Source organism: Magnetococcus sp. PR-3, from assembly GCF_036689865.1.
GTDB lineage: Bacteria > Pseudomonadota > Magnetococcia > Magnetococcales > Magnetococcaceae > Magnetococcus.
This window is the reverse complement of sequence record NZ_JBAHUQ010000016.1, coordinates 57,672-113,461: the sequence shown is the minus strand read 5'-3', so window position 1 is coordinate 113,461 and position 55,790 is coordinate 57,672. Positions and strand designations below refer to the sequence as shown.

At 51.3% G+C, this 55,790-nt stretch carries 58 protein-coding genes, 1 tRNA gene and 1 pseudogene (2 of these 60 cut by a window edge); 54 read left to right on the top strand and 6 right to left on the bottom strand.

Annotated elements, in window-relative coordinates; translation table 11 throughout:
• From rpoC to V5T57_RS10975, 38 genes and pseudogenes are all read left to right on the top strand, one after another.
• A protein-coding gene (rpoC, locus tag V5T57_RS11160; RefSeq protein ID WP_442918202.1) for a DNA-directed RNA polymerase subunit beta' crosses the window boundary here: on the top strand, positions 1–2,346 show its 3' portion. 1,803 nt of this gene lie to the left of the window's left edge; 2,346 of the gene's 4,149 nt are visible here — the last part of the coding sequence; its start codon lies off the left edge, out of view; its stop codon occupies positions 2,344–2,346.
• A 269-nt stretch (positions 2,347–2,615) separates the two neighbouring features.
• Positions 2,616–2,987, top strand: coding sequence for a 30S ribosomal protein S12 (gene rpsL / locus V5T57_RS11155; RefSeq protein ID WP_332891291.1), 372 nt, complete (start codon positions 2,616–2,618; stop codon positions 2,985–2,987).
• 67 nt (positions 2,988–3,054) lie between these two features.
• Positions 3,055–3,525, top strand: a complete 471-nt coding sequence (gene rpsG, locus V5T57_RS11150) for a 30S ribosomal protein S7 (RefSeq protein WP_332891290.1) — start codon at positions 3,055–3,057, stop codon at positions 3,523–3,525.
• An 81-nt stretch (positions 3,526–3,606) separates the two neighbouring features.
• On the top strand, positions 3,607–5,685 hold the full coding sequence (fusA, locus tag V5T57_RS11145) for an elongation factor G (protein ID WP_332891289.1): 2,079 nt from the start codon (positions 3,607–3,609) through the stop codon (positions 5,683–5,685).
• Positions 5,686–5,717: 32 nt separating this feature from the next.
• Positions 5,718–6,685, top strand: a pseudogene (locus V5T57_RS11140) (elongation factor Tu).
• 35 nt (positions 6,686–6,720) lie between these two features.
• Positions 6,721–7,029, top strand: a complete 309-nt coding sequence (gene rpsJ, locus V5T57_RS11135) for a 30S ribosomal protein S10 (protein WP_332891304.1) — start codon at positions 6,721–6,723, stop codon at positions 7,027–7,029.
• 126 nt (positions 7,030–7,155) lie between these two features.
• Positions 7,156–7,797 (top strand): 50S ribosomal protein L3, encoded by a 642-nt coding sequence (rplC, locus tag V5T57_RS11130; protein ID WP_332891288.1) that lies wholly within the window; start codon positions 7,156–7,158, stop codon positions 7,795–7,797.
• A 26-nt stretch (positions 7,798–7,823) separates the two neighbouring features.
• On the top strand, positions 7,824–8,447 hold the full coding sequence (rplD, locus tag V5T57_RS11125) for a 50S ribosomal protein L4 (protein WP_332891287.1): 624 nt from the start codon (positions 7,824–7,826) through the stop codon (positions 8,445–8,447).
• Entirely contained in the window at positions 8,444–8,743 is a 300-nt protein-coding gene (gene rplW, locus V5T57_RS11120; protein WP_332891286.1) for a 50S ribosomal protein L23, read from the top strand. The genes rplD and rplW overlap by 4 nt, the downstream gene beginning before the upstream one ends.
• A 23-nt stretch (positions 8,744–8,766) precedes the next feature.
• A complete protein-coding gene (gene rplB, locus V5T57_RS11115; RefSeq protein WP_332891285.1) occupies positions 8,767–9,600 on the top strand; it encodes a 50S ribosomal protein L2 in 834 nt (277 codons plus the stop codon).
• Between the two features lie 20 nt (positions 9,601–9,620).
• Positions 9,621–9,899 (top strand): 30S ribosomal protein S19, encoded by a 279-nt coding sequence (rpsS, locus tag V5T57_RS11110; protein WP_332891284.1) that lies wholly within the window; start codon positions 9,621–9,623, stop codon positions 9,897–9,899.
• 18 nt (positions 9,900–9,917) lie between these two features.
• Positions 9,918–10,259, top strand: a complete 342-nt coding sequence (gene rplV, locus V5T57_RS11105; RefSeq protein WP_332891283.1) for a 50S ribosomal protein L22 — start codon at positions 9,918–9,920, stop codon at positions 10,257–10,259.
• A gap of 22 nt (positions 10,260–10,281) precedes the next feature.
• On the top strand, positions 10,282–10,914 hold the full coding sequence (gene rpsC, locus V5T57_RS11100) for a 30S ribosomal protein S3 (RefSeq protein WP_332891282.1): 633 nt from the start codon (positions 10,282–10,284) through the stop codon (positions 10,912–10,914).
• Positions 10,915–10,932: 18 nt separating this feature from the next.
• Positions 10,933–11,346, top strand: a complete 414-nt coding sequence (gene rplP, locus V5T57_RS11095) for a 50S ribosomal protein L16 (RefSeq protein ID WP_332891281.1) — start codon at positions 10,933–10,935, stop codon at positions 11,344–11,346.
• A 2-nt stretch (positions 11,347–11,348) separates the two neighbouring features.
• Entirely contained in the window at positions 11,349–11,552 is a 204-nt protein-coding gene (gene rpmC / locus V5T57_RS11090; protein WP_332891280.1) for a 50S ribosomal protein L29, read from the top strand.
• On the top strand, positions 11,552–11,803 hold the full coding sequence (rpsQ, locus tag V5T57_RS11085; protein WP_332891279.1) for a 30S ribosomal protein S17: 252 nt from the start codon (positions 11,552–11,554) through the stop codon (positions 11,801–11,803). Before rpmC ends, rpsQ begins: the two co-directional genes overlap by 1 nt.
• A 12-nt stretch (positions 11,804–11,815) precedes the next feature.
• Complete coding sequence (gene rplN / locus V5T57_RS11080; RefSeq protein ID WP_332891278.1) at positions 11,816–12,184, top strand: 50S ribosomal protein L14; 369 nt, start codon at positions 11,816–11,818, stop codon at positions 12,182–12,184.
• Between the two features lie 15 nt (positions 12,185–12,199).
• Positions 12,200–12,538 carry a 50S ribosomal protein L24 gene (gene rplX / locus V5T57_RS11075; RefSeq protein ID WP_332891277.1) on the top strand — a complete coding sequence of 113 codons (339 nt, stop codon included), beginning with the start codon at positions 12,200–12,202 and terminating at the stop codon, positions 12,536–12,538.
• 18 nt (positions 12,539–12,556) lie between these two features.
• Positions 12,557–13,114, top strand: a complete 558-nt coding sequence (rplE, locus tag V5T57_RS11070) for a 50S ribosomal protein L5 (RefSeq protein ID WP_332891276.1) — start codon at positions 12,557–12,559, stop codon at positions 13,112–13,114.
• On the top strand, positions 13,107–13,292 hold the full coding sequence (locus V5T57_RS11065) for a type Z 30S ribosomal protein S14 (RefSeq protein ID WP_442918201.1): 186 nt from the start codon (positions 13,107–13,109) through the stop codon (positions 13,290–13,292). Before rplE ends, V5T57_RS11065 begins: the two co-directional genes overlap by 8 nt.
• Positions 13,293–13,320: 28 nt before the next feature.
• Positions 13,321–13,719 (top strand): 30S ribosomal protein S8, encoded by a 399-nt coding sequence (gene rpsH / locus V5T57_RS11060; protein ID WP_332891275.1) that lies wholly within the window; start codon positions 13,321–13,323, stop codon positions 13,717–13,719.
• A gap of 17 nt (positions 13,720–13,736) precedes the next feature.
• Positions 13,737–14,270 (top strand): 50S ribosomal protein L6, encoded by a 534-nt coding sequence (rplF, locus tag V5T57_RS11055; protein WP_332891274.1) that lies wholly within the window; start codon positions 13,737–13,739, stop codon positions 14,268–14,270.
• 15 nt (positions 14,271–14,285) lie between these two features.
• Entirely contained in the window at positions 14,286–14,651 is a 366-nt protein-coding gene (gene rplR / locus V5T57_RS11050; RefSeq protein WP_332891273.1) for a 50S ribosomal protein L18, read from the top strand.
• A gap of 13 nt (positions 14,652–14,664) precedes the next feature.
• Complete coding sequence (gene rpsE / locus V5T57_RS11045; protein WP_332891302.1) at positions 14,665–15,198, top strand: 30S ribosomal protein S5; 534 nt, start codon at positions 14,665–14,667, stop codon at positions 15,196–15,198.
• A gap of 12 nt (positions 15,199–15,210) precedes the next feature.
• On the top strand, positions 15,211–15,390 hold the full coding sequence (gene rpmD / locus V5T57_RS11040) for a 50S ribosomal protein L30 (RefSeq protein ID WP_332891272.1): 180 nt from the start codon (positions 15,211–15,213) through the stop codon (positions 15,388–15,390).
• A gap of 19 nt (positions 15,391–15,409) precedes the next feature.
• Positions 15,410–15,883, top strand: a complete 474-nt coding sequence (gene rplO / locus V5T57_RS11035; protein ID WP_332891271.1) for a 50S ribosomal protein L15 — start codon at positions 15,410–15,412, stop codon at positions 15,881–15,883.
• A 33-nt stretch (positions 15,884–15,916) separates the two neighbouring features.
• Positions 15,917–17,245, top strand: coding sequence for a preprotein translocase subunit SecY (secY, locus tag V5T57_RS11030; RefSeq protein WP_332891270.1), 1,329 nt, complete (start codon positions 15,917–15,919; stop codon positions 17,243–17,245).
• Between the two features lie 51 nt (positions 17,246–17,296).
• Complete coding sequence (gene rpmJ / locus V5T57_RS11025) at positions 17,297–17,410, top strand: 50S ribosomal protein L36 (RefSeq protein WP_332891269.1); 114 nt, start codon at positions 17,297–17,299, stop codon at positions 17,408–17,410.
• Between the two features lie 167 nt (positions 17,411–17,577).
• Positions 17,578–17,946, top strand: coding sequence for a 30S ribosomal protein S13 (gene rpsM / locus V5T57_RS11020; protein ID WP_332891268.1), 369 nt, complete (start codon positions 17,578–17,580; stop codon positions 17,944–17,946).
• Between the two features lie 14 nt (positions 17,947–17,960).
• Positions 17,961–18,356, top strand: a complete 396-nt coding sequence (rpsK, locus tag V5T57_RS11015) for a 30S ribosomal protein S11 (RefSeq protein WP_332891267.1) — start codon at positions 17,961–17,963, stop codon at positions 18,354–18,356.
• Between the two features lie 32 nt (positions 18,357–18,388).
• Positions 18,389–19,015, top strand: coding sequence for a 30S ribosomal protein S4 (gene rpsD / locus V5T57_RS11010; RefSeq protein WP_332891266.1), 627 nt, complete (start codon positions 18,389–18,391; stop codon positions 19,013–19,015).
• A gap of 35 nt (positions 19,016–19,050) precedes the next feature.
• Positions 19,051–20,073: a DNA-directed RNA polymerase subunit alpha gene (locus V5T57_RS11005; RefSeq protein WP_332891265.1), complete on the top strand. Its 1,023-nt coding sequence runs from the start codon at positions 19,051–19,053 to the stop codon at positions 20,071–20,073.
• A gap of 11 nt (positions 20,074–20,084) precedes the next feature.
• Positions 20,085–20,471, top strand: a complete 387-nt coding sequence (gene rplQ / locus V5T57_RS11000) for a 50S ribosomal protein L17 (protein ID WP_332891264.1) — start codon at positions 20,085–20,087, stop codon at positions 20,469–20,471.
• Between the two features lie 100 nt (positions 20,472–20,571).
• Positions 20,572–21,363, top strand: coding sequence for an SAM hydrolase/SAM-dependent halogenase family protein (locus V5T57_RS10995; protein WP_332891263.1), 792 nt, complete (start codon positions 20,572–20,574; stop codon positions 21,361–21,363).
• 25 nt (positions 21,364–21,388) lie between these two features.
• Positions 21,389–21,464: transfer RNA gene (locus tag V5T57_RS10990), tRNA-Asn, on the top strand.
• Positions 21,465–21,839: 375 nt separating this feature from the next.
• Positions 21,840–23,498, top strand: coding sequence for a tetrathionate reductase family octaheme c-type cytochrome (locus V5T57_RS10985; protein ID WP_332891262.1), 1,659 nt, complete (start codon positions 21,840–21,842; stop codon positions 23,496–23,498).
• Entirely contained in the window at positions 23,498–24,091 is a 594-nt protein-coding gene (locus V5T57_RS10980) for a cytochrome b/b6 domain-containing protein (protein ID WP_332891261.1), read from the top strand. The genes V5T57_RS10985 and V5T57_RS10980 overlap by 1 nt, the downstream gene beginning before the upstream one ends.
• 420 nt (positions 24,092–24,511) lie before the next feature.
• Entirely contained in the window at positions 24,512–26,071 is a 1,560-nt protein-coding gene (locus tag V5T57_RS10975; RefSeq protein WP_332891260.1) for a DUF1963 domain-containing protein, read from the top strand.
• Positions 26,072–26,086: 15 nt separating this feature from the next.
• Here V5T57_RS10975 and V5T57_RS10970 read toward each other — a convergent pair whose 3' ends face one another.
• The gene (locus V5T57_RS10970) at positions 26,087–26,926 is read right to left on the bottom strand and encodes a class II glutamine amidotransferase (protein WP_332891259.1); all 840 of its coding nucleotides are present in this window, start codon (positions 26,924–26,926) and stop codon (positions 26,087–26,089) included.
• A gap of 210 nt (positions 26,927–27,136) precedes the next feature.
• On the opposite strand from V5T57_RS10970, the gene hypD reads away from it, so the two are divergent.
• The 10 genes from hypD to V5T57_RS10920 all read left to right on the top strand — a co-directional run bounded on the left by hypD (position 27,137) and on the right by V5T57_RS10920 (position 38,949).
• Positions 27,137–28,234: a hydrogenase formation protein HypD gene (gene hypD, locus V5T57_RS10965; RefSeq protein WP_332891258.1), complete on the top strand. Its 1,098-nt coding sequence runs from the start codon at positions 27,137–27,139 to the stop codon at positions 28,232–28,234.
• Positions 28,235–28,760: 526 nt separating this feature from the next.
• The gene (locus tag V5T57_RS10960; RefSeq protein WP_332891257.1) at positions 28,761–29,807 is read left to right on the top strand and encodes a 4Fe-4S dicluster domain-containing protein; all 1,047 of its coding nucleotides are present in this window, start codon (positions 28,761–28,763) and stop codon (positions 29,805–29,807) included.
• Entirely contained in the window at positions 29,804–30,673 is an 870-nt protein-coding gene (locus V5T57_RS10955) for an FAD/NAD(P)-binding protein (RefSeq protein WP_332891256.1), read from the top strand. Before V5T57_RS10960 ends, V5T57_RS10955 begins: the two co-directional genes overlap by 4 nt.
• Positions 30,657–31,493, top strand: a complete 837-nt coding sequence (locus V5T57_RS10950) for an NADH-quinone oxidoreductase subunit B family protein (protein ID WP_332891255.1) — start codon at positions 30,657–30,659, stop codon at positions 31,491–31,493. The genes V5T57_RS10955 and V5T57_RS10950 overlap by 17 nt, the downstream gene beginning before the upstream one ends.
• The gene (locus V5T57_RS10945) at positions 31,490–32,794 is read left to right on the top strand and encodes a Ni/Fe hydrogenase subunit alpha (protein WP_332891254.1); all 1,305 of its coding nucleotides are present in this window, start codon (positions 31,490–31,492) and stop codon (positions 32,792–32,794) included. Before V5T57_RS10950 ends, V5T57_RS10945 begins: the two co-directional genes overlap by 4 nt.
• Entirely contained in the window at positions 32,791–33,297 is a 507-nt protein-coding gene (locus V5T57_RS10940; protein ID WP_332891253.1) for a hydrogenase maturation protease, read from the top strand. Before V5T57_RS10945 ends, V5T57_RS10940 begins: the two co-directional genes overlap by 4 nt.
• A gap of 226 nt (positions 33,298–33,523) precedes the next feature.
• The gene (locus V5T57_RS10935; protein WP_332891252.1) at positions 33,524–34,696 is read left to right on the top strand and encodes a DUF3095 domain-containing protein; all 1,173 of its coding nucleotides are present in this window, start codon (positions 33,524–33,526) and stop codon (positions 34,694–34,696) included.
• 132 nt (positions 34,697–34,828) lie between these two features.
• Positions 34,829–36,061 carry a M48 family metallopeptidase gene (locus V5T57_RS10930; protein ID WP_332891251.1) on the top strand — a complete coding sequence of 411 codons (1,233 nt, stop codon included), beginning with the start codon at positions 34,829–34,831 and terminating at the stop codon, positions 36,059–36,061.
• A gap of 65 nt (positions 36,062–36,126) precedes the next feature.
• Entirely contained in the window at positions 36,127–37,863 is a 1,737-nt protein-coding gene (locus tag V5T57_RS10925) for a putative bifunctional diguanylate cyclase/phosphodiesterase (RefSeq protein ID WP_332891250.1), read from the top strand.
• A gap of 357 nt (positions 37,864–38,220) precedes the next feature.
• On the top strand, positions 38,221–38,949 hold the full coding sequence (locus V5T57_RS10920; RefSeq protein ID WP_332891249.1) for a 3'-5' exonuclease: 729 nt from the start codon (positions 38,221–38,223) through the stop codon (positions 38,947–38,949).
• 12 nt (positions 38,950–38,961) lie between these two features.
• Here the strand turns inward: V5T57_RS10920 and V5T57_RS10915 are convergent, their stop codons facing one another.
• Entirely contained in the window at positions 38,962–39,273 is a 312-nt protein-coding gene (locus tag V5T57_RS10915; RefSeq protein WP_332891248.1) for a hypothetical protein, read from the bottom strand.
• Between the two features lie 189 nt (positions 39,274–39,462).
• Between V5T57_RS10915 and V5T57_RS10910 the strand changes: the two genes are divergently transcribed.
• Entirely contained in the window at positions 39,463–41,235 is a 1,773-nt protein-coding gene (locus tag V5T57_RS10910; RefSeq protein ID WP_332891247.1) for a WD40 repeat domain-containing protein, read from the top strand.
• A 122-nt stretch (positions 41,236–41,357) separates the two neighbouring features.
• Here V5T57_RS10910 and V5T57_RS10905 read toward each other — a convergent pair whose 3' ends face one another.
• The 3 genes from V5T57_RS10905 to V5T57_RS10895 form a co-directional block, all read right to left on the bottom strand.
• Positions 41,358–44,105, bottom strand: a complete 2,748-nt coding sequence (locus tag V5T57_RS10905) for an EAL domain-containing protein (protein WP_332891246.1) — start codon at positions 44,103–44,105, stop codon at positions 41,358–41,360.
• Between the two features lie 233 nt (positions 44,106–44,338).
• Positions 44,339–46,384: an AMP-binding protein gene (locus tag V5T57_RS10900; protein ID WP_332891245.1), complete on the bottom strand. Its 2,046-nt coding sequence runs from the start codon at positions 46,382–46,384 to the stop codon at positions 44,339–44,341.
• 47 nt (positions 46,385–46,431) lie between these two features.
• Positions 46,432–47,781, bottom strand: coding sequence for a glycosyltransferase family protein (locus V5T57_RS10895; RefSeq protein ID WP_332891244.1), 1,350 nt, complete (start codon positions 47,779–47,781; stop codon positions 46,432–46,434).
• A gap of 138 nt (positions 47,782–47,919) precedes the next feature.
• On the opposite strand from V5T57_RS10895, the gene amrS reads away from it, so the two are divergent.
• From amrS to V5T57_RS10875, 4 genes are all read left to right on the top strand, one after another.
• Complete coding sequence (gene amrS, locus V5T57_RS10890; RefSeq protein WP_332891243.1) at positions 47,920–49,005, top strand: AmmeMemoRadiSam system radical SAM enzyme; 1,086 nt, start codon at positions 47,920–47,922, stop codon at positions 49,003–49,005.
• Between the two features lie 143 nt (positions 49,006–49,148).
• A complete protein-coding gene (fur, locus tag V5T57_RS10885; protein WP_332891242.1) occupies positions 49,149–49,586 on the top strand; it encodes a ferric iron uptake transcriptional regulator in 438 nt (145 codons plus the stop codon).
• Positions 49,587–49,727: 141 nt separating this feature from the next.
• Positions 49,728–50,609, top strand: a complete 882-nt coding sequence (locus tag V5T57_RS10880; protein ID WP_332891241.1) for a TIGR02285 family protein — start codon at positions 49,728–49,730, stop codon at positions 50,607–50,609.
• 10 nt (positions 50,610–50,619) lie between these two features.
• Positions 50,620–51,390 (top strand): response regulator, encoded by a 771-nt coding sequence (locus V5T57_RS10875; protein ID WP_332891240.1) that lies wholly within the window; start codon positions 50,620–50,622, stop codon positions 51,388–51,390.
• Positions 51,391–51,517: 127 nt separating this feature from the next.
• Here the strand turns inward: V5T57_RS10875 and exaC are convergent, their stop codons facing one another.
• The gene (gene exaC, locus V5T57_RS10870; protein ID WP_332891239.1) at positions 51,518–53,038 is read right to left on the bottom strand and encodes an acetaldehyde dehydrogenase ExaC; all 1,521 of its coding nucleotides are present in this window, start codon (positions 53,036–53,038) and stop codon (positions 51,518–51,520) included.
• Between the two features lie 370 nt (positions 53,039–53,408).
• Between exaC and V5T57_RS10865 the strand changes: the two genes are divergently transcribed.
• Positions 53,409–55,790: the 5' portion of an FIST N-terminal domain-containing protein gene (locus V5T57_RS10865; RefSeq protein WP_332891238.1), read on the top strand. 1,176 nt of this gene lie beyond the right edge of the window; only the first 2,382 of its 3,558 coding nucleotides appear in the window; its start codon is at positions 53,409–53,411; the stop codon falls past the right edge of the window.

Here is a 55,790-nt window from a genome sequence, read left to right as displayed (position 1 = left end):
GCCATGGGCTTCACCTTCGCCTGCCGTGCCGGTATCTCCTTTGGTAAGGATGATATGGTTATCCCAGAAGCTAAGCGTGGCTTGGTTGATGAGGCGCAGGAGAAGGTGAAAGAGATTGAAAAACAGTATACCGACGGTTTGATCACCGAAGGTGAGAAGTACAACAAAGTTGTTGATATCTGGTCTCACTGTACCGAACGTGTAGCTGACGAAATGATGGGCACCATCTCAACAGATACGGTTGAGAATAAAGAGGGTGAACTTGTTGAACAGCCTTCTTTCAACTCCATCTTTATGATGGCCAACTCCGGTGCTCGTGGTTCAGCTGCTCAGATGCGTCAGCTTGCTGGTATGCGTGGTCTTATGGCCAAGCCTTCTGGTGAAATCATGGAGACACCCATCACAGCGAACTTCCGTGAGGGTTTGACGGTACTGCAGTACTTCATCTCCACCCACGGTGCACGTAAAGGTCTGGCGGATACCGCGCTTAAGACCGCAAACTCTGGTTATCTGACCCGTCGTCTTGTGGATGTTGCTCAGGATTGTATTGTTCGGGAAGAGAACTGTGGTACCAGCATCGGTTTGACCGTTTCCGCCTTGGTGGAAGGTAGCGATGTGGTTGAGACCCTGGGTGACCGTCTGTTGGGTCGTACCCCTGTAAGCGATTTGCACGATCCCATCACTGATGAGCTGCTGGTTACAGCCGGTACCATCATGGATGAGGATATTGTTGACCGTATTGAGAACTCCAATGTGGATTCGGTACACATCCGCTCACCTTTAACCTGTGAAACCACCCGTGGTGTCTGTGTCACCTGTTATGGACGTGATCTGGCCCGTGGTAACCGTGTGACCGTGGGTGAGGCTGTTGGTGTTATCGCTGCCCAGTCCATTGGTGAGCCTGGTACTCAGTTGACCATGCGTACATTCCACATTGGTGGTACAGCATCACGTCAGGCTGAGCAGTCACACCAAGAGACAGCCCATGGTGGTGTGCTGAAATATCACGATCTCATCACCGTTGTTGACCGTGAGAAGAAGCACGTTGTGTTGTCACGTAACGGTGAAGTCTCCTTGCATGAAGCGGTTGAGCATGAAGGGCAGGTTGAAGCCGGTCGTGAGCGGGAACGTTACCGTATTCCTTATGGTGCACGTATCTCTGTACCTGCAGGTGGTGTTGTTGAAAAAGGTGCCACGTTTGCAGAGTGGGACCCCTTCTCCATGCCGATCATCACCGAAGTTGAGGGTGAGGTGAAGTATGGTGACTTGGTGGACGGTGTCTCCTTACGAGAAAATATGGATGATACCACGGGTCTGACCTCTAAAGAGGTAACCGAGTGGAAAGGGCAGAGCACCAAGAAGGGGGATATGCGTCCACGCATCTCTCTAAAAGATGTGAGTACCGGTGAAACGGTGACCATGCCCAATGGTACAGAATCTCGTTACTACCTGCCTGTTGGTGCGGTGATCGTGGCCAACGAAGGTGATCATGTTCATGCGGGTGACATCATCGCTAAGGTTCTTCGTCAGTCAACTAAGAACCGTGATATCACCGGTGGTCTGCCACGGGTTGTTGAGTTGTTTGAAGCCCGTAAGCCTAAAGAGCACTCTTTCATTGCTGAAAATGAAGGTATGGTCTCCTACGGTAAGGATCTCAAAGGTAAGCGCCGTGTTGTGGTCACGCCAGAAAGTGGTGACCCCATGGAGTACTTACTGCCTAAAGGTAAGCAGTTGGCCGTCAACGAAGGCGATTGGGTACGTAAGGGTGAGCCTTTGATGGAGGGATCACCTGTTCCTCAGGATATCCTGAAGGTGTTGGGTCTCGAAGAGCTGTGTAAGTTCATGGTTAACGAGATTCAAGAAGTTTACCGTCTGCAGGGTGTGCGCATCAACGATAAGCACATTGAAGTGATTGTGCGTCAGATGTTGCAGAAGGTGCAGATTACCGATCCCGGTGAAACCACCTTTGTGAGTGGTGAGCAGGTCGAGAAAGAAGACTTCCTGCGAGAAAATGCTAAGACACAAAAGCGGGGCGGTCGTCTAGGCACCTGTATGCCTCTGTTGCTTGGTATCACCAAAGCTTCGTTGTCGACCCCTTCATTCATCTCTGCGGCCTCCTTCCAGGAGACGACACGTGTCTTGACAGAAGCTGCGATCTCTGGTCGTGTCGATACTCTTAACGGCTTGAAAGAAAACGTCATTGTTGGACGTTTGATCCCAGCAGGTACCGGTAATATTCTAACCCAGCTTAAAAAATTGGGTCAGGATGGTGCGAGCGCAGATCTGGTCAGTAATCGTCCCAGAGATGAGGTCGATACCACCAAGAATGAACTTACTGAAGGTTAATCAACGTTCGTGTTTGCAGAGTTGGGCGGCTGTTAACAGCCGCCCACTATTTTTTGCTTGTATTTGTTTAAAAAACAGGTAAAATGCGCGAATTCTTTTGTTGATGAACCTTTGAACATTCCCATAAGGGGAGCACGTAGCAGCAGGTCGCGGCCCCGCGAAACCAGGCTATAGATCGTCCTCCTCTGCCATTGCTTAGAGATAACGCCTGCACACACTTTGTGGCGAAAAGCGACAAGGTTTCAGGCCTGTTTTCTGTGGAGAGAGTTATGCCGACCGTTAACCAGTTGGTACGTCGAGGCCGCAAGCCTCAAAAGAAGAAAACCAACGTGCCTGCTCTGCAAGCGTGTCCCCAACGCCGTGGCGTATGTACTCGCGTTTATACGACTACCCCTAAGAAGCCTAACTCGGCTTTGCGTAAGGTAGCTCGTGTACGTCTGACCAATGGTCATGAAGTGAGTGCTTATATTCCAGGTGAAGGTCACAACCTGCAGGAGCACAGTGTGGTATTGATCCGTGGTGGTCGTGTAAAAGACCTTCCCGGTGTACGTTACCACGTGCTTCGCGGCTCCCTGGATACCCAGGGTGTTAAAGACCGTAAGCAGGGTCGTTCAAAGTACGGCGCCAAGCGTCCTAAGTAATTCAGCTCACTGCCTATGTAGGGTAGGGGGGCTGGTCACTGTTTTAATCTGGAATTGAGGATACGTCATGTCACGACGTCGTGAAGTTCCCAAGCGCGAGGTTATTCCGGACGCGCGGTATAATGATAAGCTTGTCGCCAAGTTTATGAATTGCCTCATGCAAGATGGCAAAAAGTCACTTGCTGAGCGAGTATTCTACGGTGCTTTCGATCTGATCGAGCAGCGCACCAAAGAAGACCCAATCAAGGTGTTTAAGGAAGCTGTGGACAATGTACGTCCTACGCTGGAAGTGCGTTCCCGCCGTGTTGGTGGTGCAAACTATCAGGTGCCTGTAGAGGTACGTCCTGCCCGCCGTCAAACCTTGGCCATTCGTTGGTTAATCGGTTTTGCCCGTTCCCGTGGTGAGAAAACCATGCGTGAGCGTTTGGCTGCTGAGTTGATCGAAGCTTCACAGGGTCGCGGTGCGACCATTAAGAAGCGCGACGATACGCATCGTATGGCTGAAGCCAACAAAGTGTTTGCTCACTACCGTTGGTAAGTTGCAGGACCCCTGGCCTCCCGGAGTGGAGGCCAGTATAAGTTTTGTTCTTTGACAATCTACAGAACACAGGGGATTACAGTGGCTCGTACAGTTGCCCTGGATCACGTGCGTAATATCGGCATCATGGCTCATATTGATGCGGGTAAGACCACCGTTACCGAACGGATTCTCTACTACACCGGTCGCTCTCATAAGATTGGTGAAGTTCATGAAGGCGCTGCCACCATGGACTGGATGGAGCAGGAGCAGGAGCGTGGTATCACGATTACTTCTGCAGCAACCACCTGCTTTTGGGATGAGCACCGTATTAATATTATCGACACCCCCGGACACGTGGACTTCACCATTGAGGTGGAACGTTCACTACGTGTTCTAGATGGTGCTGTCGCAGTTTTCTGTGGTGTGGCCGGTGTGCAGCCCCAGTCTGAGACTGTGTGGCGCCAGGCTGACCGCTACGGTGTGCCCCGTCTTGCTTTTGTAAACAAGATGGACCGTATGGGCGCTGATTTCATGAATGCTGTGCAAACCATGAAAGATCGTCTTGGTGCACGTGCTATTCCTGCTCAGTACCCCATTGGCGCAGAAGAAGATCTTCGTGGTATGGTTGATCTGGTGTCTAAAAAGGCTTTCATCTTTAATGATGAGTCCCTTGGCGCTGAGTTTGAGATCACCGAATGCCCCGAAAATATTGAGTTGGAAGTTGATGAGGCTCGTGAAGCACTGCTAGAAGCGGCGCTTGAGCAAGACGACGAGCTGATGGAAAAGTATCTCGACGGTGAAGAGATCTCCGAAGCCGACTTTAAAGCATGTATTCGTAAATCCGTGCTGGCTAGCTCATTCGTACCTGTGTTCTGTGGATCTGCCTTTAAGAATAAAGGCGTACAGCCCCTCCTAGACGCAGTTGTAGCGTACTTCCCCTCACCTAAAGATACCCCTTACATCGAAGGCACCTTGCCCGACAGTGATGAAGCTGCCGTACGTAAGCCTTCTGATGACGAGCCTTTCTCGGCTTTGGCCTTTAAGATTATGGCCGATCCGTTTGTAGGTTCTTTGACCTTCTTCCGTGTCTACTCCGGTGTCATGGAATCTGGTACGCACGTCCTGAACGCTTCTAAAAATAGAAAAGAGCGTATTGGCCGTTTGATGCTCATGCATGCGAACAAGCGTGAAGACATCAAAGAGGTCCGCGCAGGTGATATCGCCGCTGTGGTTGGTCTTAAGAACACCACAACCGGTGAAACCCTTTGTGATGCCAACAAGCCTGTCATCCTTGAGAAAATGGAATTCCCAGAGCCGGTGATCGCCATCGCTGTGGAACCCAAGACCAAGGCTGACCAAGAGCGCATGTCGGTAGCCCTGCAGCGTTTGGCTCAAGAAGATCCTTCCTTCCGTGTGGAAGTGGATCATGAAACCAACCAGACGATCATCTCTGGTATGGGTGAGCTACACCTGGACATCATCGTCGATCGTATGATGCGTGAGTTCAAGGTCGACGCAAACATTGGTCAACCTCAGGTTGCTTACCGTGAGACCATTACCCGCAGTATTGAGCACGAATCTAAGTTTGTGCGTCAGTCGGGTGGTCGTGGTCAGTTTGGTCACGTATGGCTGCGTCTTGAGCCCCAAGAGCCAGGTGTTGGTTTTGAGTTTGTTGATGCGATTAAGGGCGGTGTTGTTCCTAAGGAATACATTCCAGCCGTTAAAAATGGCATCGTCGAAGCGATGGCCAATGGTGTCTACGCGGGCTTCCCCATGGTAGACGTGAAAGCCACCTTGTTCGATGGCTCATACCACGATGTTGACTCTTCGGAAATGGCCTTTAAAATTGCCGGCTCCATAGGTCTAAAAGAGGGCACACAAAAGTGTAAGCCTGCTCTGCTTGAGCCCATCATGGATGTTGAAGTTGAGACCCCTGAAGAGTATATGGGCGATGTGATTGGTGACTTGAACTCCCGCCGTGGACAGATCCAGGGTATGGAAGCTTCCGGTAACAATCAGTTGGTAAAAGCTCAGGTACCTCTGTCGGGTATGTTCGGTTATGCCACGGATCTGCGCTCTCAGAGTCAGGGTCGTGCTACCTTTACCATGCAGTTTGGCCATTATGCCCAGGTGCCTAACGCCATTGCTGAAGAGATCAAGGCAAAAGCCACCGGTTGATCCGGCTAGATAGAAAGGTTCGGAGGTCTACAATGGCCAAGGAAAAGTTTGAACGTAATAAACCCCATGTCAACATCGGCACAATCGGCCACGTTGACCATGGTAAGACGACGCTGACCGCTGCGATCACCAAGGTGATGGCGGATGCAGGTCGCGCCGAGTTTCAGGCGTATGATCAGATTGATGGCGCCCCAGAAGAGCGCGAGCGTGGGATCACCATCGCAACAGCCCACGTTGAGTATGAGACAGAGAATCGTCACTACGCTCACGTTGACTGCCCTGGTCACGCTGACTATGTCAAGAACATGATCACCGGTGCCGCCCAGATGGACGGCGGTATCCTGGTTGTGAGTGCTGCTGATGGCCCCATGCCTCAGACCCGTGAGCACATCCTGCTGGCGCGTCAGGTTGGTGTGCCTGCTCTGGTTGTTTACCTGANCAAGCCTTCCTGATGCCAATCGAAGATGTGTTCACCATCTCCGGTCGTGGTACGGTTGTAACTGGCCGTATTGAGCGTGGCATGGTTAAGGTGGGTGAGACCATCGAGATCATTGGTCTGAAAGATACTGAGAACACCACCTGCACCGGTGTTGAGATGTTCCGTAAGCTTCTCGACCAAGGTCAAGCTGGTGATAACGTGGGTGTGCTGCTGCGTGGCACTAAGCGTGAAGACGTCCAGCGTGGTCAGGTTCTGGCTGCGCCTGGGTCGATCACTCCCCACACCAAGTTTAAGGCAGAATCCTACATTCTGACCAAAGAAGAGGGCGGTCGTCATACACCCTTCTTCTCGAACTATCGTCCCCAGTTCTACTTCCGTACCACGGACGTAACCGGCATTCTCAAGTTGCCTGAGGGTACCGAGATGGTTATGCCTGGTGATAACATCACCATGGAAGTTGAACTGATCGCCCCCATCGCCATGGAAAAAGGTCTGCGCTTCGCCATTCGCGAAGGTGGCCGTACCGTCGGCGCTGGTGTGGTTGCCGAAGTCATTGACTGAGCCTAAGCTCTGTAGACGTTTGAGGAACACACATGATGGATAGCCAAAAAATCCGCATCCGTTTGAAGGCCTTTGATCATCGGATCCTAGATCAAAGTACTGGTGAGATTGTGCAGACTGCTCGTCGTACCGGTGCTGATATCCGTGGACCGATTCCGCTGCCTACAAAAATCAATCGTTACACGGTTCTGCGTTCACCTCACGTAGATAAAAAAAGCCGTGAGCAATTCGAGATCCGCACCCATAAGCGTATCATCGACATCATCAATCCTACGCCCCAAACGGTGGATGCATTGATGAAGTTGGACCTCGCTGCAGGTGTGAATGTCGAGATCAAGCTATAATTAGCTTGACTTTGGAGAGTGGTGACGTATGATCTCCGCTCCCTTTAAAGCATCCTCCCTTATCGGACAGTCGCTTTGCGAAGGTTGGGGTAGGGGAGGCAATCGATAATAATATGAGGAAAAGACATGCGTAGTGGTCTGATCGGCCGTAAGCTCGGCATGTCCCAGATGTTTACCGAGGATGGTCAGCGTATCGCTGTTACCTTGGTACAACTGGGTCCCTGTGCTGTAGTGGCCAAGCGTACAGAAGAGCAGGATGGTTACAACGCCATTCAGCTTGGTTTTGAAGAAGCCAAACCTTCCCGCATCTCTAAAACTGTCCGTGGGCAGTATGCCAAGGCTAATGTGACGCCTCGGCGGGTTTTGCGTGAATTCCGCGTCGCCAATCCTAACGACTATGAAGTGGGTCAAGAGCTTAATGCTGAGCATTTTGCCGTAGACAGCTTTGTCGACGTTACAGGTCGGACGGTGGGTAAAGGTTTTGCCGGTGGTATGAAGCGTTGGGGTTTCCGTGGTGGTCGTGCTACCCACGGTTCTCACAAGGTACACCGCTCCATCGGTTCTATCGGTCAGTGTCAAACTCCTGGTCGAGTATTTAAGAACAAAAAGATGCCTGGTCAAATGGGTAAAGAAACTCAGACCGTGCAGAATTTGAAAGTGGCTTTCGTGGACAGTGAAAAGTCCATCGTAGCCGTGAAGGGGAGCATTCCCGGTTCCAAGGGCTCTCTGGTGTTGGTTCGGGACGCCTTAAAAAAAGGCTCTGCCTGATTAGGTGTGGATAGAAGGAAATCACCATGATCCAAGTACCCGTTAAAGACGCCAATAACCAGGAAGTTCGCAGTGCGGAGTTAAATGAATCCGTTTTTGGTCGTGAGATCCGTGCGGACCTTCTGGGTATGGCCGTCAACTATCAATTGGCCAAACGTCGCAGCGGTACCGCTGCGGTTTTAGGTCGCAGTGATGTGCGCGGCGGTGGAAAGAAACCTTTCCGTCAAAAAGGCACAGGTAACGCCCGTCAGGGCACAACCCGTGCGCCTCAGTTCCGTACTGGTGGTATCGTTTTCGGTCCCCAGCCTCGTGACTTCGGCCACAAGATGAACAAAAAAGTACGTAAGCTTGCGCTGCAAACAGCACTTTCCGCCAAAGCCTCTTCGGAGGAGATGGTGGTTGTTGAAAAGCTCGAGCTGGAAGGTCCTAAGACCAAAGGGATGAAAAGCCTGCTGAGCAGCCTTGGTGCTGAGAAGTCGACTTTCATCGTGGTTAAAGAGCTTTCTGATAACGTGCTGCTGTCAGCTCGCAACATTCCTAACGTGCTTGTTGCAGATGTTGATGGTGTGAACGTTTACGACCTGCTGCGCTACGAAAAGCTGGTCATCACCGAGGAAGCGGTGCGTAGCCTTGAGGAGAAGCTGGCATGAACGAGTTGAGCATGTATAACGTTCTGGTTCGCCCGCTGGTGACTGAAAAGTCCACCATGCAGCTTGAAAAGGGTAACCAAATCAGCTTTGCCGTCGCCACTTGGGCCAACAAGCCCCAGATTAAAAAGGCGATCGAGACCATCTATAGCGTTAAGGTTGAGGCGGTGCAGGTAAGCAACGTCAAAGGTAAGGCCAAGCGCTTTGGTAAGCTCGAAGGTAAGCGTAAGGATTGGAAGCGGGCCGTGGTTCGTCTCCAAGAGGGTCAATCCATCGACCTGTTCGATCAGGGCGCCTGATTGGCACGAAGAGGAGAGTCTCAATGGCACTGAAGAATTACAAACCGACTTCCGACGGTAAGCGCCATCAGGTATCGGTGGACTACAGCGAACTGAGCAAAGAGGGCCCCGAGCGCTCATTGCTGGCCCCCCTTTCTAAAAAGGGTGGTCGTAACAACTACGGACGTATGACTGTTCGTCACCAAGGTGGTGGACACAAGCGTCGGTACCGCATCATCGACTTTAAGCGTAACAAGTTTGATGTGCCGGCTAAGGTTGCTCGTATCGAGTATGACCCTAACCGCACCGCTTTCATTGCGCTGCTGCATTACACCGATGGTGAAAAAGCTTATATTTTGGCGCCTCAGCGTCTCCAGGTTGGAGATACGGTTGTGGCCGCTAAGAGCATCAGCAATGTGGATGTGAAACCCGGTAACGCAATGCCTTTACGGGCGATGCCAATCGGTACCATCGTTCACAACGTTGAGCTTAAGCCTGGCAAGGGTGGACAAGTCGCCCGTAGTGCTGGTAACTACATCCAGCTGATGGGTAAAGAGGGCAAGTATGCCCAGCTTAAAATGCCTTCCGGCGAAATGCGTTTGGTGTTGCTCGAGTGTATGGCGACCGTAGGTATGGTCTCCAACCCCGACAACTCCAACAGTAAAATCGGTAAAGCAGGACGTACCCGCTGGATGGGCAAGCGTCCCTCTGTTCGCGGTGTTGTGATGAACCCTGTGGATCACCCCCATGGTGGTGGTGAAGGTCGTACCTCTGGTGGCCGTCATCCGGTCACACCTTGGGGTGTACCTACCAAAGGTAAGAAGACCCGGTCTAAGACCAAGGCTTCTGATCGTCTCATCATGCGTCGTCGTAAGTAATCCGAGAGAGGACGAAGAGAATGGCTCGTTCAGTCAAAAAAGGTCCGTTTTTAGACGACTATCTGGTCAAGAAGGTGGAGACTCTACGGGAGAATTCCCGCAAAGAGTTGATCAAGACTTGGTCACGTCGCTCCACCATCATCCCCGAGTTTGTTGGTTATACCTTCGGGGTTCACAATGGCCGCAAGTTCATTCCAGTGCTGATCACCGAAAATATGGTGGGTCACAAGCTGGGCGAATTTGCTCCCACCCGTACCTACTACGGTCACGGTGTGGATAAAAAAGCCAAGCGTCGCTAAGAACGGGAGAGTATTGTCATGCAAGAAGCACGTGCTACGACTAAGTATCAGCGCGTCTCTCCCTATAAAGTGCGTCTGGTCATTGATCAGATTCGCGGTATGCAGGTAGAGAGTGCTATGAATCTCCTGGCCTTCTCCAAGAAGCGCGCAGCAGGTGTCATTCGTGAGACGTTAAAGTCCGCAGTGGCCAATGCTGAGGAGAATATGGGCCTGGATGTGGATACCCTGGTGGTCTCCAAGGCTTATGTGGATCAAGGTCCGACCATGAAACGGTTTAAACCCCGTGCACGTGGTCGTGCTACTCGAATTCTGAAGCGGACTTCCCACATCACTGTGGCGGTTCGTCCTCAGGAAGATTAAACCAAGGAACGAGGAGGATACCATGGGACAGAAGGTTCATCCGACAGGGTTCCGTTTGGGAACCACAAAGACCTGGGACACCCGTTGGTTTGCGGATAAAAATTTCGCCGACCTGCTGCTGGAAGACATCAAGATTCGCGCTTGGTTAAAAAAGCGTTTGGCACATGCCAGCGTTTCCAAGATCGTAATTGAGCGTCCTGCCCAAAAAGCGCGCATTAACATTCACACTGCGCGTCCCGGCATCATTATCGGTAAGAAGGGCGCCGATATTGAGAAGCTGAAGAACGACATTAAGGCCATTGCCAGCTCCGACGTGCAGATCAATATTGTTGAGATCCGCAAGCCAGAAGCTGATGCACAATTGGTTGCAGAAAATGTCGCGCAACAGCTTGAGCGCCGTGTTGCTTTCCGACGCAGCATGAAGCGTGCCGTAACCTCAGCCATGCGTCTGGGTGCAGAAGGTATTCGTATCAACTGCGCTGGTCGTCTTGGTGGAGCTGAAATCGCCCGTACCGAATGGTACCGCGAAGGCCGTGTGCCCCTGCACACCCTGCGTGCCGATATCGACTACGGCTTTGCTGAGGCCAACACCACCTACGGCATCATTGGTGTCAAGGTGTGGGTCTACAAAGGCATGCTCATTGAAAAGAAATAAGGACAGGGGTATAATCCCATGCTTCAACCTAAGAAGACCAAGTTCCGGAAGGCGCACAAGGGGCGCGTTCACGGCCTAGCATACCGCGGTAGTTCACTCAACTTCGGACAGTTTGGCCTTAAGGCGATGGGTGCATCGCGCATCACTGCGCGTCAGATCGAAGCAGCCCGTCGTGCAATGACACGTCACATCAAACGTGGCGGTCGTGTTTGGATTCGTGTTTTTCCTGATGTTCCGGTTTCTAAGAAACCAGCTGAAGTTCGTCAGGGTAAAGGTAAGGGTAGCCCAGAGTTCTGGATTGCCCGTGTCAAGCCTGGTCGCATTCTCTATGAAATGGAGGGTGTTGATGAAGAACTGGCCCGCGAAGCTATGCAGCGTGCTGCAGCTAAGCTACCAGTTAAGACCAAGTTTATTGTTCGTGAAGGGGGTTGATCATGAGCGTAGCCTCCGAAATGAGGGATATGTCCGTCGAAGCGCTGGAAGATAAATTAAAAGCTCTCCACCAGGAAGCTTTTAACCTGCGCTTTCAACACGCGACTGCCCAACTGGAGAATACGTCCCGTATCCGTCAGGTTCGCCGGGAAATCGCGCGCATCAAGACCGTGATCGGAGAGCGGAAGGCTAAAGAGGAAGTGTAATGGCCAAGCGTATTATGCAAGGTGTCGTTGTAAGCGACAAAATGGACAAAACTGTGGTCGTAAAAGTGGAGCGTAAAGTACGTCATCCGCTGTACGGCAAGATTGTGCGTCAGTCCAAAAAATACAAAGCGCATGATGAAGAGAACCAATACCGCACCGGTGATACGGTAATGATCCAAGAAAGTCGCGCTATGAGCAAAGACAAGAACTGGATTGTTACTGAACGCACTATGGCTGCGGTGGAAGGCTAAGGAGGAGCGGACATGATTCAAGTCGAATCTCAACTTGAAGTGGCCGATAACTCCGGCGCCAAGAAAGTTCAATGCATCAAGGTGATTGGTGGTTCTAAGCGTCGTTACGCCCGTGTCGGTGATGTCATCATCGTTTCGGTCAAATCGGCGCTGCCACGCGGCAAAGTAAAAAAGGGTGAAGTAGCTCGTGCCGTGGTGGTTCGCACCAAAAAAGAGATCACGCGCCCTGATGGTAGTCTCATTCGTTTTGACAAGAATGCGGCTGTATTAATCAACAAGGCCGGTGAGCCTGTGGGAACGCGTATCTTCGGTCCCGTAACCCGCGAATTGCGGGCACGGAACTATATGAAGATCATCTCCCTGGCCCCCGAAGTGCTGTAAGGGGAGGCGTGATCCATGGCAATAAGTAAAAGTGACTTCAGCACAGATCTGAAGAAGGGCGACACCGTAATCGTGGTCGCTGGTAAGGACAAGGGTAAGCAGGGTCAAATTCTGCAAATTCTCGGTAAGAAGTCCTCAGTGTTGGTGGAAAAGGTGAACATGATCAAGCGTCACACCAAGCCCCAACAAAATGCTGAGGGTGGCATTGTCGAAAAAGAAGCCCCCATCAATATCAGCAATGTGATGATCGTGGACCCTGCAACAGGCAAAGGGACCCGAATCAAGAAGAAAGTTCTTGAGGATGGTCGTAAAGTGCGTGTGGCAGCTGGTTCCGGTGAAGTGCTGGACAAGTGAGCGAGATAGGGACCTAAAATGGCTGATCTGAAACAGGTTTACCATGACAAGGTAGTGCCCGAGCTCAAAGAGAAGTTCGGCTACTCCAACATCATGCAAGTACCACGTCTGGAAAAGATTGTGGTGAATATGGGCGTCGGTGAGGCAATCAACGACAAAAACATTTTAAAACACGCCATTGGCGACATGGAGGCGATCACTGGCCAAAAGGCCATGACCACCTACGCCAAGAAATCCATTGCGGGCTTTAAGCTACGTGAAGGACAGGCAGTAGGGTGCCGTGTAACCCTACGTCGTCAGCAAATGTGGGAATTTCTTGATCGTTTGATCAATACTGCACTTCCACGTGTGCGTGACTTCCGTGGCGTGAGCGATAAAGCCTTTGATGGCCGTGGCAACTACACCATGGGTGTTAAGGAACAGATTATCTTCCCTGAGATCGACTACGATAAGGTCGATAAAGTACGGGGTATGGATATCTGCATTGTGACCAGTGCCAAGACCAATGATGAAGCCCGCGAGCTTCTCGCCGGTTTCAACATGCCGTTCAGGAAGAAGGAAGGGAACAATGGCTAAGACTTCCATGGTAAATAAGGCCAACAGCAAGCCTAAGTTTGCTGTGCGTTCCTACAACCGTTGTAAGCGTTGTGGTCGTCCTCGTGGATACCTACGTAAGTTCAAGATGTGTCGCATTTGTGTGCGTCAGCTTGCACTGCGTGGTGAGATTCCGGGCGTCACCAAGGCTTCCTGGTAAGCGGTCAAAGGTTGTAAGGAGAACGCCGATGAGCATGAACGATCCAATCAGCGATATGCTGACACGCATTCGCAACGCACAGATGGTTGGCAAGGATAACGTTGTTATGCCTGCCAGCAACATGAAGAAGCGTATTGCTGACATTCTTAAAGAAGAAGGTTACATCGAGTCAGTCAGTGAGACCGTGGATGGTGAGAACCACCCCGCACTGGACTTGACTTTGAAGTACTACCAGAACAAGCCGGTCATTGAGGAGATTAAGCGTATCTCCACTCCCGGTCGTCGTACCTACGTGGGCAAAGCAGAGATTCCCTCGGTGTATCAGGGGTTGGGTATCGCCATCCTCTCTACCAGTAAGGGTGTCATCTCTAGCCGCCGTGCGCTCGAGTTGGGCGTTGGTGGTGAACTGCTCTGCACCGTCTACTAATCGTCGAGGTTTGAACCATGTCACGTATTGGAAAACAACCGGTGACGGTACCCGACGGTGTGGATCTAAAGATCGACGGCACCGTGGTGACCGCCAAGGGCAAACTGGGTGAACTCACCCGTGAATTCCACGAAGCAATCAGCTTCACCCAAGAGGGTGCCGCTGTTAATGTTGCTGTGGACAACAACGAAAAGAAAAGCTCTGCACTATGGGGGCTTTCCCGTTCACTACTGAACAATATGGTAGTGGGCGTTTCCCAAGGCTTTTCCAAGCAGCTCGAGATTCAAGGCGTGGGTTACCGTGCCGCGGTCAAAGGTCGCACCCTGGAGTTGACCCTGGGCTTCTCTCATCCTGTTAACTATGAGCTCCCCAAAGGGCTTGAAGCGACAGTTGAGAAGAATACCCTGATTACGATTAAAGGGGCCGATAAAGAGGTGTTGGGTCAGGCATGTGCCGAGATCCGCTCCTGGCGTCCCCCAGAGCCGTACAAGGGTAAAGGGGTCCGTTACGTGGGTGAGTATATCCTGCGTAAAGAAGGTAAGAAGAAATAATCGAGGTGTTTGGCGATGGCTAAGGATCGAAATCAAGCGAGAAAGGCCCGCAGCGCCCGCGTGCGCACGAGGATCAAGAAGGTACAGGGTGAACGTCCCCGTCTTTCGGTCTTCCGTAGCGCCCGTCATATCTACGCTCAGATCATTGATGACAATCAGGGTCGTACCCTGGTATCTGCCTCTACGGTAGAAAAGTCTCTGCGCGATGAGGTGAAGAACGGCGGAAACGCGGATGCGGCAGCCTTAATTGGTAAACGTATCGCTGAGAAGGCGAAAGAACAGAACATCACAGAAGTGGTGTTCGACCGCGGTGGCTTCCTTTATCACGGCCGTACAAAGGCCCTGGCCGAAGCAGCCCGTGAAGCCGGGTTGAACTTCTAAGAGGGGATGAATGATGAGTCAACGTGATAGAAAAGGCCAAGACAACAATTACGAGAACGAGAGTGAGTTCATCGAAAAGTTGGTTGCCATCAAACGTACCGCTAAGGTCGTTAAAGGTGGTAGTCGCTTTAACTTTTCCGCCATTGTGGTGGTAGGAGATGGCAAAGGCTCTGTGGGTTATGGTCTGGGTAAGGCCAAAGAGGTGCCTGAGGCCATTCGTAAGGCAACCGAGCAAGCCCAAAAGCAGATGATCAAAGTAGAAATCAAAGATAGCCGTACGTTATACCATGAGATCGTAGGTCGTTTCGGTGCCGGTCGTGTGGTATTACGCCCTGCTTCTGCTGGTACGGGGATCATCGCTGGTGGTTCTATGCGTCCTATCTTTGAAGCTGTTGGGATCAGTGATGTGCTGGCCAAATCGACCGGTACCTCCAACCCCCACAACCTGATCAAAGCGACCTTCGCTGCATTGCAAAGCATCAACCCACCAAACCGGGTTGCAGCTAAGCGCGGCATGTCCACCAAAAACGTCCGCATCTGCGACTAATAGGAGGATAAAATGGCCGATATGATCAAAGTAAAGCTGGTACGGTCTCCCATTGGTCGTCCCGAGAAGCATAAGCGTATTGTGACTTCTTTGGGTTTGACCAAGATGAACCGTGTGAAGGAACTTCCCGACAACGACGCCATCCGTGGACAGATCAAAAAGATCAGCCACTTGGTGGCCGTGGTCGATTAAAAGGCGCGGGTAACGAACCATGAAATTGAACGAAATTCCCGCCGTACCCGGCAATGGTCAGAGCAAGAACCGTGTAGGTCGTGGTCCGGCCAGCGGTAACGGCAAAACTGCAGGTCGTGGTCACAAGGGTCAAAAAGCCCGTAGTGGCGGCTACCACAAAAGCGGTTTTGAGGGCGGTCAGATGCCCTTACAACGTCGTTTGCCAAAGCGTGGTTTTACGAACTTCACCCGTAAAGAGTATTCCATCGTTCAGGTGGAAGCTCTGGAGAAGTTCTTTGACGCTGGTAGCGAAGTGACTGCCGAGGCTCTGCGTGAGAAGGGTCTGCTGGGCAAAAAAGCCAAAAGCGGCATCAAGCTGCTGGCCAACGGTGAAATTACCAAGGCCATTACTGTCCATGTGGACAAGGCCTCTGCATCAGCCATCGCTAAGATGGAAGCTGCCGGTGGTAAAGTTGTGCTAGCCGAAGTGGCGACCCCTGAAGGGGAAGCTTAAGTCAGGCGTAGGTGAATAGGGAAGAGATTCCATATGGCTGCGACTCCCAACGAAGCCCCTTTGGCTGGTCTGGGTAATCTGGGTAAAATTCCCGAGCTGCGTAGACGCATTCTGTTTACGCTGGGCATGCTCATTGTGTACCGCATTGGTGCACATGTGCCGACCCCGGGAATTGATCCCCAGGCATTGGCAACCTTCTTTGAGCAACAGCAAGGCTCTTTGCTTGGAATGTTCAACATGTTCTCTGGTGGTGCACTGTCTCGTTTGACAGTTTTTGCACTAGGGATCATGCCGTACATCTCAGCTTCGATCATCATTCAGTTGATGACAGCTGTGTTCCCCAAGCTGGAGGCTATCAAAAAAGAGGGTGAATCGGGTCGTCGTAAGATTACCCAATACACCCGTTACGGTACCATCCTCCTGGCAGTCTTCCAGGGCTTTGGTATTGCTTACGGCTTAGAGTCCATGAAGGCTGGTGGACTCAACGTGGTAATTGATCCGGGTTGGGAGTTCCGTCTGATGACGGTATTAACCCTGACATCCGGAACCGCCTTCCTTATGTGGGTGGGTGAACAGATTACAGATCGTGGTATTGGTAATGGTATTTCCCTGATTATCTTCTCGGGTATCGTTGCCAACCTCCCTGTGGCTCTGTTCCAAACTTTGCAGCTGGCCCGTACAGGAGATCTGGCACCACTGTTTGTGTTGTTCTTGATCGCCATGGCCATTCTTGTGACCGCTTTCATTATCTTTATGGAGCGGGCGCAAAGGCGGATTACCATTCAGTACGCCAAGCGTCAGGTTAGTGGACGACGCATGGTGGGCGGTGAAAGTTCTCATCTTCCTTTGAAGGTGAATACGGCGGGTGTGATCCCTCCAATTTTCGCGAGCTCCATCATTCTGTTCCCTGTGACCATTGCCAATTTCATGCCCTGGGAAGGGTTTAGAGATTTTGCGGCAATGTTCTCACCAGGTCAGCTTGGCTACATGGTGTTTTATTCAGCAGCTATTTTGTTCTTCTGTTTCTTCTATACAGCGATTGTTTTCAATCCTGAAGAGACAGCAGACAACCTTCGTAAGTATGGTGGGTTTATTCCCGGTATTCGTCCCGGTAAACGGACTTCGGATTACCTGGATAAGATTTTAAGCCGTCTTACCTTGGTTGGGGCGCTCTACGTAACAGCAGTCTGTTTGTTGCCTGAGATCCTGATCGCTGAATACAACGTTCCGTTCTACTTTGGTGGTACATCCATGCTCATCGTTGTTGGTGTGACGATGGATACTACCTCACAGATTCAGTCCTTCCTGATCAGCCGTCAATATGAGGGTTTGATGAAGAAGGCAAAGATTAAAGGGCGCTAAGAGGGGCTGCTACAAGCTCTTCTCCCTAACGAAAATGTTGGAGTAGGAAAAATGAAAGTACGCGCCTCGGTTAAACCGATCTGTAAAGACTGCAAAGTGATCCGCCGCAACGGTAGCGTGCGTGTGATCTGCAAGAACCCCCGCCATAAGCAACGCCAGGGCTAAGCCCTAAGCGCTTATAAGCGGAAGAAAACACAAGGGTGGCGCACTGTTTTATGACAGTGCAGTGCCACACCTGAAAAATTCGATTGATAAGTTGGAACAGTTTGTGTATAGTTCCCGTCTTTTCGTCGAGTATTATTAGAGATTCGAACTGGCCGGAGGAGTGTCTAGTGGCCCGTATTGCTGGTGTTAACATACCTGTTAACAAGCGCGTTGAAATCGCGCTCACATACATCTACGGCATCGGTCGTGACGGCGCCAAGCGGATCGCCCAAGAGGCGGGCATTGAGTCCCAGGTTCGCGTGTCCGATCTAACCGATGCTGAAGTTGCGCGTTTGCGCGACATCATCGACAACAACCACACGGTTGAAGGTGACCTGCGCCGTCAGATTGCCATGAATGTCAAGCGTCTGATGGACCTAGGTTGCTATCGTGGTTTGCGCCATCGTCGGGGTCTTCCCTGTCGCGGTCAGCGTACCCATACGAATGCACGTACCCGTAAGGGTCCACGTAAGCCCATCGCGGGCAAGAAGAAATAAGCTGAGGTAGAGTCATGGCCAAGGCCCAAAAGGGTGCCCGCACCAAGAAGAAAGAGCGTAAGAATATTGCCAGCGGTATCGCACATATTCGCTCTACATTTAACAACACATTGATCACCATTACCGATACCCACGGAAACGCTGTTTCCTGGGGAAGCGCCGGTGCACAGGGTTTTAAGGGCTCACGTAAGTCCACCCCGTTTGCTGCACAGATGGCTGCTGAAAATGCCGGTAAGAAAGCCATGGATCATGGGATGCGTAACCTGGAAGTGCGTCTGAAGGGTCCCGGAAGCGGTCGTGAATCGGCCCTGCGTGCCCTGGCCTCCATCGGTTTCAACATTTCCCATGTACAGGATGTGACGCCCATCCCCCACAACGGTTGCCGCCCTCCTAAGCGGCGTCGTGTGTGATCGGTCACTCTCTGTAAGGAGCATCTGAAAAAATGGCTCGTTATCTTGGTTCCAAGTGTCGCCTTTGCCGTCGTGAAGCCACCAAGCTCTTCTTGAAGGGTGAAAAGTGCTATAGCGATAAATGTGCGATTGAACGTCGTAACTATGTACCCGGTCAGCATGGCCAGCGCCGCCGTAAAGTCTCTGACTACGGCTTGCATCTGCGTGAAAAGCAGAAGGTAAAGCGCAGTTATGGTCTGCTAGAGCGCCAGTTCCGTACGCTTTACAAAAAAGCAGAGCGTATGAAGGGTGTGACCGGCGAAAACCTGCTGCAACTGTTGGAGCGTCGTCTGGACAATGTGGTTTACCGCCTTGGCCTGGCCGCTTCACGTACCGAAGCTCGTCAAATCATCAGCCACAAGACTTTGTTGGTTAATGGCAAGATGGTCAACGTAGCTTCTTACCTGTGCAAGCCCGGTGATGTGGTTGCTGTACGTGAGAAATCACGTGAACAGCTGCGCATTAAAGGTGCTGTAACGAGCGCAATGCAACGCGGTCTGCCCAATTGGGTTGAACTGGATGCCGATAAGCTGACTGGCACCTTCCGTAGCATTCCGGAACGCTCCGATCTGCCTGCTGAGTTCAACGAGAATCTGATCGTCGAGTTGTACTCCAAATAAACCCTGAAGTGGTCTAAACCAAGACAGGTGCGCGCATGTACAGGAACTGGACTGAGCTGATCAAGCCTCACACCATTGAACTGGGTGGGGATGAAACTGAAATCCAGCGTAAGGCAACTTTGGTTGCTGAACCGCTTGAGCGTGGTTTTGGTGCGACTTTAGGTAACGCGTTGCGTCGGGTGTTGCTCTCCTCATTGCAGGGAGCATCGGTTACAACCGTACGTATTGAGGGTGTGCTGCATGAGTTTTCCAGCGTTCCCGGTGTTATCGAAGATGTCACCGACATCATTTTGAACATCAAAGGGCTTGCGATCCGTATGGAAAGCACCGGCGTTAAGGTCATCCGTCTCCATGTGGAGAAGGAAGGTCCTGTAACGGCGGGGATGATTGAATGTGAGACAGGTGTTGAGATCCTCAACCCTGATCACCATATCGCCACCCTGAATAAGAGTGGTGTACTGGACATTACCATGACGGTTACGACCGGTAAGGGCTATGTTCGTGCACAACTCAACCGTGATGATGAGAATTACACCATTGGTGATATTCCCATCGATGCCAGCTATAATCCGGTCAAAAAAGTTGCCTATCGGGTTGAAAATGCCCGTGTTGGTCAGCAAACGGACTATGACAAGCTAATCATGGATATCGAAACCAACGGCGTGGTCACCCCTGAGGATGCCCTAGCGCTGGCGGCAAAGATTCTCCAAGATCAGCTGAATCCTTTCATCAACTTTGATGATGTGCCTATGGCCCATGATCAGGAAGAGGAGGATAAGCCACAGTGGAATCCCAACCTGTTCCGTAAGGTTGACGAGCTGGAGCTGTCAGTCCGTAGTGCCAATTGCCTTAAGAACGATGATATCGTTTATATTGGTGACCTGGTGCAAAAGACCGAATCAGAAATGCTCAAAACCCCTAACTTTGGTCGTAAGTCGCTGAACGAGATCAAAGAGGTTCTGGATGAGATGGGGCTGTCCTTGGGTATGACTCTGGAAGCTTGGCCCCCTGAGAACATCGAAGAGCTGTCCAAGCAGTTCGAAGAAGAAAACTTTTAAGGTAGCACGCCATGAGACATAAAAAACGTGGTCGTAAGCTGAATCGCGATTCTTCACATCGTAAAGCGATGTTTAAGAACATGCTTGTCAGCCTGATTAAACACGAGCGCCTCGAAACCACTGTACCTCGCGCCAAGGAACTACGTCCCATGGCGGATAAGGTGATCACCCTGGGCAAGCGTGGCGATCTGCACGCACGGCGTCAGGCACTGACCATCCTCAATGGGGACAAAGAGGTGGTTAATAAGTTGTTCACAGATATTGCTGAGCGTAATAAGAGTCGTGAAGGTGGGTATACCCGCATTCTGAAGACTCGTTTTCGCTATGGCGATTGTGCCCCTATGAGCTTTATTGAACTGGTAGAGCGCGTAGATGCACCAGCTGAAGCTGCTGAATAAGCACTTTTAGTTGAAGAAAATTAAAAAAGGCTGAGATGCTTAATGCATCTCAGCCTTTTTTTGTGTCTACTAGGTGTACAAATCATAGGAGGAGAAGGTCATGGAAAAAGTCGTTCTACTTACAGATTTTGGCACCAAGGATCCCTATGTTGGCCAAGTTAAAGGCCGGCTCGGTCATTATGATGGCCTGTTAAACTGCATCGATTTTTATCATGAAGTGCCTGATTACCTGCCAACATCGGGTGCTTGGTTGATAGAACGGTGCCAACACCATTTTCCACCCGACAGTCATTGGCTCTGTGTGGTGGACCCTGGCGTGGGGAGTGAACGACGGGGGATTGCTGTAATTGTGGGGGATCGTCTGTTTGTAGGGCCTGATAATGGCTTGTTGTGTTGGGCCCTAACTCAGGATAATGCAGAAGTCAGGGCTATTGGCGAACAGTGGCAACAACAAGCAGCCTCGACCTTCCATGGACGTGATATTTTTGCGCCTGTCTTAGTAGACTGGATGACCCATAAAGATGCAGATAGAATTGGACCTAAGGTTGAAGATCCGATTTCTTTATCGGATGAGAACTATCGCATGCAAATCACAGGGGGTATGCAGGTGCAAATCCCCCATATAGATCACTTTGGCAACATCATTACGGCCTTAGATGGTTCTTGGCAAGGGGTAGGGCAGGGAAGTGCCTGGGTGCTTAAACAAACCATCAATAAATGGGTGAAAACCTTTTCAGATCTCCAAGTTGGAGAGTTGGGATTGTTGGTTGGTGGCTTTGGTACCGTTGAAATAGTCTGTAATCAGGGGAGTGCTGCAGAGCGACTAAACATCAATTGTGGCGATTGGGTGGATTTTTTTGAAAAAAGCGTTGACGATAAAAAAAGTGGCTGATATATTCTCCCAACTTTCCAAGTGATCCCCAGTAGCTCAGTTGGTAGAGCAGATGACTGTTAATCATCTTGTCGGTGGTTCGAGTCCGCCCTGGGGAGCCAATAAGTGATCAAAGGGACCTGTTTCTGACAGGTCCCTTTTTTCTTGCCTGCTTTCTGTGATATTCTAATATAAGTAAATACTAATAAACGCTGGTGATGAGTGCTATTCATCATTGTTTATGCACCCAACGCTTTTTTTATGCGGTTTGTGTGTCGTTAAGAAAGTCATGTAAATCATTCGTGAATTCCGCGTAAAAACTGACCGCACAGCACAATATAAGCACTTTATATGCATAACCATTCAGGCAACTTTTCACTATTTTTTTAGATATCAAGAATTGGGTTCCCTAATAGAACAACGATAAGCCGCTCTAACGCTTAGGGAGCCATGACTTTAAGAGCGGTTGGCTCACCACCGACTGGAAGGGTGAATGGATGTACACACGTACAGGCAGAATGGTTTTGGCACTGGTTGCCACCATGGTGCTGGGGATATGGAGTATGCCACTCCATGCCGAGGTAAGCACCTCTGGCAAGCTCAGCAGTAAGTCTACGGCTGATCATAGTAAATTTAAGCAGCTGCAGGGTCCTTTTGATTCAGGCCCGGCGGTAACCAAAGCTTGTCTGAGCTGCCATACAGAGGCGGCTAAGCAGGTGATGAAGACAAAGCATTGGACATGGGAAAGTAAACAGAGTGATACGGGCCAAATGCTGGGTAAAAAGCATGTGGTCAATAGTTTTTGTGGTACACCCAAGAGTAACTGGGAAGCCTGCACCGCGTGTCATGTCGGATATGGGTGGGAAGATAATAGCTTTGATTTTAATAAACAGGAAAATGTGGATTGTTTAACCTGTCATGATCAATCAGAGCAGTATGAAAAAGCAGTTGGTGGTGCGGGTCATCCCAAAGGCTATGAAGCGCCCAAGCAAAAAAAATATCTGGACGATCATGCCAAAAGCCCACGTCAAGCCGTAGATCTGGTCGATGCCGCCCAAAGTGTGGGTCTACCAACCCGTCGTAACTGTGGTAGCTGCCACTTTGTGGGTGGTGGGGATGATGGGGTAAAGCATGGTGATATGGATACCTCTCTGGTTGAACCAGACGAGTTTCTTGATATCCATATGGATGTGAACGGCAATAACTTTAGCTGCACAGCTTGTCACCGGACCCATGGTCATAAAATTCCTGGTAGTCGCTACAAGCCTACGGCTAAAGATACCCAAGGCATTGAAGCGCCCAGTGATGCGACATCCCGTGCTTCTTGTGAGTCATGCCATGGTACAGAGGTTAAAGGGCATAGTGCCAAGCTTAACCAGCATGTTGATAAGATCGCCTGTCAGACCTGTCATATTCCTATTATTGCCCGTGGTGGGGTGAAGACCAAAACGGTTTGGGATTGGTCCACGGCTGGCAATATGGACAAAAATGGTAAGCCCATTACGGAACGTAATGAAGATGGTGATGTGACATACAGTGCCAAGAAGGGTCACTTTGAGTGGGAGGAGGAGCTTCTTCCAGAGTATCGCTGGTTTGATGGCCAAGTAAAATACACTTTGTTTGGCGAAAAGATTGATGACAGCAAGCCTGTACCCATCAATGGTATTCAAGGCTCTTACGAAGATGGCAAATCTCGGATCTGGCCTTTCAAGATCATGAAGGGCAAACAGGTCTATGATCCCATTAATAAGCATCTATTGGTGATGCATACCTATGGTGATGATGATACGGCCTTCTGGAAAAACTTTGACTGGAAGAAGTCACTGGAAGCTGGCGCCAAGGAACCTGGCGCACCGGCCTTTAGTGGACAGCACGCTTTTGTCAGCACAGAAATGTATTGGCCGATCACACATATGGTTGCTTCGGCTGACGATGCACTGACCTGTAAAGATTGCCATGCAGAAAATGGGCGTCTGGCTGAGTTGACCGATTTCTACCTGCCCGGACGCGACAAAATGGCCGTGCTGGATGGTATTGGTTGGTTTGCGGTGATTATGACCTCACTGGGTGTAACAGGACATGGTTCACTTAGGATCTATTGGCATTACCGTCGTCGCCGTGAAGAAAAAGCAAACAGCAATGGGGAGGAAAGCTAATGGAACGCCATATGGTTTATAGCCTCTTTGAGCGTCTGTGGCACTGGACCCAGGCTTTTTTGGTCATCACCTTGTTGATCACCGGCTTTGAAATTCATGGTATGTACGACAATCTGGGTTACGCCATTGCCACGGATCTGCATGGTGATCTGGCTTGGGCGCTTATCGGCTTGTGGATTCTGGCTATTTTCTGGCATTTCACCACAGGTGAGTGGAAGCACTATATCCCCACCACCAAGAAGCTGTTGGATGTCATGATGTACTATGGTGGGGGTATTTTTGAGGGTAAAGATCACCCTTATAAAAAAGATATCCACGCCAAACACAATCCGTTACAGCGTCTGGCTTACCTGGGTCTTAAACTGGGGATCTCCCCTGTTATCTGGATCTCAGGTCTGCTCTACATGTTCTACAACGATTGGCAGGCCCTTGGTCTGGAAGGTATGTTGACGTTGGAGTATGTGGCGTTGGCTCATACTGCTGCCGCATTTGCCATGCTGGTTTTCTTAATTGGGCATGTCTATATGGCCTTCACCTGTCGTCCTGTTTATGCGCATTTAAAAGCGATGATCACCGGGTATGATGATCACTAGGACTTAGGGTAGATCGCTGCAAGTAAAGCCCGGCAGGCTTTGTCTGCCGGGCTTTTTGTCTATGGGGTTCTCGTTTTGTAGCGTTCGGTTTAGCCGCCCGGTAAGGCAAGAGGCTATGAGTACTCCAGCAAGGGTGTAAAGCTGAGCATCAAGTTTATGCTTTAAGAGTTGATTCTGTATGAGATTAGGGTGTCTGTATGAGCACAGAAGTCTGTCTCATAGATAGTTGCGCGGTATGGGAGGCAAGCCAGCGATTTAAGCCTCGTCCTGTGCGCATTATTTGACACACGATAGGCTCATGACGATTGATGGTGGCCTGACGTAAGAATGTTTATTAAAATACAATAAAAAGCTTAGAGAAGTGATGGCTCTATTGCTATAACGTAAAAAGGTTATTAAAAGTCAATCATAGGTGGTTTTATGTCTGGTCACGATGAGATTGAATGGTTTTTCCCCGCGATTGTTTTGCTGCCTCAGTTAGGTGCGCAGGCCGAGTGTTGTCACAGCCACTTTGGGGGATACCCCAGATTGCCTGCATCCATGCCGTGGCCTGTGGATACTCAAGGTCAGGCTATGCACTTTATGGCACAGATCACCTGCTCAGAGCTGCCTAGAACCATAGCCTACCAGGGGGGGCATATTCCCATAGAGCAACTGCCCGAACGAGGCACGATCTTTGTGTTTATCTCTGCGGCTACAGACGATCTTTGGGAAAACTCAGTGGGCTACCACCATGTCTGTTATACCGAAGAGGATGTTTCGACACATCCTCTTCGGTATCCTCCCTCCAATATACCGGTTTTGGGTGAGGAGTCCCTGTTGGGTGAAAGTTATTCCCTGTTTCATTATTACTGTGATTATGATCAACCGCGCATCCCCCAGATGCATCGTTTTCCTCGCACTCCTTTTGTCGGCCAAGCCTATGTGTCGCGCCATACGATCAACCAGCAGGTGCGCGATCTGTTGCATGCAGATGATCAGGGGGATGGGCCTGCTCGACAGCAAGCGCTGGCCAAGGTCGCACACTCCCATGCGCTGGAGAGCTTTATGCCCAACGTTGAGGATGAGGGCTTATACCTTACCTCTCTGTATGCGCCTTGGATGGTCTATGCGGCGCAATACAAAAAGGAGCAGGCTGCTACACGCCTAACCCCGACCCCGCCCATACCGTTGCCGGAGAGCTTTCCTTGGATGTGGGGGGTGGCTGGTGTATTGGCTCAACAGATATGGAGAGATTTTGTACGGGTGCTGCCCAACTGCAACAGTCGCTATTTTTCCAAAGGAGAGTTGACGGTGGGGTGGCCCTACTGCCTAGCCTACAACCATTTGGAAAAAGCGCGTGATTGGATGAACCAAACCATCGAACATGGTCTGTTTACCGCTATGGATGCTCACCAAGCTCAGGCCTTTAGAGACTGGTTGACGGAGATGGATGCGCTCAAAAAGGATCTGCCAGAAAATGTCTTTGATTTAAGCGGGGCACAGCAACAGAAATTGATGCATCAGCTGATACCACCAAAACCCTGTAAGACGAAAGGGGCGCGCTTTAGGCGTGCTTTGCGTCGGGTCCTCTTTGGTGAAGAACGGCGGTTTATCATGGGAGACCATTTTAACTGTTCTAGTGCAGAGGTTGCGTTTAATGGTTTGGCCTATGAGCTGCAGAGTTTGTTTCTCTATATATGGCCGTATCTTGCCGAAGATTTTGAGAAATATGGTGTGCCCAAGCAATTTGTGAATCGGCTTGCCCCACTTTTTGCAGCCGATGCAAACGGTGGAGGTTTACAGCAAATGCTCGGTGTTCCCTATGATGTTCAACCCTCATCCCGAAAAGCTGATGAGGTGTTGCTTTTGCAGCTGGATAGTAGCCGTAGTTTGGGTTTGATGATTGGAGATGTGGGTAACCTGCATCTCTTTATCCGCGCCACCGATCTAAAAAACCGTAATTTTACACGCACGCGTTTAGAGATGGCTTCCCACTAACCACACATCTGGGGCTTAAGCATGGGCCCGTTGTATAATCTTGCCATTTTTCATCACCACGACCTCACCACGGACCAGGGGCTCCCAGGTTTCATCGGTCAATGGTACGCTGGCGATTAAGGCCGCATGCTGCATCTCGCCATCGGGCTGGGCGGTTTGCATACGAATGCCGGTAATGGGGCGGGGGCGTTTGCTCACGTTGGGGTGGCAGCTGCGGCAGACGGTATAAAGACCAGGCGCACGGATAACACCATCACTGTCTTGACGGCGTACATGACCGTGGGCAAACATATATTCACCATCGCTGTAGAGAAAGTTAGCTTGAACTTCAGGGTGTAAGCGATCTAAACGGCGGGCGAACTTTAAAATAACATCCAGGCGTTGCTCTAAGGAGGGGGCTTTAGGGTCCATCCAGGGTTCGGTCAGGCACTCCATTAACAGACAAAAAGCGTGCTCTGAGTCTGTGGTGCCAATAGGGCGGAACATGCCCAGGCGATAATCCGGGTGGTTCTGAATATTTTGTAGCTCACCATTATGGGCAAAAATGTGTAAGCGTCCGCCCAGTTCCCGCCGGAAAGGGTGGGTGTTCTTAAGGCAGATCTCCCCTTGGGTGGCTTTGCGAATGTGCGAGAGAATAAGATCACTCTGAAAGGAGTTCTTCTCAATATACTTAACCAGTTTACTCTCAGAGGCTGGTTCCGGCGCGCGCATGATCAGGGCGTCATAGTCTTCATAAAAGGCAATCCCCCAGCCATCCTTATGGGGGCCGTCCAAGCCACCATGACGGGCAAACTCCTCCAACGAGAAGTTTATGGTTGCCGCCAATCGGCTGGTCATACCAAACAGTTCACACATTCCTAAGCTCCAACCTGCTCCGGTGTAGAAAGATACCCTAAAGCGTTTGTCATGGGGTATGCAAGGCCATTGTCTATACCCTTTTGCGATGAGATACAAACCGAAAAAAAAAGATGGAACCATAAGAGAAACTTTCCCCCTTTTTTTTAGGTAATGGGTAAGATGAGTAGGTTTGTTCCTTTTGGTGGGTACAATATGAGGGGGAAGTGTATGGATCCTGCGGTTATAGAGCAGAAACTTCAAGCGCTTAAGCGGCTAAACCTATCTGAGCCCGTTCGGGTTATGAACCTGTGTGGTGGCTTTGCCCGGTTTTGGGCTGAGAGTGACTGGTACCAAGCTTTAAGCGATGTTGTCCGTATTATGCCAGGTCCTGGCTGCCCTGTGTGCATCTGTCCAGAGGCAGAAATTCGTGCAGCCATGCACTTAGCCGTACGTGAAAAGGTTATTTTGGCAGCATTTGGGGATATGTTATCTGTTCCCATCTCCTATGGTGCCGCAGGATATGCCACGTTGGATGGTGTACGTCATGATGGTGCAGATGTGGTGGCGGTGGCCAATCCGCAGGAGGCTGTCGCGCTGGCGGAACAGAACCCGCATCGCGAGGTGGTCTTTTTTGCCAGTGGTTTTGAGACCGTATCGGCACCCTTAGCCGCCCAATTTCTAAGTGGTGCGCCCGATAATTTCTCCATTTTAAATGCGTTACGGTTAAGCTGGCCTGCTGTGGATCGTATGTTATCCACCCAGGGTGAGCGTCCCTTTAATGCCATTATTGCCCCAGGCCATGTTGCCGCCATTGTGGGTTCTGAGTGCTGGCGTTTTGCCGTAACCCAATATGGTGTGCCTGTCTCGATTAGTGGTTTTTCTGACGATAGTTTTTTGGCGTCGTTGGATGCTGTTGTACGGCAGGTGGCGACGAGCAAGCCCAAGTTGGATATTCAGGATCATCATCGTATTAAACCCAAGGGAAACACCTACGCCTTAACCTGCTTAAATAATGTTTTTGATGTAAGTAGTGTACATTGGCGAGGGATCGGTAAAGTGCCCGACTCTGGTTATGCCTTGCATGAGCCCTGGCAGAACCGCGATGTAAGAAACCGCTTTAAAAGTTTGGCGACCTTTATGCCTGAAAGCGGCGATATGCCCCATGACTGCCTGTGTGCTTCCATTGTCATGGGTAAAAATGCCCCCCACGACTGCCTGCGTTATGCTCAGGATTGCCAGCCCGATAGCCCTGTTGGGCCCTGTATGGCTTCCGTCGATGGTGCTTGTCGAATTATGTGGGAGCGCCAGCACCCCGAGATAGTGTAGGTGCGCTAAAAAGCTGGATCCCGCCCTAGGGATCCAGCGATGTTTGACATTTTGGGCCATGACGGCCTTCTATTATTGTGCAGAGCCCTCTTTTTTTGTCCATCCCCTGAGCAAACAAGACCCTCAGTACCAGCATTTGCTGGGGAGATGCCAGACAGCGCATGGCGTCAACTCCCTTGAACAGCCTGTGAGAGCGATATCCGGTTTTAACCGATCAGACGAGGCGTAAACCTGTGCCGATGGTTTAAGCCAACCCATTGAGATGCGATAAAGGCAGGGTTGAGGAGGGGTTTTATCGCCTGATCAGTTGGCTGTTCGCGGTGCTGATATCGGTCTATTGGAATATGCTTAAATTCTAAAAAAATCATAAGCTTTTATCAGTATGATCTGGCTGTGAAGGTTGGATGAATTCCCCTCGATTTTTACCGATTTTACTCGACCTACCCCCTGCCGCCAGCCGATAATAGAACTAGGCCCCCATTTGATAAGAAAACCCGGTTCAGGGGGCCGTTGAGGGGAGGATGGCATGGAAACCTTCATGTTGGATCGGCAGGATCTCCCGAGCTTTCTTGCTGCCTGTGAAAAACACCGTCGTGTGCATGTTCCTGTAGAAGAAGCCCCGGATCATTTTATTTTTAAACCCCTGGCTGAGGCCACAGATCAACCGGTGGCTTTGCACTACTTACGCACCGCGCTGCCCCCTAAGAAATACTTTTTTCCCGCAGAGGAGGTGCTCTACCGGTTTGATGCCGATGGCTACCACCCTCAGCAGCCAGACCTGCCGCCGATGATTCTGTTTGGTCTGCACCCCTGTGATCTGCATGGGCTAGATGTGTTGGATCATTTTTTTAGCCGTGACTACCCAGATCGTACCTACCATAGCCGTCGGCAGCAGGCGTGGCTGATTGGCTTGGGTTGCATGCCAGATGAACACTGTTTTTGCCAATCTCAAGGTACAGAACATGTTGATGGCTTGTATGATCTGTTTTTGTGGGATCTGGGGCCACAATTTTATGTCATGGTCCGAACTGAAGCGGGGCATGACATGCTGCATATGGCGCGGGCGCTTTTTAAACCCGTCAGCCAAGCCAACCAACAGGCCTATTTGGCCTTGCTTAAAAAACGACGTCAGGCTTTTACCCTGCATATGCCGGTGGCGGACCTTCCTCAGGTTTTAGAGGTTAAGCAGGATTGTGCGGTGTGGGATAAAATCGGTGAAACCTGCTTTACTTGTGGTGCCTGCTCGATGGTCTGTCCGACATGTACCTGCTATGACATGCTAGACCGTATGGATTTGTCCGGTCAGTGTGGTGAACGCTGCCGAAAATGGTCCTCCTGTCTGTTCCGTGACTTTGATCGTGGGGCAGGGGACCATCACTTCCGGCGTGATCGGGGCGATCGGGTTAAAAACCGCTACTATCATAAAGAACATGGGTATGTGAATGGTTTTGGTAAACCCAGTTGTACCGGCTGTGGGCGCTGTATCACCGCCTGTCCCGCCGGTATTGATGTGATTTCTGTCTTTACCAAGGTGCGCCGTGCCTGTGGTGGTGAAGAGGAGGTGGTCTCATGAATGATCCGCTACAACCCCTGACCGCCATGTTGGTCTCCCGAGAACTGTTGACCGAAGATACTGCCCTGTTTCAACTGGCACTGGCCGATAGCCGGGGGGTTGGCCCGAATGGTATGAACCATAAGCCGGGGCAGTTTGTCATGCTCTCTGTACTGGGGGCGGGTGAAGCCCCGTTTTCTATCTGCCATGCTGCTTCTGACGTGCCCATTTTACAGTTATGTATTCGGCGGGTTGGTCGCTTGACGGAGCGTCTGTTTGAGCTACCCACGGGCAGTAAGCTTGGCTTGAGGGGGCCTTATGGAAATGGTTTTCCCTTAGAGCGTATGGTGGGGCAGGAGCTGTTGTTGGTGGCAGGTGGTTTGGGGATGGCACCCTTGCGCAGTGTCTTGCAAGCGGTCATGGCCCAGCGAGATCGCTACCGGCGGGTGGTGTTGGCCTACGGCTTTCGCCATAAAGATGAAATGTTATTTGGCCCAGAGCTGATTGCGTTGGGTGAGACAGGTCATTTGGAGCTGCATTTTGCTGTGGATCACCCCATGGCAGACCAGCCCTTTACCGCCATGCATGGTCATGTGGGGCAGTTGGTTGAAAGCCTAACGTTGGATGCCGCTGAGACCACCGTTGCACTGTGTGGTCCCCCCGTTATGTACAAAGGTACGGCACAGATGCTGCGGGAAAAAGGGGTCTGGCCGCAAAAAACCTTTATGACCTTTGAACGGCGTATGTCCTGTGGCATTGGTCAATGTGGGCACTGCACCATTGGATATCGGTACAGCTGTAAGGATGGACCGGTCTTTAGTGCCTGGGAGGCGCGTGGATTGCGGGAAGCATGGGAACAGGAGGCCTACAATGATGCCAGCCAGTGAACGATTAAAGGTAGGGATCTTCTCCTTTACCGGTTGTGCCGGTGATCAGTTGGCCATTCTTAATGATACGGATGTGCTGTTGGCTTTGGCTGGTCGTGTTGATATTTGCTCCTTTATCATGGCCAGCTCTCAAACCTGTGGTGAGGATGAGCCGTTGGATCTGGCCATTGTTGAAGGTTCGATCTGCTCAGAAAAAGAGGTGGAAGCCTTAAAAAAACTGCGGGCACGTTCCAAAAAATTGATGGCCCTTGGTACCTGTGCCGTCTGGGGCGGGCTGCCTGCCATGAATGCCCGGACCATACCGATCCATGAACTTAAGCAAGAGGTGTATGGGGACAGTACGGTTTTTCCCGATGCCCGTGAAGCCGAGCCGCTCTCCCACTTTGTGGAGGTCGATTACGCGGTGACCGGCTGTCCGATTGAGATGGATGAGTTTACCCACGTGATGGCGGCGATCCTTAATGGTGTGCAGCCGTTCCGGCAGGATGCCTCCGTCTGTTCTGAATGCCGAATTGCAGAAAACCAATGTCTGGTGCAGGCCAAACAACAGGTCTGTTGTGGGCCTATTACACTGGCCGGTTGCAAAGCGCGCTGCATTCACTTTGGTCAACCCTGCTATGGCTGCCGGGGGCCGGTAGAAGATCCGGCGTATGGGGCAACCACACAACTGTTTAGTGAACATGGGCTGGATAAAGGGGCTGTTATTGAACAGATCCGCCGTTTTACAGCGCCAGCCTGGGTGGAGAATCGATTAATCCCCCATTTTCAAGATCCACAACATATGGGGCTTGGCCAAAAGCCGGAGGGGGAGAGATCATGAATAGGGAAACCATTACCATTGATCATCTGTACCGGGTTGAGGGCCATGGTGGGATTACCGTTGCGGTGGATGAGACGGGTATTCAATCTTGCCAAATGGAGATCTTTGAAGGGGCCCGTTTTTATGAGGTGCTCTTAAAAGGCAAACTGGCTAAAGATGCGCCGGGTATTGTCTGCCGTGTCTGCTCCATCTGCTCGGCGGGGCATACGCTTGGTAGTGTGATGGCGTTGGAAAATGCGCTGGGTATCTCTGTTAGTCAGGGGGTGGCGCAGTTCCGTGCGTTGCTCAACTTGGGGCAGTTTATTGAGAGCCATGCGCTGCATCTCTTTGCGCTGGCGGCACCGGATTATCTGGGGGACGCCTCCATCCTTGATATGGCGGCGCGGTTTCCCGAGCAGGTACATAAAGGGTTAGAGATCAAACGGGTTGGTAATTTAATCCAGGAAGTGGTTGGTGGGCGGGCTATCCACCCCGTCAATATTGTGGTGGGTGGTTTGGGGCGGCGTCCCGCTAAACAGGCCATGCAGGCTCTGCATGCCTCTGTACAGAATGCTTTGGATCTGGCTCTCTCCCTGCAAGGATTTATCGCCTCGTTGGAAAATCCCTCTATGGGATTGCAACCCCCCATTTTGGTGGCATTACGTCCCGATGGCGACCATTACGCGTTGCAAGGTTCCCATCTGGCGGCCACCGGTCATGCTGATATCCCCGTAGAGCAGTTCTACGCGCGGGTGAATGAAAAGGTTGTCCGTCACTCTACAGCCAAACAGTCCACCTATGCCAAGCAGCCTTTTATGGTGGGGGCTTTAGCTCGGGTGGTGCATAACGGTGAGCGTTTAAAAGGTGAAGCCGCCAAGTTGCGGGATGCTCTACTCCCTGTTGATGTCTCGACACTGCATAATAATGCCGCCCAGTTTATTGAGTTGATTTGGGCTCTGGAAGAGGCTGTGGTGTTGACCGAGCAGCTGCAGGATGGTCCTGAACTGACGGCGCCCATGACCGCACTTGGGTTTGAAGGGGAGCAGACAGGTCTGTCTGCTCTGGAGGTGCCTAGGGGCACGCTCTATCACCTTTATGGTGTGGATGGCGATGGGGTTTTGACCCAAGCGGATATTATTACACCGACAGCACAAAATCTGGCCCATGTCGAGCGGGACTTCGCCCATGGGGTTGGGCATTGGCTGGCCCAAGCCCAGCGACAGCAAGAGACGCTACGCCTACACTTGGAGATGATCGCCCGTGCCTATGATCCTTGTATCTCCTGTTCCACACATTTGGTCGATCTAACGGTGCACACATGACCCTGTTCCGACCGGACCCAGCCCGTTTACGCCACCCGGTTGGGGTGGTGGGGTTGGGGAATCCATTGATGGGGGATGATGGGGTTGGGCCGTGGGTTGTGGCACAGTTGCACAAACGCCACCCAAGCCGCTGGGTCTTAGATCTTGGCTCAGATCTGCTGGGTCTCTCCAGTCATGGTCCATACCCCAAAACCCTCTTGGTGGTGGATGCCGCCCGCACCGGGCAGGTGGAGGTTGGGGCTTGGCAGGCTTTGACTTTGGAACAGGTCAAGCCCATGGGGGGACTTAGGTCATCTCATCAGCTCTCTGCTGTGGATGCACTAGCCCTGGAACAGCAGCGGGCACCGGGCAGTTGGGTGGGGGTGACGCTCTATTGGCTGTTGCTGGAGGTAGATGCCATCGAGATAGGGCAAGGTTTAACCCCGGCTGTGGAAAAAGGTGCACAGAGCTTGCTGAGCTGGTTGGATCAGGCGCTGATGGGTAAAAAACAGCTCAACCAATAAAAAGCCCCGCCTGTCATGGGGACCATGTGCAGACGGGGCAATCGGGAATCGTACGACACCTGCCGTACTGATAATGGGACTGATTTAGTTTTGTTTGGTTCACTCAAGCGTTCACTTTATCTTCCGTAGATGTTTCTTCCCCTGTTTGCGCTGAAAAAGCTTATCTCACACGACGTGATCAGGCTATGGTAGCGTTTTTCCCTGATCTCTCTCTTTAGGTAAAACCATGGTGGATACCGCACTTTTTTATCAAAACCTCATTCCTTTACAGGGTTTTCGGCAAATCACTCAGGGGGAAGGGTTTACGCGCTTGCCCGATGACTGGCACATCGCGGTCAGTGATGTACAAAACTCTACAGGGGCCATTGAGGGTGGGCGCTATAAAGAGGTGAATATCTCTGGTGCCATGGCGATTATCGCCTTGCTTAATCTGGCTGGGGAGGAGGAGTTGCCCTTTGTCTTCGGGGGGGATGGCGCATCTATTTTGATCCCGCCCCATCTGCTGGATCAGGCCTCCTCGGTATTGGCTGAAACCGCCAGTAAGGTGTTGGAAGCTTATGGATTGGTGCTCAGGGTGGGGGTGGTCCCTATGCATCAGGTCACTGCGGCAGGGGAGCAGGTGGCATTGGCCAAAGTTTTGGTGGGGGAGGGGTACCATCAAGCGGTTTTTCGTGGGGGAGGTATGGCCTATGCTGAAGATCTGGTCAAGGATCCGGTGGCGGGTAAGCCTTATCGGCTGCCCGAGGTAACGCCCGCCCAGCAGGCCAACTATGATGGGTTGGAGTGCCGCTGGCAGGACATCCCTAGCCCCCAGGGGGAGACCGTTAGTCTGCTGGTTAAAGTGACCACGACTGAGCTGGAAGCCGGTATGCTGCACTATGGGGAGGTGTTGGATATGATCAACCAAACCTATGGGCAGGAGACCGAGCGCCACCCCATTTCATTGGCGGGGTTGAATCTCTCTTTCTCTAAGCAGCGTCTACAGCAGGAATCCAAACTCTTTGCTCCGGGTAGTCTTTGGGCTCAAAAATTTTACCGCTTGAAGCTCAGGGTGAGTAATGCCCTGGGTGTGTTGTTGATGGACCTTAACCCCTTTTTAAAGAGCCCGTGGCGGAGATACCGGCAACGAACGGTGCAGGGGTGTGACTATCAAAAGTTTGATGGCATGTTGCGCATGGTGGTTTCGGGGCGCACCAAGCAGCGTAAAAAGCTGGAAGCCTGGCTGCAGCAGGAGCAGGATAAAGGGCGGCTTGTCTATGGGTTGCATGTATCCGACCGAGCTTTAATGACCTGCCTTATCTTTCAAAGGCATGGGCGGCATGTGCATTTTGTGGATGGCGCCGATGGTGGCTATGCTTTGGCCGCCAAGTCACTGAAGGCTCAGTTGAAGCTAGGTTAAACCTATCTATTTGTTTCACTGCATATCTATGGTTCTAACCTGTGGCGTTAGATGGTATAGTGGCAGGCTGTTTTATAAATTCCGTTGGTTTGATCTGGACCCTCTGTCTGGATCTTGGGCGTAGAGCACATCATGATCACAATGACACTTTTGGGGGGGCTGATTTTGGCCGCCCTTTTGATCACGCATGGGGTTGGGGCTTGGTTTTCCCACCTTAACCATCAGCGCTGGTTTCAGCCACTACCACGTTCATTGGCGGATATGCGCGATGATGATCAGCAGCAGTTGGCGGTTCGGTACCATAGTGAGCGTTATCGGTTAGAGCGTATCTCTGGGGGTGTTGAGTTGCTGGCCATGGTGCTGTTTTGGTTGCTGGGGGGCTTTGCGTGGCTACAGCAGTGGAGCACAGGGTTTGGGTTTAACCCTATTTGGACCGGGCTGATTTTTATTGGCACATTGCTGCTGTTAAGTTCGGTGATGGGGTTGCCTTTTAATCTCTATGCGACCTTCTCCATTGAAAATCGCTACGGGTTTAACCGTACCAATTGGCAGACCTTTGTGATGGACCGGGTTAAAGGCACCCTGTTGGCACTGGCTCTTGGTGGACCTTTGTTAGCAGCGCTCTTGCTCTTTTTTCAATGGGCGGGGGGCTGGGGTTGGCTCTATGCCTGGGCACTGATTACCGCGGTATCCCTGTTTATCCAATATGTGGCGGCGACTTGGATTATGCCGTTATTTAACCGTTTTGATCCGCTGCCAGAAGGTGCGCTTAAGGTGCGTTTGCAGCAGTTGGCTGAACGGGCCCAGTTCCCTCTGCAAGGGATTTATCAAATCGATGGCTCCAAGCGCTCTTCCAAAGGTAACGCCTTTTTTAGTGGGTTTGGTAAACGGCGTCGTATCGCCTTGTTTGATACATTGATTGAAAAGCATGATGACGCGGAGCTGGAAGCGGTACTGGCCCATGAGATTGGCCATTATAAAATGAACCATGTCTTTAAACGTACGGGCATGGGGATTGTGCATACCGGTTTGTTGCTGTTTCTTATGGGGCTGGCCATCGAGCAACTTCCACTTTTTCAGGCGTTTGGTATAGAACAGACTTCTGTCTATGGTGGTTTGGTCTTCTTTGGTATTCTCTACACACCTGTAGAGATGGTGCTTGGGGTCGCGTTTAACGGGCTCTCTCGTACCCATGAGTATGAAGCGGATCACTATGCGGCAGAGTTAACCAACGGGGCTGTTCTAGGGGCTGCATTAAAGCGTCTGCACAATGACAATTTAGCCCATTTGAACCCTCATCCAGGATATGTAGCTTTACACTATTCGCACCCACCCCTGATTGAACGATTGCGTGCACTTGGTTGAAACGTGCATAATGTCACACGCTGTCGTAAAAAAGTGCGGAACATTGGGGCATCCATGGTGATTTCATGACTGTAAGTAAAAAGCAAAATTCAGCAGCACAAGCATCCAAAGATCAAAGTCTAAGGATGATGCGTACCCTGCTGGAAAATAGCCACGAAGGTATTTTGATTCTTGATGCAAGGGGCATGGTGCGTCAGGCTAATCAAGCCTTTATGAATATGACTGGTCTTAAGCAGGGCTCACTAAACGGTCAGCATATCTTACGTTTGATGCCAGATGAGTTCCGTGAGCAAACACTAGAAAATATCCGTGAAGAGCTGTGGCAAAGTGGCTTTTGGCAAGGTAGCCTCTCCCAATCAATCGGAGATGGTAAGCAGCTTACGGTCGATTTAAAAGTCAGTGCTGTACTGCCCCCCGATGGTCAGGTTCGCTACTATATTGCGCAGTTACGTGGCAGTTCTTTGGTGGCAGAGCCTACGATCTCGCCTGAAGAAAACCGTGATGATCTAACGGGTTTGCCCAGCCGTATTCTGTTTGAAGACCGTTTGCAGCAAGCTATCTCCCAGGCTAAACGGCATAAAAACTGTGTTGGGGCGATGTTCCTGGGGTTGGATACCGAGCGTATTAAGCTGATTCAAAACTCGCTGGGGCAAGCGGCGACGGATGAATTGATCAAAGAGGTAGCGGTTCGACTGGATGACTGCTTGCGTACCACAGACTCGGTGGCGCGGATTGGTGAAGATAGCTTTGCGCTGCTGCTCTCGGACCTGAATGGTCATAAAGATGCTGTGCGTAACTCATCTGTGGTCGCCCGTAAAGTTTATGAGTCTCTGGTGGCACCTGTTGAAGTGCTGGGACAGCCGGTAGAGATTAATGCCGCCATGGGTATTACCCTGTTCCCGCAGGATGGTGAGGCCCCGCGTGAGCTGCTGACAAATGCAGAAACCGCGTTGAACCATGCCCGCCAACGTGGCTGGAACAACTATCAGTTCTTCTCATCCGAGATGACCGAAGCGGCCCGTGAACGTTTTGAGCTGGAAACCAGCCTGCGTCAGGCCATTGATAAAGATGAGCTGATTCTCTACTACCAACCGCAAGTCGATCTGCATGATGGTTCCATTATTGGGGCCGAGGCTTTGATCCGTTGGAAGCATTCTGAGCGCGGTTTGATCTCTCCTGGGCTATTTATTCCCGTGGCCGAAGAGACGGGTTTGATCGTACCCATTGGTGAGTGGGTCATGCGGACCGCGGTGAAGCAGATCGGTACTTGGCAGAAGATGGGCTTAAAGCCTGTGCGTATGGGGATTAACCTCTCCGCCCTACAGTTTAAGCGTCAGGATCTGGCTGCTCTGGTCAAAGAGTTGTTGGATGAGCACCAAGTAGACCCCTCTTTGGTGGATCTGGAGATCACCGAGAGTGCCATTATGGATGATGTCGATCGGGCCATTGATATGCTTAACCGTATCAGTGCACTGGGCGTTAAACTCTCTATTGATGATTTTGGTACCGGTTACTCCTCCCTTAGTCAGCTGCGTCAGTTCCCGTTCCAGACCCTTAAAATTGACCGTTCTTTTGTGACGGACCTGGAGAGCAGTGGTGATAAAGCCATTGTGAGTGCCATTATCGCCATGGCCCACAGTCTGGAGCAGACGGTTATTGTGGAAGGGCTGGAGACCAATGCTCAGCTTTCCATTATGAAAGAGCTCAAGTGTAATGAGATGCAGGGTTTCCTTTTCAGTAAGCCGCTGCCACCGGATGAGTTTACAGCGCTGCTACAAGAAGGGCGTAAATTGGAAGATTAACCACCGTGCCTACTCAGTAGGCCCGTGTGTGAAGGGTGTTGATTAAGAAAAAAGGGGGGGGCCATACGGTTCCCCCTTTTTTCGTGTCTTTGGGTGTTGGTATGAGCAGGTGGTTTAGGCGGTAAACCAAAAAATGAGGGTTACGCTATAAAGATGGCCTTGGGTGGAATTGTCCGCACACCCTGGATGGCAACTGTGTTAAGATTACCGTCCGTTTGATGGCTTTGGCATTGAGGGATGGATCCATGGAGATCGGTTGAGCAAGCCCTGTTTTGGGTTATAGAGCCTCACCGATCTCCATGGACCCCAGTTCATGCTGCTAAGAAGACGTGGCACCCACATGGGTGTTGCGCCCATATGTCTGTTTACATTTTCATGTCTTCGGTTTTACGACTGCAATCCCACTATGCGGAAAAACGGGACAAAGAGAGTATCAATAGCCTGCCTGTGGTGCGTTGGGATGGCGACATTCACCTGATTAGTCGGGATGAAGAACTGCCCCAAGCCATAGAAGCACTGCGCCAGGAAAAAGTGCTGGGTTTTGATACTGAAACACGCCCTTCATTCCGTAAAGGTACCAGCTATGACCCCACGTTAATCCAATTGGCGGGGCATAAGGTGGTCTACCTTTTTCAAATTACCCAGCTGCAGGATCATACCCTTTTGGCCGCACTGTTGGCCGACCCTGAGATCTATAAGGTTGGGGTTGGGCTGAGCCAAGATATCCGCCAACTCCAGGCTATTTTCTCTTTTGAGCCGGGTGGTTTTGTGGATGTGGGGGAGACAGCGCGTCATAGTGACATCGCCAATCGGGGATTGCGCAGTATGGCGGCGGCTTTTTTTGATGTGCGTATCTCCAAACGAGCCCAATGTTCCAATTGGGCTTTGGAGCAGCTGCAACCTTACCAGATAACCTACGCTGCGACCGATGCCTGGATAAGCCGGGAACTCTATGTCGCGTTGGCCGAGATGTCTTTGGTTGATGTGCAGCGGGATAAGGCCATTTTACAGCCGGTTAAACCCAAACGACCACCCCGGCGGGGGCGACGGCGTCCGCTACCCAAAACGCCAAACTCTGAGTCCTAAAGTGACGGCTGCTTAATGGGGGCGTAGAGCTTGGAGCTTGTCAGGTAGGGCGTCTGGTTTACGTTTAGAGACCAGGCGGTCCATTTGGCTTTGTACTTCATCCCAGGCTAAAATAAGCCGCCCCAGTTTGTCACGCATCTGTGCCAGCTCTACAGATTCCGGCTCACCCGCGTCCAACTTTTCCTGCTCAGCTTGTTCCAGCTGTTGCATGGCGTTCATGCCTGAAAGTAGAGCCTGTTTGGTCTGCTCAGCAATCCAGGCAATACGTTCGAGTTGTTCAGCACTTAAGCGATCCTGTTGGGGGTCTGGGGCTCTCTTGGCCATGCTTAACTCTTATTCTGCCGTCGCATAGAGACGATCTTTTTATTGCGTTTGTAGACTTCTTCATTATGCTATCGACCAAAAATGAACAACCATAAGGTTTGCTTTGTAACCAGCCTTGAATTTAGGTCACTCAACTAGCAGCCGTATCTATTCTTTTAGAAATAACCTGTTAATAGAGAGTTCCCTGTTATGTTCCCTGGATCATCCGCAGTAGGTGCGGTTTTGTGGCTTTTGGTCGCTGTGGCCAGCTTTGCTGTGCCACCCTCTGCCTCTGCAAATAGTGCTGAACAACAGCCTGATACCACCACGACAGCACGTGTTGAAGGGTATATGCACACCGATCTGGTGCGGGCTTTGGGGCCCTCCCAGGATGGTCAGTTTTTTCTAACGGCATCGGATGATAAAACCGCACGGTTGTGGAATGACCAGGGCCAGCTCTTAAAGGTTTACCGTCCACCAATCGCTTTTGATCGGGCCGACGGTAAGCTTTATGCCTCTGCGCTTTCCCCCAACGGACGGGTATTGGCCCTGAGTGGTTGGACAGGGTGGTCATGGGATAAACGGATCAGCATCTATTTAATGACGGTGCATGATGGCAAAATGATCCGCCGTATTGTGGATCTGCCGGCTCAGGTTAATCATCTGGCCTTTAATAAAGATGGCAGCATGCTGGCGGTGGCTTTGGGCGAGAAAAACGGATTTCGGGTGTATCGAACCAGTGATGGGGTGTTGCTCGGTGGGGACCGTAGCTTTGCAGGTACGTGTAACCGTGTGGCGTTTGCGCCCAATGGTCAGTTGGTCGCCAGTGCGTATGATGGCAAGGTACGGCTCTACAGCCGTCACTTTCAGCTGAGTCATCAGGTCATCCCTGTTGAGGGTGGGCAACCGTATGATGTGCGCTTTTCCCCGGATGGGCGCTACCTGGCCGTCGCTTACCGGGACCGGGCTATGATACAGGTACTGGCTGGTAAGGACCTGACCTTTAAATATGCCCCGGATATGTCGGATGTAAAAACCGGGGCGATGCATCTGGTTACCTGGAGCCAGAAAGGGCGTTACCTCTATGGTGGGGGTACGGCCTCTGTTGGGGGGCGCTACTTTATCCGAAAATGGGCCCGTGGTGGGGTACCCAAAGGGTCACAAAAAGCCCGGTATTTGGATATTCCTGTCGGGGCAGATACGGTCATGGCGATGGCTGCATTGGCCAAGGAGAAGTTAGCTTATACCACCGCAGACCCTGCACTTGGGGCGCTGGATGAGTATGGCTTTAACAGCTTTCTTTTAAAACGTCCCCATGCGGACTTTAGAGGGCTTGGCGATCGCCTGAAGCTGTCATCGAATGGGGCGGTTGTTCAATTTTCCTTAGATAGTGGCGGTAAGCGACTCCGGCATTTCGATTTTTCAGATCTAGCCATGCGTCAGGTTGATCCGGAGTTGGTGTTGCATGGCCCCTCTAGAAAAAGTCCTCTGATTAAGGTCCAGCGTTCTGGTGATACCCTGATTGTGGATGGAAAAACCAAGCTGGCGTTGGATGAAGGCGAAAAACTGCTGGATTATGCCGTCTCTCTTCGGGTGCCATTGGTAGCCTTAATGACCTCTCGGGGGGTGCGTCTGCACCATGCGAATGGGGGTCTGTTCTGGAAGGCTAAACTGAATACGCCTCCCTTGTTCATCAATCTAACTCGGGATAACCGCTATGTGGTGGTGGCCAGTCGGGATGGTGTGATCCGCTGGTTACGCGTGCAGGGGGGCGGAGTGGTGGTCTCGCTGTTCCCTCATCGTAATGGGCAGTCCTGGATTAGCTGGAACAGCCATGGGTACTATGCGGCCTCTCCTGGTGCTGATGGACTGTTGGGGTGGCACACCAATGCAGGCAAGGGTAAAGAGGCGCGCTTTGACCCCATCTCCAACTTTAAAGCCACCCGGTTACGACCCGCACAGATTAAAGCCACCTTCCGTTAATCTCATAAGATCGGGGAGGGGGTGCCGTGCCGGTAGGGGGATGGTGCTCAATAGAGTATAGACTGGCGCGTGTTGGGCTTGGGCACCCTTTATCTTATGGGGAGGGTGCTAAGTCGGAGGCTTTAGCGCAAGGTGCCAGGTGCTGTTGACCACCGTGGCTCTTGGAGCTGTTCTATCAGCTGTTCAAGGGGCTGGGGGCGGCTGAAATAGTAGCCTTGTAGCTCCTTACACCCCTGTTCACTCAAAAAATCAGCTTGGGCTTGGGTCTCAACACCTTCGGCCACCACATTTAGGTTAAGATGTTCGGCCATGGCCAGTACCGTGGAGACAATGGCTTTATCACTCTGCTCCTTCTCAAGATGAATTACAAAGGAGCGGTCAATCTTCAGGGTCTGAATAGGCAGTTGTTTAAGATAAGCCAGGGATGAATAGCCTGTGCCAAAGTCATCCATAGCGATGGATAGTCCCATGGCACGCAGTTGGTGGATGGTTTTAACCGCATCCTGCACATTCCCCATCACCATGCTTTCGGTGATCTCCAGCTCAAGATGCTTTGGATCCAGTTGTGCTTCATCCAGTGCGGTTTGAATGGCTTCAATCAACTGTTTGGGGTTGTTGAACTGCTTGGCCGATAGGTTGACGGCAACCCGGATCTCTGTCCAGCCTTGCTGGATGAGCTTAATGGTTTCTTGGCAAGCCTGTTTTAAAATCCAATCACTCATGGGTAGGATCAACCCCACATCTTCAGCCAGAGGAATGAAATCCCCTGGGGATATCAAACCATGCTCTGGATCTTGCCAGCGGATAAGGGCCTCCATGCCTAAAAGGGTACCGTGTTGACCACACACCTTGGGCTGATAGTAGAGCTGGAACTGACCTTTATCCAAGGCACTACGCATACGGCTCTCTAAAGCCATGCGTCGTTGAGCCTTATGGTTCATTTCTGAGGTGAAGAAGCGGAACCCGCCGCGTCCATCCGCTTTGGCTTGGTGCAGGGCAGAGTCGGCATTTTTGAGCAATATTTCGGCTTCTGTACCATCTTGGGGGTAGAGCGCTAAACCGATAGAGGATTGGATGAAGACCTCATACCCTTCAAAGTAGAAGGGTGCTCTGAGGGCTTCCAATGTACGCTGGGCGACCTCAACAGCGGCATCGTTATCCTGGCAGTCCACTAAGATAATGGTGAACTCATCCCCCCCCATGCGTGAGATGGTGGCATGGCTGCCCATCTGGTACTCACCACGGGCAATGGTATCCTCTTCACGCAAACAGTCAGACAGACGTAGGGCAACCTCTTGCAGCAGACGATCTCCCACCACATGGCCCATGGTGTCGTTAATATCTTTAAAATGGTCCAGATCCAAAAACATCAATGTAAAGTGTTCCCCTGTACGTTTAGCCAGGGTCATTTGATGCTGTAGACGGTCCTGGAACAGGGTGCGGTTGGGCAGGTCGGTTAGTGGATCAAAACGGGCCAGTTTCTCCAGTGCGGCTTCATCCGCTTTACGTTGGCTGATGTCGGAGAAAATGGAGACAAAACGGGTGAGCACACCCGCTTCGTTGTGCACACTATTGATGGTGAGCCATTTAGGGAAGACCTCTCCATTTTTGCGACGGTCCCAGACCTCACCGCTCCAGTAGCCATCACTGGTAATGGCTTTCCACATTTGGGTGAAAAAGCTGGCATCATGCCGGTCTGACTTCATCATGGCAGGGTTTTGCCCCAGCACCTCATCACGGGCATACCCAGTGATCTGGCAGAAAGCCTCATTGACCTCTAAAATGGTGCCGTGGGTATCGGTAATCATCACCCCTTCACTGGTGTTACGAATAACCTCATGACTTAACTGTAGGTGATCCTGCATGCGCTGGCGTTGCTCAATTTGCCTTTGCAACTGCTGGTTGGTCTTCTCCAATTGTTGTGTTCGGTTCTGAATGCGCTGTTCCAGTGTTTCGTTGATCTGCATGAGCTGATCATTGGCCGACTCCAGCTCTTTTTCCAGTGCTTTACGCGGGGTAATGTCCAGAGAGACCCCGAGTAAATGCGTTGGGGTGCCGTCGCTGTCATGGATCACACTTTTAAAGGTGTGGAGATAACGGGGGCCGTTGCGGGTTTGTATGGCCTCTTCTGGAATCTCCAACGTTTCACCGCTGTCGAGGACATGACGATCTTTTTGAACAAAAAAATCGGCCTCTTGGGGCGGGAAAAAGTCGTAGTCATTTTTTCCAATCATCTCTTGGCGGGAGATGCCCAGCAATGCTTCCCCTGCCTTGTTGAAGCGTGCAAAGCGCAGATCCTTAGCCTCTTTTATAAACACCATGGTCGGTATGGCTTCAACAATGGCGTCGAGAAAGAGATTGGAGAGTGCCAGCTCCTGTTCCAGCTCGGTATGGGCGGTGGTGTCGTGAAGGGCGATAATCCGCTTAAATGTCTGTCCCGGTAAGCGCTCAGATGCTCGGAACTCCATGGTGAGTGGGCGTTCTTGGTGCGTACCGTTAAAGCGTAAGGTCAGTGGGTGCTCGGCCGGTTTGGAAAAAAAGGTGACATAGTTTTGTTGGTAAAGAGGTTGATCCTCACCGTAAATCAGTACTTGTAGGGCTTGACCGAGTAGATCCTGCCTTGTATGCCCCATGGTTTTGGCAAAGGTCTCATTACAATCACAGATAAGACCTGTTTCATCCAGTAGCAGTTGACTGACCGGGTTATAGAGGAACAGTTGTTCGTGGTAATCATGGGGGGTGTGGGCTTGCGGAGGCGCCATTTTGTCTAATAGCGCGAGGATTTGCTGTTGTTCATGGGCGTCGGTGGGCGCTGTCGCCAGGAGATCTGTGATCTTTTGGCGCAGTGTGACCAAGGCGTCCGTAGCCATTAATCCGTTTCCTTATCCATTTGCCTCTAGGGTTGTATGGTCAAGTATTCCAAAGCGTTTGTTCTGCTCCAACGCTTTCGTGGGGCAATATGCCCGCTTCTTGTCCTGGGTGGTGACTATATTTAACAGATTATAAAAATTCGTTTTTTTAGGAATCTATCAAAAAGTCACAGTAGCATACCTGATTTACACAGAAAAAATCAATCCCCGGTTGCTGGTGGTGTGGTCGGCGCTTAGGCCTTTAGGGTGTGGGCCATTTGTGCCAGTGCCGCATGGTCTACCTTGCCGTTGGCCAGCATGGGTAGCGTGTCGACATGTACAACCCGACGGGGGACCAACAGCAGGGGGGAGCCCTCTTGCTGGGCATGGTTTAACAGGGACTCTCGGCTACATGCTGGTGTTTCACTAAACAGTAAAACCCACTCCCCTTTTTTTTCACTGGGAAGACGCATCGCTGCGTGTTGATGATCGGGCCATAAACGGGTGGCTAAGCGCTCCACCGCTGCCAGCGAGACCATCTCTCCCCCAACCTTGGCAAAGCGTTTGGCGCGGCCATCAATGGTAATGGCGCCAAGCTTGTCGAGGATGACAATGTCCCCTGTATCATACCACCCCTCTTCATCCATCGGCGGTCTTTGGGCGTGCTTAGGGTGGCCGGGGCTTTTGGCGTTCAGGTACCCCATCATAACATTGGGGCCCTTTACTTGAAGCCGTCCGCCCTGATGAATGCCTTCGACAGGTTGGGTGCGGCAGGTGATCCCTGCGACCGGTCGACCAACCGATTCTGGGCGGTTGGCACCCGGTGTGTTCACCGAAATAACAGGAGAGCACTCGGTTGCCCCATAGCCTTGATAAACGGTGACACCAAAACGGGTCTGCCACTGGGCGATGGTGGTACTACGAACCGGTTCAGCGCCAGCAAAGACAAAGCGTATGCTGCTAAAGTCTCCCGCTTTGGCCGTGCGGACATAGTTGGCCAAAAAGGTGTCGGTGCCTGCCATGACCGTGGGGCGGTAGCTGCGTCCTAAATGGCAAATGGCCTGCTGAGCCAGTGGTGAGGGGTGTTGATGCAGATGCATGCCCGTTAAAATCGGGGTCAGCGTACCCACGGTTAAACCAAATGCATGAAACATGGGGAGCGTGTTCAGATAGCGGTCGTGCCGATAAAGCGGTACCGATAGGGCGATTTGCTGAACATTTGCCAGCAAATTACCATGGCTCAGAACCACCCCCTTGGCCCGACCTTCACTGCCCGATGTGAACAGCACCACGGCAGGATCATTTGTTCCTATTTTGGTCTTGGGTTCAGATCGACCCAGGCGGTCGTACATGAGGTGAGCCGAGAGACCCCGTAGCTTGTGAGCAAGTGTGATCTCGGCCTTAAGATCTTCTAAAAAGAGGATCTGCACATGGGCCTGCATGGGCTCAACCGTGCTCTCTAACCCAGCTTTTTTAACAAAGGCGCGTGAGGTGAGTATGGTTTGGATGTCAGCTGTCTTACAGGCGCTTAACATACCTCTTGGGCCTGCGGTAAAGTTAAGCAGTGCCGGTATGCGTCCAGTTGCTGTCAAAGCCAGCAGGGTGACCATGCTGCCAATAGAGCTGGGTAGCATCAAGCCAATACAGCTATCTTTAGGCGTTTCTTGAGCCAACAGTGTGGCCAAAATACGGCTGTTACGCAGCAGGGTCGGGCCATCCAATTTTAGACCTGTACTGTCACTGAACTGCTGTCCTTTGTTCTGCATTAAGGCGCCCTGTGCCGCCCCCCAAATGGTGTGCGGTGGTTGCTCTAATGTACCTGCTAAACGGGTTTTGCGCAGTTGATCAACCAGCTGGTGATGCAGCGGCTCCCCTTCACTTTGAGGGGTAAAGAGAGTGCCAAAATGGAGGATCTTCTGACCATTCCAGGTTTGAAATAGGGCAACAGGCTGAATGGGGCAGTCAAGCTGTGCCGCTAGGGCCACAACCTCAGGCGCCAGACGGTCAAACCCGCCTGGGGCTGGTGCTTGGTTGTGGGCGTTACACAAGGCGTGCCCACCCATGTTCAAAAAGGTCAAAAAAGAGCCCCAACGGCTACTGCTGTGGGCGTTTAGCCTAAAACAGTTGCGCCCAGGCCAGCTGGCCGAAGAGGGGATAACCCCTTCATGGGTAAACTGAATACCCGCACAGCTCTTGGGCAGGTGCTGTAACAATGTGGCAGGGTGCTGTGTGGTTTCGTTATGCAGCAGAAACAAACAGGGGCCTTGCTCAGGTTTTGACCCGGAAATATGCACATTCATAATATGCCCCGTGGGTGTTTCAAAAACGGCATCGATGATGCTCCCTTTTAGGATTGGTTGCTGGGGCGCAGTTTATCGATAATCTCCTGAGGGACAGGAGATTGACTGCGGCTAACCATACGTAGGAGCCGACGTTTTTGGGCAGAGGTTGGAGCCTGCAACACTTGTGCAGCATGCAGGGCCCCTTCGGTGTGTCCCGCCAGTTCAAAGGTGTTGAGCAGTGTATCGGCAATGTGCTCAATAAAGCCTTCTGGCAGTGTCTGATGCTGGGTAAGCAGGGTGTCGAGTTGGCGCGCGGCTTCCTGATACAGATTGCTGTTGAGAAAAGTCAGCGCTTTAAGCAGGTGTAGCTCAACATCTTCAGGAAATTGATCCGACAAGCTGTTAAGCATGCGGATGCCCCGTCCCCCATGCCCGCGCACATGATACACATAGGCATGGGCTTTCATGCGCTCGGTCTCATCAAAGTGGGTGCGCTTTTGTGATAAAAACGGGGCCATGGTCTCTAGAAATTGCTCCGTTCGGCTGGACCAACTGCTCTTTTGCACCCGTTTAAGGGCAGCCTCACTGAGCTGATGCCAGCGCGGGCCTTCCCCCAAAAGATTTTCCAAACGATGGAGCAGGTCGTGCTCATCTTGAAAAATGATGCACTCTTGATCAGGCCGTAAATCACCCTCCAGCCCTGAAAAATGGCTGGTACAGGGGACGGCACCACAGGCTGCGGCTTCCAGGGGGGTTGGGCTAAATACATCTTGCTCCCCTTGGTGCAAGACCACACGGCTGCGTTGATAGAGTTGGGCCCGCTCTTGAGCCGATGCCTTTGTGGTAAACTGAACCCGGTAGCCTTGATCTTTGAGCAGGGCGTGTAGGACGGATCTTAACGGGTACTCATCGGCACTGGCACCCCCAACAAAGGCGAGGTCCAGATCGCGACTTTGGCTGGAGCGGTTGAACTGTTCCAGGTCCACCCCGTCCGCGGCACTATAGACGGCCGGGTGGCCGTTACGGCGCATGGAATCTATCAAATGGGGGGAGGGCAGAAAAATCGCATCAAAAAGTTTCCCGTATTCCATTTGCCAGTGGATCTGTTGATGGGCGTTCGTGGCATAATAAAAAGCGGGTAGTGTCAGTCCAATTAACCCTTGAGGATAAAAATCCTCACTCTCAATCTGTAAAATGGCATCCGGTGTAAAACCGCGTTCATCCAGCGTGCTGAGCAGGTTCTCCATCGGGGTGGTGGTATCGCAGGGTAAAAAAGGTAGCGTGTCTAACGATCCCTCTTCCCCGGGTCCCGCCAGATAGATATCTGCCTGTTGGGATAGGGCCTGAATGCGGGCCGTGTGGGTCGCGTAGCCTGCCTGAGAGATGAGAACTAAGAGTGCTGCTTGCTGACCCATGAACCATTTTCCATCTATAAAAGGAGAGAGGGGTGTCGTGTTGGTTGATACCTCATATCAGAACATCCACTCTAAAAAATAGCGCAAAATGGGGTGTTAAGCCAATGGCTGTCACCCATATTGATTGGAGAAGGTCCCATGCGTATAACCCCTTCGCCCTATCCTGGGCGTTATTGGCACTGGCAAGAAGATGGCCGTATGGCCTGTGTGCTCTGCCCCAGGCGCTGTGTACTTAAAGATGGACAGCGTGGGCTCTGTTTTGTGCGTCGGCGCGTTGGTGAGCAGATGATTTTGGAAACCTACGGTCGTTCCAGCGGCTTTTGTGTGGACCCGATTGAAAAAAAGCCACTCAACCATTTTTTGCCGGGTACGCCTATCCTCTCTTTTGGCACAGCAGGGTGCAATCTTACCTGTAAATTTTGCCAAAATTGGCACATTAGTAAATCCAAACAGATGGATGAGGTGGCAGATCAAGCCTCACCGGAAATGATCGCTCAGGCAGCGGCAGCTACCAAAAGCCGGAGTGTGGCCTATACCTATAATGATCCGGTGATTTTTTTAGAATATGCGGTGGATGTTGCCCAGGCCTGCCATGAAAAAGGGATTAAATCTGTTGCGGTCACAGCAGGGTATATTGAACCTGAGCCCGCCGAAGTTTTTTTTCGGGATATGGACGCCGCCAATGTGGATCTTAAGGCCTTTACCGAGCGTTTTTACCATAAACTATGTGGCGGGCACCTGGATGCTGTGAAGGAAACTTTGGTCTATCTGAAGCACCACACAGATGTTTGGTTTGAGCTGACCACCTTGTTGATCCCAGATGAAAATGATGGGGAAGCTGAGTTACAAGAGATGACCCAGTGGGTGGTTGAGGCTTTGGGGCCTGATGTGCCCATGCACTTTACGGCCTTTCATCCCGATTTTCGTATGCAGGATAAAAGCCGTACACCCGCCACAACCCTCAGCCGGGCACGTACCATCGCCTTGGCCAATGGTGTGCGCTATGCGTATACCGGTAATGTCACTGATGCTTCTGGGGGCAGTAGTTATTGTCATCAGTGTGGAGAACGGTTGATTGATCGTAACCGATATGTGCTCAGCGGTTGGCGGCTGGACGGTCAAGGGTGTTGCAAAAAATGTGGTACTGCTCTGGCCGGGCGTTTTGAAGAAAAACCAGGAACCTGGGGGGCGCGGCGGGTGCCGATTCGCTTTAAACCCAACTAAAGCACCGCTCTAGGGTAACAAAGGGTAAATTAGGTTGTTAACGGTCCTGTTTGGCGGCATACTAATCCGGCTCTGAATGGACCGTCATTTTGTTGGTAATATTCTCCCTTTGTTTTTGGATGACCTTTTTTGTGGATGATGCGATGCGTGATCAAGCTGAGATCAACCAGGAATTGAAAAGTGCAGGCTTAAAAGCTACGGCCCCCAGGCGTAAAATTTTGGAGTTGTTCCAGGCCAATCCTGAGAGCCACTGGAGTGCTGAAGATGTCTACAAAACCCTGCTTGAAATGGGGGATGAGATCGGTCTGGCAACGGTCTACCGGGTTTTAACCCAGTTCGAACAGGCTGGTCTGTTAACCCGTCATCACTTTGAGGCAGGAAAAGCGATTTTTGAGCTCAGTGGTGGTGGGCATCACGACCATTTTGTCTGCATGGATTGTGGCCATGTGGAAGAGTTCTTTGATCAGCAGATTGAGGATCGCCAAAACCAACTGGCGGAGGATCGTGGTTTTAAAGTCACGGCACATGCGCTCTATCTGTATGTAAACTGTATTCGTGAAAACTGCCCCAATCGAAAGTAAATAAGCCCGATATCCGGCTTTGCCAAATATCAACCGTCCTATGGCTAAAATAGGGCGGTTTTTTTATGGGTTTTTTCCACCTCATGGCTGCCTTGTGCTAGGCTTGTTCATTGGTCTCTCTTTGTGCAAGGTCCGGGGTCTATGTGGTTTAATTGGAAATCTATTTGGCTGCTCTGTCTGCTGAGCTTCTCGGCCGGACAAGCGGGTGCTGAGCAACCCATTACTTGGATGCACCCAGACTATCCTCCCTCCTTTATTGTTAAAGGTCCGGCCCAAGGCCTGGGCATGCTTGATGGTATTGAAAGGTTTGTTCAGCAGCAGTTGCCTGAGCACCTTCATCAAACCCGACAAGGCAACATGAAGCGTATTGTGGCGATGATGGCCGCGGGACGCCATACCTGCGCGGCAAGTCTGTTTAAAACACCAGAGCGTGAAAAGATTATCCATTTTTCAAAACCCTATTTGGTGGTTCTGCCGCCACGCATTGTCATTCGCAAAAAAGATCAGGAGAAGTTTAAACCCTACCTCAATCAAGCGGGGGCAGTCTCTTTAAAGCATCTGTTACAGGCCAGCCCTTTTCGCTTTGGCTTCGCCTCTGGTCGTGCCTATGGCAAAGGGTTTGATGGGGTTATTCAAGATCAGACTCATCCGGGTAATAGTGAAGAGCTGCATACGCTGACGCTGTCACAGGATGTTTTTCAGATGATTGCAGCAGGTCGTCTGGACTATACGGTGGCCTTTAGCTATGAACTCTCCTATTTTGGACGCGATACCCAGCGGCAAGGGGCTTTTATGACCATTCCCGCTGTAGAAGCGCCGGGGGTTCTGCATAACTATATGGGGTGCGATAAAACGCGGTGGGGTGCTCAGCGTATTGCGGAGATTGATCAAATACTGTTACGCGCTCGAACGGAAAGAGGATTTTATGGATCCTATTATGCCTGGTTAAGTAGGGAGGATCAGCAGCTCTATCGTACTTTGGTTACACAGCATTATGGTCAATCTGCGGCAACGGTCGAGTAGAGGCTGCTTCATGGAACATGCTTCAAAAATCTTACTGATTGAGGACTCTGAGTCCTTTGTCAAACTCATGTCTATAAAGATCCAAAAACGGGGCTATGCACTAGAGGTGGCAGGGAGTAAGGCTGAGGCCGAGCAGCTGCTGGCACAAGATGCACAGCGTTTTTTTATCACCATTGTGGATATGCAGTTACCGGATGCGCTGGATGGAGAGATGGTGGACTATACCCTCTCTAAGGGGATCCCCTCAGTGGTTTTTGCGGGTACTTTTGATGCAGAAATGCGGGCACAAATGTGGCGCAAGAAGGTGGTGGACTATGTGATTAAAGATAGTCCGGCCAGTGTCGCTTATGTTGTGGATTTATGCGAACGTTTGGACCGAAACCGATCGACCAAGGTTTTGGTGGTCGATGACTCAAAAAGTGCCCGTTATTTGCTGTCTACTTTATTAAAAATACATAATTTTCAGGTTTTTCAGGCGGTGGATGGGGAACAAGCCCTGGCTGTATATCAGGAACATCCCGATATACGGTTGATCCTGACCGACTACAATATGCCCAATCTGGATGGTTTTGGCCTCATTAAAAAACTGCGTGCCAAAATCTCCCGGCGGACACTGGCTATTATTGGGGTTACCGCCAGTAATGACCCGGTGCTCTCGGCAAAGTTTATTAAATTTGGCGCCAACGATTATCTGAAAAAACCCTTCTCTGCGGAAGAGTTCTACTGCCGTATACATCTGAATATCGAGATGGTTGAACAGACTGAAGTAGGCTCTATGTAAAGCTTGTGTGCTTTAAAGGGGGAGGTTCTGTTTGATCGTGGGATCATCAAGGGTGTTGCGGTTTTTTGCCTTCGTACAAAAGGGCCGCCAACAGAGGTTGGCGGCCCTTTGTATGTCCCGTCGGGTTTTAGAAAAAGCCCAGTGGGTTGATGTCGTAGCTGACCAGCATGTTTTTGGTCTGCTGGTAGTGATCCAACATCATCTTGTGGGTCTCACGTCCAACACCGGACTTTTTATAGCCACCAAAGGCTGCATGGGCGGGGTAGAGATGGTAACAGTTGGTCCATACACGACCGGCTTGAATGCCGCGTCCCATACGGTAGGCGCGGTTCATATCCCGTGTCCACACCCCGGCACCCAAGCCAAACTCAGAATCATTCGCAATGGCTAAGGCTTCCGCTTCATCTTTAAAGGTGGTGACCGAGACAACAGGGCCAAAGATCTCTTCCTGGAAGACCCGCATGCTGTTTTGCCCTTTTAACAGGGTTGGTTGGATGTAAAAACCACCCCCCATATCATCACCTACGTGATCTTTATCCCCCCCTGAAAGCACCGTGGCCCCCTCTTCACGGCCAATTTTCAGATAGCCCATAATTTTATCGAACTGTTCCTGGGATGCCTGAGCCCCAACCATGGTTTCGGTATCTAGGGGGTTGCCGCGTTTGATCAGTTTTGTGCGGGCGATCACCTTTTCAATAAAGGTGTCAAAGATCGACTCCTGCACCAACAAACGGGAAGGGCAGGTGCAGACTTCACCTTGGTTAAAGAAGGCCAGCACGGACCCTTCCACACACTTATCCAGATAGGTGTCCTCATGGTTGATCACATCTTCAAAATAGATGTTGGGCGACTTGCCGCCCAGTTCAACGGTAGAGGGGATAATATTCTCAGCAGCACACTTGAGAATATGGGAACCAACGGGGGTTGAGCCGGTAAAGGCAATTTTAGCAATGCGCTTATTGGAGGCCAGAGCTTGACCTGCCTCTGGGCCAAAACCGTTAACAACGTTCAACACACCGGGGGGGAGCAGATCTTCAATCAACTCCAGGAATTTAAGAATAGAGAACGGTGTCTGCTCAGCAGGTTTAAGCACAATACAGTTGCCAGTGGCCAAGGCAGGGGCAACTTTCCAGGCTGCCATGAGTAGGGGGAAGTTCCAGGGGATAATCTGGCCAACAACACCCAGGGGTTCATGAAAATGGTAGGCCACCGTGTTGCCGTCAATTTCAGACATGGTGCCTTCTTGGGCACGGATGCAACCCGCGTAGTAGCGGAAGTGGTCGGCACACAAGGGAACATCGGCGGCCATGGTTTCCCGTACCGCTTTACCATTATCCCACGTTTCGGCAACCGCCAGCATCTCCAGGTTTTGTTCAATACGATCCGCAATTTTTAACAACAGATTGCTGCGCTCGGTGACCGATGTACTGCCCCAGGCATCTTTGGCGGCATGGGCGGCATCCAATGCGGCTTCAATATCTTCGGCGCTGCTGCGGGGGATCTCACAAATTTTTTCACCAGTTACAGGGGTGGTGTTATCAAAATAGACCCCTTTGATGGGGGCAACCCATTTTCCACCAATAAAGTTGGCATAGCGATCTTTAACTGAAACCAAGGACTCTGGTTGGCCTGGGGGCGTGTAAATCATCGTTGCTTCCTCTCGGGTGGCCGTGTGGTCGTACGACCACATGGGTTGTCTTCACATTTTGACTGCCAGCCACTGTAGGGCTGATCTCTCCACGCGTACAATTAGACTTTAGTCGCATATGGTGGGGTAAAATGAATGTGAGATTTATAAAAAGCTAAATAATACAAAGATATGGGTGTCTATTTGTAAGGCTGTTATGACCCGTAAAAAGTGTATGGATGGTTCTGCAAAGATGCTTTTCTGCCATTCCGTTCCTGCCTGGCGGATAAATGGTGTTTGATCTTGCCTGCCTGAGCTAAAACAGGCACCGTAGAGTCTGTGAGATTACGCTCTAACTGCGTGGCCTAAGGGGTTGAGTTTGGGCTGTGGCATGGATAAACCAACGGGGATTACAGGAAAGCTGAGCTTGATGGAGAGACCTTCACAGAGTATTCCCCATGCCCACACCACCTGTGCGGATGAACAACAGGCCGTGGCACAGTTGTATGGGCAGTTAGGTGGGACCGATGCCGCTGTAGTGGTGGTTTTTTGTTCGGCTTCTTATGATGTGGTGCGCTTTAGTCAGCAGCTTCAGTCCTGTTTTGTGGCGACCAGGATCATTGGATGTACGACCGCCGGTGAGATCTCCCCCGATGGGATCTCTCGGGGTGGGGTGAGTGCTTTTGCCTTACCCAAACAGGCTTTTCAGGTTTCTACTCTGGTTATTGAATCCCTCTCCCAGCGGGATGTTGCCTCCTGTACGGCGCAGGTGGAGTCCTTTTATGCCACCTATGGACAGGAACGACCGGATACCCAGCGTTTTGCGCTGTTGTTGATTGATGGGTTGTCCCGCGCTGAAGAGGTGTTGCTGACCGCCATTGGTTCGGTCATGAGTGCCCTGCCTATTGTGGGGGGCTCGGCAGGGGATGAGCTGAGCTTTGAACGCACCTACCTGTTTCAGGACGGTAAAGTGTATGAAGATGTTGCCTTTGTTCTTTTAATCCATTCCAGTTATCACATTAAGGCGTTCAAAACAGAGCATTTACAACCTCTGGAACACAAAATGGTGGTTACCCGTGCGGATCCTGCTGAGCGGTTGGTTTATGAGATCGATGGAGGGCCTGCAGCCCATGAGTATGCGCAAGCCATGGGGTTGCCACCGGAGGCGCCACTCTCCCCCTCGCTTTTTGCGGCCCATCCGATCATGGTGCGGGTGGGGGGAGAGCACTATGTGCGCTCGGTTGCGACGGCCAATGCCGATCATAGCCTCACTTTTTTCTGTGCCATTGATCAAGGCAATGTTTTTACCCTGGGTAAAGGGGGGGATCTGGCCGGTAGTTATGAGCGCATTTTAACGCAGATGTCTGATGCGCTGGGTGCTCCCAGTCTGGTGATTGGTTTTGATTGTATTTTCCGCCGGTTGGAGGTGGATGAGACGGGTATTATCCATCAGGTTGAACAGTTGGCTTCTCGCTACCGGGTGGTGGGGTTTAATACCTATGGTGAGCAGTACCAGAGCATGCATATGAACTGCACCTTTACAGGTGTTTACATCAGTCAGGAGAAGGTTCAGGGTAAACATGCGCCCCTGGCCTCTATGAACTGGGCGGATGCTCAGCCCCCCCTGGCCGGAAGTGTGGAATCCTTAAGCCGTGAAGTGCGTAAGCTCCGGCGGGTGAATCAGGTGTTGATGGATCAGGTTGAGCGCAACAGTGATTTTCAGCAAAATGCGTATGCCATGTTCCAAACAGCCATTAAGCTGGATCATCAAGTTAAGGAGCGTACAGGTGAGTTGGAGTCGACCCTCAATGCCTTGCAGGAAACCAATCAGATGTTGGAGTGGGCTCGGCAAGAGGCGGAGCGGAACCGCCAATATCTTCAGGAGGTCATTCATAGCACATCCGAAGGTATTGTGGTCTATAACCAGGAAGGTAAGCTGACGCTGCACAACAATACCTTTACCCAGATTTTTCCAAGGCTTGCTTATATTTTAAAAGAAGGTGCTCTGTTTTCGGATATCATCCGCGCCGCCGCCTCAAGTGGGGAGATCCTGGAGGCACGTCAAGATCCGGATGCTTGGGTAAAAATGCGTTGTGCCCGTCGTGCCCATATTGGCGAGCCTTTTTTGATACACCTCTCCGACGGCCGATGTGTTCAGGTGCGTGAGCGCCACACCGATCAAGGGGATGTGGTGGGGATCTATACCGATATTACCGGTATTAAACAGGCAGAGAAAAAACGGCGGGAAACAGAGCTGGCCCAGCAGAACTTGCTGCTTCAAGCTACTCTGGCCGGGTTGAGCCAAGGGGTGGCGGTTTTTAGTCAGGATAATCACCTGTTGCAGTGGAATGATCCCTTTACGCAGCTGCTGGATCTACCCCTTCACGTGCCACAGGTTGGCATGTCGGTTGAGGCCCTGCAGGCCCATAATGCCATTTTTTATGAAGCCTTCCCCCATGCTGAAGGGCCCCAACCCCAGGGCACTTCCTCCTCCAAACAGCCCTTTATGGTCAGTGATGGGTGGATTGATACCCGTCACCACACCCTGGCTTTTACCTATGGTCTGGAAAAAAATATTGAGGTGCGGCGTAATACTATGCCGGGCGGGGGCTGTGTGTTTACCTTCTCAGACGTCACCCCTTACCGGGATGCCACGCGCGCGCTTTCTAACGCACGAGATACTCTGTCGCAGCGGGTTGCTGAACGTACCCATGAGCTGATAGAGGTCAACCAGCAGTTGCGTTTGGAGATTACCGAACGGCAGGAGATGGAG

What these genes read in the sequence shown, in the direction of transcription:
- V5T57_RS10935 (WP_332891252.1), top strand. Translation starts at nt 33,524, where the DNA reads ATGGTGGATACCGCACTTTTTTATCAAAACCTCATTCCTTTACAGGGT.
- rplN (WP_332891278.1), top strand. Translation starts at nt 11,816, where the DNA reads ATGATTCAAGTCGAATCTCAACTTGAAGTGGCCGATAACTCCGGCGCC.
- exaC (WP_332891239.1), bottom strand. Translation starts at nt 53,038, where the DNA reads ATGATTTACACGCCCCCAGGCCAACCAGAGTCCTTGGTTTCAGTTAAA.
- rplE (WP_332891276.1), top strand. Translation starts at nt 12,557, where the DNA reads ATGGCTGATCTGAAACAGGTTTACCATGACAAGGTAGTGCCCGAGCTC.
- rpsC (WP_332891282.1), top strand. Translation starts at nt 10,282, where the DNA reads ATGGGACAGAAGGTTCATCCGACAGGGTTCCGTTTGGGAACCACAAAG.
- hypD (WP_332891258.1), top strand. Translation starts at nt 27,137, where the DNA reads ATGGATCCTGCGGTTATAGAGCAGAAACTTCAAGCGCTTAAGCGGCTA.
- V5T57_RS10995 (WP_332891263.1), top strand. Translation starts at nt 20,572, where the DNA reads ATGGAAAAAGTCGTTCTACTTACAGATTTTGGCACCAAGGATCCCTAT.
- V5T57_RS10930 (WP_332891251.1), top strand. Translation starts at nt 34,829, where the DNA reads ATGATCACAATGACACTTTTGGGGGGGCTGATTTTGGCCGCCCTTTTG.
- rpmJ (WP_332891269.1), top strand. Translation starts at nt 17,297, where the DNA reads ATGAAAGTACGCGCCTCGGTTAAACCGATCTGTAAAGACTGCAAAGTG.
- rplQ (WP_332891264.1), top strand. Translation starts at nt 20,085, where the DNA reads ATGAGACATAAAAAACGTGGTCGTAAGCTGAATCGCGATTCTTCACAT.
- V5T57_RS10875 (WP_332891240.1), top strand. Translation starts at nt 50,620, where the DNA reads ATGGAACATGCTTCAAAAATCTTACTGATTGAGGACTCTGAGTCCTTT.
- V5T57_RS10905 (WP_332891246.1), bottom strand. Translation starts at nt 44,105, where the DNA reads ATGGCTACGGACGCCTTGGTCACACTGCGCCAAAAGATCACAGATCTC.
- rplO (WP_332891271.1), top strand. Translation starts at nt 15,410, where the DNA reads ATGAAATTGAACGAAATTCCCGCCGTACCCGGCAATGGTCAGAGCAAG.
- rplF (WP_332891274.1), top strand. Translation starts at nt 13,737, where the DNA reads ATGTCACGTATTGGAAAACAACCGGTGACGGTACCCGACGGTGTGGAT.
- rplW (WP_332891286.1), top strand. Translation starts at nt 8,444, where the DNA reads ATGAACGAGTTGAGCATGTATAACGTTCTGGTTCGCCCGCTGGTGACT.
- rplC (WP_332891288.1), top strand. Translation starts at nt 7,156, where the DNA reads ATGCGTAGTGGTCTGATCGGCCGTAAGCTCGGCATGTCCCAGATGTTT.
- V5T57_RS10915 (WP_332891248.1), bottom strand. Translation starts at nt 39,273, where the DNA reads ATGGCCAAGAGAGCCCCAGACCCCCAACAGGATCGCTTAAGTGCTGAA.
- rpsK (WP_332891267.1), top strand. Translation starts at nt 17,961, where the DNA reads ATGGCCAAGGCCCAAAAGGGTGCCCGCACCAAGAAGAAAGAGCGTAAG.
- rplV (WP_332891283.1), top strand. Translation starts at nt 9,918, where the DNA reads ATGCAAGAAGCACGTGCTACGACTAAGTATCAGCGCGTCTCTCCCTAT.
- rpsL (WP_332891291.1), top strand. Translation starts at nt 2,616, where the DNA reads ATGCCGACCGTTAACCAGTTGGTACGTCGAGGCCGCAAGCCTCAAAAG.
- rplB (WP_332891285.1), top strand. Translation starts at nt 8,767, where the DNA reads ATGGCACTGAAGAATTACAAACCGACTTCCGACGGTAAGCGCCATCAG.
- rplD (WP_332891287.1), top strand. Translation starts at nt 7,824, where the DNA reads ATGATCCAAGTACCCGTTAAAGACGCCAATAACCAGGAAGTTCGCAGT.
- rpsD (WP_332891266.1), top strand. Translation starts at nt 18,389, where the DNA reads ATGGCTCGTTATCTTGGTTCCAAGTGTCGCCTTTGCCGTCGTGAAGCC.
- V5T57_RS10950 (WP_332891255.1), top strand. Translation starts at nt 30,657, where the DNA reads ATGATGCCAGCCAGTGAACGATTAAAGGTAGGGATCTTCTCCTTTACC.
- fur (WP_332891242.1), top strand. Translation starts at nt 49,149, where the DNA reads ATGCGTGATCAAGCTGAGATCAACCAGGAATTGAAAAGTGCAGGCTTA.
- secY (WP_332891270.1), top strand. Translation starts at nt 15,917, where the DNA reads ATGGCTGCGACTCCCAACGAAGCCCCTTTGGCTGGTCTGGGTAATCTG.
- rplX (WP_332891277.1), top strand. Translation starts at nt 12,200, where the DNA reads ATGGCAATAAGTAAAAGTGACTTCAGCACAGATCTGAAGAAGGGCGAC.
- rpsH (WP_332891275.1), top strand. Translation starts at nt 13,321, where the DNA reads ATGAGCATGAACGATCCAATCAGCGATATGCTGACACGCATTCGCAAC.
- V5T57_RS10910 (WP_332891247.1), top strand. Translation starts at nt 39,463, where the DNA reads ATGTTCCCTGGATCATCCGCAGTAGGTGCGGTTTTGTGGCTTTTGGTC.
- rplR (WP_332891273.1), top strand. Translation starts at nt 14,286, where the DNA reads ATGGCTAAGGATCGAAATCAAGCGAGAAAGGCCCGCAGCGCCCGCGTG.
- rpsS (WP_332891284.1), top strand. Translation starts at nt 9,621, where the DNA reads ATGGCTCGTTCAGTCAAAAAAGGTCCGTTTTTAGACGACTATCTGGTC.
- V5T57_RS11005 (WP_332891265.1), top strand. Translation starts at nt 19,051, where the DNA reads ATGTACAGGAACTGGACTGAGCTGATCAAGCCTCACACCATTGAACTG.
- V5T57_RS10920 (WP_332891249.1), top strand. Translation starts at nt 38,221, where the DNA reads ATGTCTGTTTACATTTTCATGTCTTCGGTTTTACGACTGCAATCCCAC.
- rpsQ (WP_332891279.1), top strand. Translation starts at nt 11,552, where the DNA reads ATGGCCAAGCGTATTATGCAAGGTGTCGTTGTAAGCGACAAAATGGAC.
- V5T57_RS10985 (WP_332891262.1), top strand. Translation starts at nt 21,840, where the DNA reads ATGTACACACGTACAGGCAGAATGGTTTTGGCACTGGTTGCCACCATG.
- V5T57_RS10900 (WP_332891245.1), bottom strand. Translation starts at nt 46,384, where the DNA reads ATGAATGTGCATATTTCCGGGTCAAAACCTGAGCAAGGCCCCTGTTTG.
- V5T57_RS10925 (WP_332891250.1), top strand. Translation starts at nt 36,127, where the DNA reads ATGACTGTAAGTAAAAAGCAAAATTCAGCAGCACAAGCATCCAAAGAT.
- V5T57_RS10975 (WP_332891260.1), top strand. Translation starts at nt 24,512, where the DNA reads ATGTCTGGTCACGATGAGATTGAATGGTTTTTCCCCGCGATTGTTTTG.
- V5T57_RS11065 (WP_442918201.1), top strand. Translation starts at nt 13,107, where the DNA reads ATGGCTAAGACTTCCATGGTAAATAAGGCCAACAGCAAGCCTAAGTTT.
- rpmD (WP_332891272.1), top strand. Translation starts at nt 15,211, where the DNA reads ATGGCCGATATGATCAAAGTAAAGCTGGTACGGTCTCCCATTGGTCGT.
- V5T57_RS10945 (WP_332891254.1), top strand. Translation starts at nt 31,490, where the DNA reads ATGAATAGGGAAACCATTACCATTGATCATCTGTACCGGGTTGAGGGC.
- rpsE (WP_332891302.1), top strand. Translation starts at nt 14,665, where the DNA reads ATGAGTCAACGTGATAGAAAAGGCCAAGACAACAATTACGAGAACGAG.
- V5T57_RS10880 (WP_332891241.1), top strand. Translation starts at nt 49,728, where the DNA reads ATGTGGTTTAATTGGAAATCTATTTGGCTGCTCTGTCTGCTGAGCTTC.
- V5T57_RS10980 (WP_332891261.1), top strand. Translation starts at nt 23,498, where the DNA reads ATGGAACGCCATATGGTTTATAGCCTCTTTGAGCGTCTGTGGCACTGG.
- V5T57_RS10955 (WP_332891256.1), top strand. Translation starts at nt 29,804, where the DNA reads ATGAATGATCCGCTACAACCCCTGACCGCCATGTTGGTCTCCCGAGAA.
- amrS (WP_332891243.1), top strand. Translation starts at nt 47,920, where the DNA reads ATGCGTATAACCCCTTCGCCCTATCCTGGGCGTTATTGGCACTGGCAA.
- V5T57_RS10940 (WP_332891253.1), top strand. Translation starts at nt 32,791, where the DNA reads ATGACCCTGTTCCGACCGGACCCAGCCCGTTTACGCCACCCGGTTGGG.
- V5T57_RS10960 (WP_332891257.1), top strand. Translation starts at nt 28,761, where the DNA reads ATGGAAACCTTCATGTTGGATCGGCAGGATCTCCCGAGCTTTCTTGCT.
- V5T57_RS10970 (WP_332891259.1), bottom strand. Translation starts at nt 26,926, where the DNA reads ATGTGTGAACTGTTTGGTATGACCAGCCGATTGGCGGCAACCATAAAC.
- rpmC (WP_332891280.1), top strand. Translation starts at nt 11,349, where the DNA reads ATGAGCGTAGCCTCCGAAATGAGGGATATGTCCGTCGAAGCGCTGGAA.
- rpsG (WP_332891290.1), top strand. Translation starts at nt 3,055, where the DNA reads ATGTCACGACGTCGTGAAGTTCCCAAGCGCGAGGTTATTCCGGACGCG.
- rpsJ (WP_332891304.1), top strand. Translation starts at nt 6,721, where the DNA reads ATGGATAGCCAAAAAATCCGCATCCGTTTGAAGGCCTTTGATCATCGG.
- rplP (WP_332891281.1), top strand. Translation starts at nt 10,933, where the DNA reads ATGCTTCAACCTAAGAAGACCAAGTTCCGGAAGGCGCACAAGGGGCGC.
- V5T57_RS10895 (WP_332891244.1), bottom strand. Translation starts at nt 47,781, where the DNA reads ATGGGTCAGCAAGCAGCACTCTTAGTTCTCATCTCTCAGGCAGGCTAC.